We start from the raw sequence: 57,671 nt of genomic DNA, 5'->3' as shown, positions 1-57,671 counted from the left end.
AGCCGGCCGCCACCACCCTCGACATGGTCCAGGTCACCGGCTCGCGCGTGCGCGGCCGAACCGCCGAGGACACCGCCGCGCCGGTCGACATCATCGGCCAGGAAGAACTGACCGCCACCGGCGCGCTCGAAGTCGGCCAGGCGCTGCAGATGCTGGAGCCGTCGTTCAACTTCTCGCGCACCACCATCAGCGACGGCACCGACATCCTGCGCCCGGCGACCCTGCGCGCGCTCGGCCCGGACCAGGTGCTGATCCTGGTCAACGGCAAGCGCCGCCACCAGCAGGCGCTGGTCAACGTGCAGCAGTCCATCGCCCGCGGCACCGCCGGCACCGACATCAACGCGATCCCGATCTCGGCGATCGAGCGCATCGAGGTACTGCGCGACGGCGCCGCCGCGCAGTACGGTTCGGACGCGATCGCCGGCGTGATCAACATCATCCTCAAGAACCAGACCGAGCACACCGACGTGGTGGTGCAGGCCGGGCAGACCTACGAGGGCGATGGCGAGTTGTACAGCGGCTCGGTCAATACCGGCTTCGAGCTGGGCGACGACGGCTTCCTCAACCTGTCGCTGGAGTACCGCGACCGCGGCGAGACCAACCGCGCCGGCATCGCCACCACCAACGCGCTGGGCTGGTACACGCCGGAGGAGTTCGCTGCCGGCGAGCGCGCGGTCAAGCTGCGCATCGGCCAGGCCGATTCCAGCGACGCCTACCTGTGGATGAACGGCGCGGTCGGCGCCGGTGCCGGCGAGATCTACTGGTTCGGCGGACTGTCCAGGCGCGAGGGCAGTTCCTACGGTTTCTTCCGCGGTCCGCTCGACAACCGCACGGTGCCGGCGCTGTATCCGGACGGGTTCCTGCCCAACATCGTCACCACCGTCGACGACACCTCGCTGGCGGTCGGCTACCGCGCGCCGCTGGGTGACAGCAGCTGGGACATGGACGTGTCGGTCACCCACGGCCGCAACGAGTTCGGCTTCGAGGAATCCGATTCGGTCAATGTCAGCTGGTGGTACGAGCCGATCGACCCGGCCAACCCGGCCGCCGGCATTTACGGCGCCTCGCCGGTGTCGGCCGACACCGGCACCCTCGAATTCGACCAGACCACCTTCAACCTTGACTTCCGCGGCAGCGTCGGCGGCTTCAACGACCAGCCGCTGTACCTGGCCACCGGCGTGGAATACCGTGAGGACAACTACGCGATCACTGCCGGTGATCCGGTGTCCTACACCTACGGCCGTACCGACAACCGCGACCTCGAGATCCGGGGCCAGGCCGGCGACATCGCCCAGCCGGGTATGCAGGGCTTCCCGGGCTTCTCGCCGAACGAGGCGGTCGACGACGGTCGCCACAGCATGGCGGTGTACCTGGACGCCGAGACCAACCTGACCGAGCGCTTACTGCTCGGCGGCGCGGTGCGCTTCGAGGACTATTCGGATTTCGGCAACACCACCATCGGCAAGCTGTCGGCACGCTTCGACGCGACCGAGACCTTTGCCGTCCGCGGCACCGTGTCGACCGGCTTCCGCGCCCCCGGTGCGCAGCAGCTGTTCTACAGCCAGCGCTCGACCAACCTCAACGCCGATGGCGTGCTGACCGACACCCTGACCGCACGCCAGGACAGTGACGTGACCCGCGCGTTCGGGATCGAGCCGCTGCAGGAGGAGACCTCGACCAGCGGCACCCTCGGCTTCGTGTTCACTCCCAATGAGCGTTTCTCGCTGACGATGGACGTGTTCCGGATCGACATCGACGAACGCATCATCTTCTCCAGCAATCTCTCGCCGGAAGACGCCGCGACCTGCCTGCCGGACAACAGCAACTGCCCGATCCGCGCGATCCTCGACCCGATCGGGGTCGGCCAGGTGCTGTTCTTCACCAACGCGATCGACACCCGAACCACCGGCCTGGACATCGTCGCCAACCACAACACGGTGTTCGACGGCGGCTCGTCGCTCAACCTGACCGCACTGGTGCATTTCAACAAGACCGAGGTCAAGGACCGGCGCTCGCAGTCGCCGATCCTGACGCCGGAGCAGCTGTTCGACGACGCCCAGGTGACCCTGATCGAGGAAGGCCAGCCGCGCGCCCACCACGTGCTGCAGGCGGTGTGGGAAACCGGTCCGTGGCAGGTCACCGGCCGCGGCAACTACTACGGCTCGGTCGCCGGCGAGGGCTTCACCGGGGTCACGCAGACCTGGGGCGGCAAGGCGCTGTTCGACCTCGGCGTCAGTTACGCGGTCAGCGACAACCTCAAGCTCAGCGTCGGCGGCAACAACATCTTCGACGAGTACCCGGACAACTGGGATCCGGACACCCAGTTCCCGTTCCCGCAGCTGGGCTTCACCTACGGCTGGGAAACGCTGCCGTTCGGCATCAACGGCGGCAGCTATTACGCGCGGATGGACTGGCGGTTCTGAGGCAGGTGCCGGGCGGCCCGCGGGTCGTCCGGCAACATTCGTGCAGCTACGGCTTCTTGCCGGTGGCATTCACGACCGCGGCGATCCGCGCCTTGCGCATCGCCTCGCCAACCGCGGGCCCCTGCAGGCCTTCCGGCAAATCACCCGCGCGCACCGCACAGGCGGCCGCATGGGCGGCGCGCAGCGCGTCGCCCTGCGGATACGGCTGGTCCTGCAAACCGGCGCGGCCACGCTTGTCGGCTTCGCAGACGGTGGCGAGCTGGGCGATCCGGCCGCGCTTGCGGAAACCGTCGCAGCGTTCGATCAGCTTGACCACGGTGCTCGCGCGCAGCTCCTCGAAGCGGTGGACGTTGAGGTGCTCGCGGCAGGCGACCTCGGCCAACTGGCGGTGCTCCGCGGGAATCTTCAGGCGTTCGCACAACGCGCGCAGCGGCGCGACCCCGGCCTGTTCGTGGCCAAGGTGCTTCGGCAGCACCGCTTCCGGCGTCAACGCCTTGCCGAGGTCGTGAGTCAGCGCGGCGAAGCCGATCAGATCGTCGCCCGGTGCAAGCATTGCCGCCACGTCGCAGACGAGCTCGACGTGCACCCCGGTATCGACCTCCGGGTGGTACTCCGCGCGCTGCGGCACGCCGTACAGCGCCTCGACCTCGGGCAGCACCACCGCCAGCGCGCCGCAGTCGTGCAGGGTCCGCAGGAATGCCGACGGACGCTCGCTGGCGATCGAGCGGCGCAACTCCTGCCACACGCGCTCGGGCACGAGCTCGGCCAGCTCGCCGGCGTCGACCATCTGCCGCATCAGCGCCATCGTTTCCGGCGCGACGCTGAACCCCAACGCCGCGAACCGCGCCATGAACCGCGCCGCGCGCAGCACCCGCAGCGGGTCCTCGACGAATGCCGCGCCGACATGCCGCAACACCCGCGCCTCGATGTCGCGAGCGCCGCCGAACGGATCGACCAGCGTCCCGTCGGTGTCCTGCGCGATCGCATTGATGGTGAAGTCGCGGCGGCCGAGGTCCTGATCCAGCGTCACCGACGGGTCGGCGTCGACCACGAAGCCGCGGTAACCGCGGCCGGACTTGCGCTCGGTCCGTGCCAGCGCGTATTCCTCGCCGCTGTCCGGGTGCAGGAACACCGGAAAGTCGCGCCCAACCGGCTTGAAGCCGGCGGCTTCCATCGACGCCTGGCTTTCGCCGACCACGACCCAATCGCGGTCACCCGGTTCCAGCCCGAGCAACCGGTCGCGCACCGCGCCACCGACGAGAAAGGTCTTCATGGTTTCCATGATGCCTGTCCATCTCCGCAACACCCAACCGCGACGTAGCGCAGGAGTCGGGTGGCCGGGGCATTGCGTAGAGCCGGCCATGGATGGCCGGCGCCCCGACTAAAGGCAGGACAGCCGTCCGGAGGGCGGAGCAATGCCCCGGCCGCCCGGCTCCCGCGCGGGGTCCGAGGTCCCGCTGCAGTTTCGCACCGGCAACCTCAGTCCAGTTTGTTGCGCCGGCTTATGGGGGTGTCGCAGGACACTCGAACGTCTTCCGCGGCCCATCAAGTTTGCCCTGCATCCGATCGCTCAGCCGCAGCGCATCGCCCTCCAGCAGCCAATCGTAGATCACCGCAAACGCCAGCACCCGCGCCACATAGTCGCGAGTCTCGTGATAGCTGATCGTCTCGATCCAGAAGTCCGGATCCATGCCCGGCCGCTGCGCCTGCCAGCGCGCAAGCGGCGTCGGCCCGGCGTTGTAGCCGGCAATCGCGAAATACGGCTTGCCACCATACTCGTCGAGCATCTGCCTCAAATAGGCCGTGCCCAGCACGATGTTGGTGTCGGCGTCGTACAGGCTCTGGCTGCCGTTCCACGGCTGCCCGATCCGGCGCGCGACCGCCGCCCCGGTGGCCGGCAACACCTGCATCAACCCCATCGCGTTGGCGCCCGAGCGCGCGCGCGGATTGAAGATGCTCTCGGCGCGGATTTCGGCGGCGACCCAGGCCGGATCGATGTCGTTGCGCGCGGCCTCGCGGCGGATCGTTGCATCGTGGTGCAGCGGGAACCGCAACGTGTACAACTGGTTCTCGCGCGGCCCGTCGCCGAGCGCGAACACCGCGCGGTCGAACCAGCCGTTGGCCTGCGCGATCTTGACCGCGAGCTGGCGCTGGGTGTCGCTGAAATCCTCCGTCGCTTCGGCCCATTCCTCCACAGCCCAGCCGTGCCGCTCGAGCTGGTGCAAGCCGATTGCACGCTGCAGCGCCGGATCGTTGGCGACGGTGGCGAGCGACGCGGCGTCGGCCTGGACTTCCCACGGGCACAGCGCGTAGGGCTGGTTGATGCGGTCGGCGGCGAGGAAGCCGTGGAATTCCGGCTCGCGTGCAGCGGCGGCGTAACGCGCCTGCGCGGTCGCCTCGTCACCGGTCAGTTCGGCCAGCCGGCCCTCGAAGTATTCGTAGGTCGAATCGCTGCGCTGCTCGTCGCTCATCTTGCGAATTGCCGCCAGCGCCGCCGGCCAGTCCGAACGCGACATCGCCTCGCGCACGCGCCATTCGTGCAGGCGGGCGTCGTAGCTCGCCGCGGGCACCGCGTTGAGCCGGCGCTCGGACTCGGGCAGGTACGAGGCCACCGTCCACAGCGCGATCATGTACATCGCCCGGCCGCGATCGGCCTCGGTGAAATCCAGCGCACCGGCGTACTGCGGCAGCAGCGCCTCGGCACGGTCGGGATCGCTTTTGCCGAGCTTGGCCAGGCCATGCGAGGCGATCAGCCGGCTGCGATCGGTCTTCGGCCAGGACAGCGCGCGCGGATGCGGTGCATCGATGAAGGTGGCGTAGTCCTCGGCCAGCGCGCGCTGGTCGGCCGGCAAGCCCTGCGCCGCGGCGCGCATCACCCCGGGCTGCCACGCGGACGCGGCTTGCTCGAGGCGCTGCCAGCGCATCGCGTCGGTCAGTCCGCCACGCTCGGCGAGCGCGGCGAATACCGGGTCGCAATCGTTCGGCAACGACTTGCCGTCGCTGCCGTTCCAGATTTCCTGCGCATCGGCCGTCCATTGCGCATCGATACGGCCCAGCTGGCGCTGCGCATCGAGCCGCGCGCAACGCAGCTTGGTGCTGCGGACCTCGTCGTTCCAGGCCTTGAGGAACGCGGCCGGGTCGTCGCGGCGCGCGCTCGCGGCCAGCCACAGCTCGCGGAACTCCTCGGCCACCGCCTCGCCCTGGTAGCGCTGCAGGAACGCGGTCGCGCGCGGCTCGGTGACGTCGTCGATGTTGCGCCGCAGGCTGGCCAGCTCGACCCAGCGGTACAGCGGATGGTCGGCGAGGTCGCCGAAGCGCGCGGCATTGAAGTTGCCCGACTCGGCGGCGCGGATCGCGGCGTCGATCTGCGGCAGCCGTGGATCCGACAGCGGCTTGATCGGCGCGCCCGGTTGCGGAGCGCGGACCGGGGTCGCCGCGGTCGGCTGCGCCGGCGGCGTCGGAGTGGATTGGGCGCAGGCCAAGGTCGCGAACGACGTCGCAAGCGCGGCGAGTACGATGGGCAGGGTGCGGGGGGGCATCGCCCGACTATAGCGGGGCGAAAATGAACGGCCGCGCCCATCTTTTTCACATCGCGGGCGCCACGCGCCGGAGACCAAATGTCGCTTGCCTGGTTGCTGTTTCCGTTGCTAGGAGTGATCGCAGGGATGTTGGCCGGCCTGCTCGGCGTCGGTGGTGGACTGGTGCTGGTCGCGGCGTTGGCGTGGCTGTTGCCGTTGCTAGGAGTGCCGGCCGATGCGGCGATGCACGCGGCCTTGGCCAGTTCGCTGGCGAGCATCGTGCTGACCGCCGCGGCGTCGGCGCGGGCGCACCACAAGCGTGGCAGCGTGCTGTGGCCGACGGTGGCGTGGATGGTCCCGGGACTGCTGGCCGGCGGCTGGCTCGGCAGCGGCGTCGCGGTGAAGATCGATGACGACGTGTTGCGCTACATCGTCGCCGGCTACTGCCTGCTGGCGGCGGCGCAGTTGCACTTCGGCAAGGCGCGCAAGGCCGGCGGCGATGTGCCGGCGCCGCGCGGGTTGCCGATGACCGGCGCGGGGGTCGGCATCGGCGCGCTGTCGGCGGTGGTCGGGATCGGCGGCGGCAGCATGACCGTGCCGCTGCTGGTCTGGCGCGGGGTGGCGCCAGTGCGCGCGGTCGGAACGTCGTCGGCCTGCGGGGTCGCGATCGGGCTGGGCAGCGCAGTGGGCTATGCGCTGCACGCGCCGACCGGGGCGTTGCCGGAGTTCGCGGTCGGTTATGTCTACCTGCCGGCCGCGATCGGGGTCGCGGTGGCTTCGGTGCTGGCGGCGCCGTGGGGCACGCGGCTGGCCCATCACCTGCATGGCGATGCTTTGAAGCGGGTGTTCGTGGCATTCCTGGTGGTGGTGGCGCTGAGCCTGCTGCTGGCCGGTTGAGCGGGGCGGGGGAGATTTCCCAGAGCCGGGCAAGCCCGGGATGGATTTGTCCGAATTTGGCTATTGCTTTTGCCGCTTGCGTTGTGTTTACAAATTGTTTACAAACCGGTGACGCCGCAGACAGGGGTGCGGCAATTCGCAATCGTTTTTCTTACGGAGAGAGAAGTCGATGAACGCACCTCGTCGCCACCCGCTGGCGAAAGCCGTCTCGTTGTCGTTGCTGGTATGCCTCCCGCTTGCCGCGATACCTTCGCTGGCCGCGGCGCAGGACCCCGATAGCGACCCCAGCGCCACCACCCTCGACGCCGTCCAGGTCACCGGCACCCGCATCAAGAAGGCCGAGATCGAATCGCAGACTCCGGTCCAGACGCTCACCCGCGACGACATCGAGCGCACCGGACTGACCTCGATCGGCGACATCCTGCAGGAACTCACCGGCTCGGGCTCGGCGCTCAACACCAAGTTCAACTCGTCGGGCAACTTCGGCTTCTCGCCCAACGGCGACGGCGTCGGCGCGGGTTCGGCCCAGGTCGACCTGCGCAACCTCGGCGCCAAGCGCGTGCTGGTGCTGGTCGACGGCATGCGCTGGGTCAACGAGTCGTCGGCGTCCGGCGTCGGCGCGACCACCGACCTCAACACGATCCCGCTGGCGCTGGTCGAGCGGATCGACGTACTCGAGGACGGCGCATCGTCGCTGTACGGCTCCGACGCGATCGCCGGCGTGGTCAACATCATCACCCGACGCAATTTCGAAGGCGGCCAGATCACGCTCAACTATGGCCAGTACGGTGAAGGCGACGGCGACAATACCGGCGTCGACCTCGCCTGGGGCATGAATACCGAACGCAGCAACCTGTTCCTCGGCGCCAGTTATGTCGAGCAGGACGAGATCCTGGCCAACACCCGGGAGCAGTCGCGGTTCCCGGTGCCGGGCACCGGGCTGACCTTCGGCAGCTCAGGCACGCCGCGCGGGCGCTTCATCTTCACCGACCCCAACACCGGGGTGACCCACGACATCACCCCCAACGAGGGCGACAGCGACCCGCTGTACGACCCCACGCAGACCGGCTGCGATCGCACCGACGGCTACCACTGCTTCGCCACCGCCGATCGCTTCAACTTCGCTGAATACAACATGCTGCTGACGCCGTCGACCCGCAGCGGCGTGTTCGGCCAGTACCGCTTCTATTTCAACGACAACGTCCATGCCTACGCCAAGGCGCTGGTCAACCGCCGCGAGTCGGTCAACCAGGCCGCGCCGGAGCCGCTGTTCCTCGGCCTCGACGCCGGCACCGGAAACGCGTTCGCCGACGGCATGTTCGTGTCGGCCGACAACCCGTACAACCCGTTCGGCTTCGACCTGGCCTCGATCGACGACCCGGCGACACCGGAGAACGAGGCCAACCTGATCCTGATCGGCCGGCGCCCGGTCGAGGGCGGGCCGCGGGTGTTCGAGCAGGTGGTCGACACCCAGTACTTTGGTGCCGGGCTGGAAGGCAGCTTCGAGGCCGGCGAGCGCACCTGGTTCTGGGACGTCAACCTCGCCCTCGGCCGCAACGAGGCCGAGCAGACCAACTACGGCAGCTACGACATCCGCAACATCGCGCTGGCCCTCGGCGACCCGGCGGCCTGCGCCGCGGTGGCCGGTTGCGTGCCGCTGAACGTGTTCGGTGGTCCCGGCACGCTGACCCCGGAAATGCTGGCGTGGATCCAGCCGGTGGTGCATGACCGCAGCGAGCAGAAGCTCAGCCAGTTCACCGCCAACGTCTCCGGTGACCTGTTCGACCTGTGGGCCGGTCCGCTGTCGGCCGCGGCCGGCATCGAGCATCGGAAGTACGAAGGCTCCTACAACCCCGACCCGCTGACCGTCGCCGGCTTCTACAACGGCGTGCCGTCGCTGCCGACGTCGGGCGAGTACGACGTCAACGAGGCCTACGTCGAACTCAACGTGCCGCTGATCACCGAGGGCGCGTTCGGCAAGAGCCTCGACCTCAGTCTGGCCGGCCGCTATTCGGACTACTCGACCTTCGGCGGCCAGTTCACCCCGAAGTACGGCCTGCGCTGGCAGGTGGTCGACGAGCTGCTGCTGCGCGCGACCTATGCCGAAGGCTTCCGCGCGCCGTCGATCGGCGAGCTGTATGGCTCGGCCAGTCGCGCCGACCTGCAGATCGACGACCCCTGCCTGGTCGGCGTCGACGGCAGCCCGCCGACCGGCGACCCCGCCAACTGCGCCGCGCTGGGGGTGCCGCCGGGCGCGACCCAGACCAATTCGCAGATCTCCGTGACCACCGGCGGCAACGACCAGTTGCAGCCGGAAACCGCCAACAGCTTCACCGCCGGCGTGGTGTTCAGCCCAACCTTTGGCGCCAACGCGTCGTGGTCGGAGCGACTCGACCTGGAACTGACCTACTACCGCCACAGCATCGAGGGCGCGGTCCAGGCGATCGACGCCCAGACCCAGCTCGACCTGTGCGTGGCGACGCTGGACCCGCTGTACTGCGGCGGCATCACCCGCACCGCGGTCGGCAGCATCAACGCCTTCAGCAACCGCCTGACCAACCTGGGCTCGATCAAGACCGCAGGCTGGGATGCCGACGTGTTCTGGACCTTGCCGGAGACCTCCGCCGGCCAGTTCAAGCTGAGCTGGCAGAACACCTTCGTGACCGGCTACGAGGCCATCGGCGCCGCCGGCCAGGTGCAACCGCGCACGGTCGGCATCGAGGTCACCGACAGCGCGATCCCGGAATGGACGTCGACCGCGGCGCTCGACTGGAACCGCGGCAACTGGAGCGCGGCGTGGGTGATCCGCCACATCAGCGAACTGACCGAGGATTGCGGCGACGCCGCGTCGTTCCCGGTCTGCAGCGACGGTGCGATCGTCGGCAACGACGATGACGGCAACCCGATCTGGGCCGGCACCAACACCCTCGAGGCGGTCAACTACCACGACCTGCAGCTGGGCTACGAGTTCCAGTGGCTCAAGGGCCTGCAGCTGACCGGTGGCGTCAACAACGTGTTCGACAAGGACCCGCCGCTGTGCCTGTCGTGCTCGCTCAATGGCTACGACGCCTCGACCTACGACATCCCGGGCGGGCGGTATTTCTACATGCGGGCGAACCTGCGGTTCTGAGGTAACCCGACGTTCGATGCAAAAGAACGGCCGGTGGGTTTCCACCGGCCGTTCGCTTTTGTAGGAGCGGCTTCAGCCGCGATCTGGAACCGTCTGCCCGCGCCGGTTTCCGATCGCGGCTGAAGCCGCTCCTACAGAAGACCGGATCGCAGGTCCGACCGGGTCCGGGTCAGCGCAACGCGCTTTCCGGCACGTCCAACTCCAGCGAGATCGCCAGGTGGTCCGAGCGCGCCGCCGGCATCGCGCAGGTGCCCGAGCAGCTCAGGCCGTCGCCGATAAGGATGTGGTCGATCGCGCGCTGCGGGCGCCAGCTGGGGAAGGTATTGACCACGCAGTCGGGCGGTTGCAGCCGGGTCGCGCGGAACAACGCCTGCATTTCGGGACGGTCGATCGGGCAGTTGAAGTCGCCCATCAGCACCGCGTGCGGATGGTCGTGCAGCAGCTCGGCGATGAAGCCCAGTTGCGAGGCGCGCGAGGCGGCGCCCAGCGACAGGTGCACGATCGCCACGGTGAGGCCGGCGTCGCCGTCGCCGAAGCGCGCCAGCAACACCCCGCGGCCGCTGATCCGGCCCGGCAGGGCGTGGTCGATCACCTCGCGCGGTTCCAGCTTGCTCAGCAGGCCGTTGGCGCTGGAGGCGACGCTGCCGACCCGGCGATTGGGCTGGTGGCTCCAGTAGTCGAACCCGCCGCGCTGGGCGAGGTAATGAGTCTGGTTGGTGAAACCCGAGCGCAGGCTGCCCGGGTCGCTCTCGTTGAGGCCGACGATGTCGTACCCGCCGGCCAACTGCGCGATCGCGTCGAGGCTGCCGCGCTTGTTGCCGGCCGGCAGCACGTGCGACCAGCTGCGCGCGACGTAGTCGTGGTAGCCGCGCGTGCTGGAGCCGGCCTGGATGTTGGCGCTGAGCAACCGCAGGCGCTGGTGGTCCCGTGCCGCGGGCGCGTCAGCGGGACGTGGGTCGCCCGAGGTGTTCATCGCCCGGCGGACACGTCAGTCGGCGCCGGCGTCGTCAGTCGGTTCGGCCGACTCGGCCGATTGAGCCGATTCAGCCGGCGCGGGCGCGGCGCCACCCTTGGCCGCACGCTGCATCGCGATCAGGTGTTCGGCGATGCGCAGATTGTCTTCGTGGCTCTTGCCGGTCACCCGGTACTTGCCATCGATGATCAGCACCGGGGTGGAGTTGGCGCCGCTGCGTTGCATGAACTGGCGCGCCTGGTTCATCCGCGCGTTGACCGCGAAGCTCGACATCGTGCTGGCGAACTGCTTGGGGTCGACGCCGAACTGGGCGTAGAACTCGCCGAGCTGCTCGTCGGTCGGCAACGGCTGCACGGGCAGGCTGCGGTCGATGTGGATCGCCTTGAACATGGCGTCGTGCGACTGCTCGAGCGCGCCCATCGCTTGGGCGGCGTAGAACGCCTTGGCGTACGGCTCCCAGAAACCGCCGAACGGCGCCGCCAGCGGCACGAACTCGACATCGGCCGGCAACTTGGCCGCCCACGCGCTGACCAGCGGTTCGAAGGTGGCGCAATGCGGGCAGGTATAGCCGAACACCTCGACCACCTCGATCTTGTCGCTGCCCGGCTTGAACGGGCTGCCACCGGCGATCACCGCGTAGTCGGTGCCGGCCACCGGGGCCGGGCCGCTCGGTGGCACGATCGGGCCCGGGGTCCGCGCCGGGGTTTCGACAGCCGCCGGCGCGGTCGCGGCCGGGGTGGCCGTCGGGGCGGCGGGGGTGCTGGCCGGCGCGCTCGGCGTCGCCGGACTGGTCGGCGCCGGGGCCTCGGAGGAGCAGGCGGCGAGGGCGAACGCGGCCGCGAGGGTCAGGCCGAGGCGGTACAGCTGGGCCGGGCGCGAAGTCATGGGCAGATCTCCGTAACGGGAATGAAGGGGCAACGGCGGCGCCGCAGCGTCCGCCCAAGGATACCTATCGGCGGCGCCGGGCGCGCTCGCGCTCGATCAATGCGCCGGCGATGTCCAGCAACTCCTGGAAGCTGTCCGCGGTCACGCGGTACCTGCCGGCGACGATCAGGGTCGGGGTGCCCTCGACCCCGCTGCGGCGCAGGAACCCGCGCGCGCGCTCCAATTTGGCCGCGGTGGCATCGCTGGCCATGGCCTTGGCGAACTGCCCGGGGTCGGCGCCGTAACCGGCGTAGAAGCCGGCGATCTCCGCCGCGGTGGCGTTGGCGATCGGCAGGCTGCCGGTCTCGTGCAGGGCGCGGAACATCGCGGCGTGGGTGCGGTCGAGCAGGCCCAGCTCCTGCGCGGCATGGAACGCCTGTGCGTAGGGGACCCAGTAGCCGCCAAACGGCGCCGGCACCGGCACGAAGCTGACGTCGTCCGGCAAGCCGGCCTTCCAGGCACTGACCAGCGGCTCGAAATGGGCGCAGTGGATGCAGGTGTAGCCGAACACCTCGACCACCTCGATCTTGCCCGGCGCGGCCGCGAACGGCTCGCCGCCGGCGATCTCGACATAGTCGACGCCGGCGACCGGGACGTTGCCCGGCGATTGCGCCAGGGCGGCGAAGGGCGCCAGCACGAACAGGACGGCGGCCAGGACGACCCGGTTCAGCGCAGGCAGCGACAGTGGCATCGAAAAACCCTCATGCACAAAAGAAAACGCCGACCGCAAGCCTGTGGTCGGCGCAATGAACAACAGGAGTGGCGGTTGTGACCGGCGCCGGCGGCAGAAGTTCCGCGCCGTTTGTGCGCGACTCGATCAGCTGCCGGCGACCGGGCTTTCGGTGTCGGCCGTGGGCGCCTCGTCTTCGGCCGCGTCGGTTTCGGGCACCTCGCCCTCGGCCGGTTCGGCTTCCGCGGCGTCGGCCGGCTGGGTTGCCGGCGGCATCGCCGGCGCGGCTCCGGTCACCACCGGCGCCGGCGCATCGGCCACGGCGAGGTCGTTGGCACGCGGGTGCAGGCCCTGCAGGTAGCTCGACAGCGCGCCGATTTCCTGGTCGGTCAGGTCGTTGGCGACGGTCGCCATGATCTCGAACAGGTGCGGGTCGCGCTGGGTGGTGGTGCCGGCGCGGAACTCCTCCAGCCGGCGCTGGGTGTAGGCGGCCTGCTGGCCGGCCACGCGCGGGTAGGCCGGGCCGGGGTTGCCGGCGCCATCGGGACCGTGGCACGCCATGCACGCCGGGATGCCGCGCTCGGCGTCGCCGGACAGGAACAGCTGCTCGCCGATCTCGAAGAACTTCAAGCCCGCGTACGGACCTTCGCTGACCACGGTGTCGTCGGCCACGCCGGCGCCCGACTGCTGGGTCGCGTAGTAGGCACCGACGTCGCGGGCGTCCTGGGCGCTGAGCATGTCGGCGAACGGCTTCATCACCGCCGCCATGCCGGTATTGCGCTCGCCGCTCTTGAACAGGGCGATCTGCTGGGCGATGTATCGCTCGCTCTGGCCGGCCAGGCGCGGGTACTGCGGGTCGGTCGGGTTGCCGTCGAGGCCGTGGCAGGCCGCGCAGGTACCGGCCAGGGTCGCGCCCTTGTCGGCATCGCCCCAGGTGGTCTTCTCGATCACGTCGCCCAGCGGCGCGGTCTGCACCGGCGCGGCGTCGGGGATCGGGGTGACCGTGGTCTGGGCGTAGGCGACGGCGGCTGCCGCGAGGGCAGCGAGGCCGACAAAGCCGAGGACGCGGGCGTGGCTCATTGGGATTGGCTCCGGGAAAACGCTGAAGTGACGGCCCGCAAACGGCCGTCGGAACCGGCGAATTATCGTCGCGGGGCGCAGGCGGGTCAACGCGAGGGCCGCGGATCGGCGCACTGCGGGCCCTCGCCGGCCGCGCGGACCGCCCCGCCGTGCGATCCTAGCGCCATGGCCAATCCCCTTGCCCGCGCCCAGTACATGCTGGCGGCGCACAATCCGCAGCAGCTGCCGCCCGACGGCGGTTTCGAGGTCGCGTTCGCCGGCCGTTCCAACGCCGGCAAGTCCAGCGCGCTCAACGCGATCTGCCAGCAGAACGCGCTGGCACGGGTCTCCAAGACCCCCGGGCGGACCCAGCAACTGGTGTTCTTCGACATACCGCCGACCACCGACCGCTTCCTCGTCGACCTGCCCGGCTACGGCTACGCCAAGGTCCCGAAGGACCTGCAGGCGCACTGGCAGGCCTTCATCGACAAGTACTTCGCCACCCGCGAGGCGCTCAAGGGGCTGGTGGTGGTGATGGACATCCGCCACCCGCTGAAGGACTACGACAGGCAGATGCTCGGCTACGCGGTCAGCCGCGGGCTGCCGGCGCACGCGATCCTGACCAAGGCCGACAAGCTCGGCCGCGGCGCCCAGGGCAACGCGCTGCTGGCGGTGCGCAAACTGATGCAGGCCGAATACGGCGACGCGGTCAGCGTGCAACTGTTCTCCGGCGAGTCCAAACAGGGCGTCGACGAGGCGCGCGCGGTGATCGGCGGCTGGTTGCAGCTGTAGACCGTCCCGTGGGCGGGCCGCAGCGTTGCGGGTTCGCGACGCTATCGGCACGCCGCCGCTCGCTACACTGCGCGGACTCTTGCGAATGCCGGCCGCGCGCCGCATATCGCCGGCTCCCCCGTCCCGCGAGGTGCATGTGTCCGGTCCCAGCCACGTCAAGGATCTGCTGATCGAACCCGGCGCCGCCGGCCGCGCGCAACTGATCGATTACCTCGCCTCCGGCGTGCGCCCGCGCGAAGACTGGAAGATCGGCACCGAGCACGAGAAGTTCGGCTTCCGCAGCGACGATCTGCGGCCGCCGACCTTCGATGGCGAACGCGGGATCGAGGCGTTGCTCAAGGGCCTGGTGCGGTTTGGCTGGGAACCGGTGGAAGAGCCGACCGACAGCGGTCCGCGGGTGATCGCGCTGACCCGTGACGGCGCCTCGGTGTCGCTGGAGCCCGCCGGCCAACTGGAACTGTCCGGCGCCCCGCTCGACACCCTGCACGAGACCTGCCGCGAAGCCTCGACCCACCTGCATGAGGTCCGCAGCGTTGCCGAACCGATGGGGCTGGGTTTCCTCGGCATGGGCTTCCAGCCCAAGTGGCGCCGCGACGAGATGCCGTGGATGCCGAAGGGCCGCTACAAGATCATGCGCGAGTACATGCCCAAGGTCGGCCAGCTCGGCCTCGACATGATGACCCGCACCTGCACCGTGCAGGTCAACCTCGATGTCGGCTCCGAGGCCGACATGGTCAAGAAGTTCCGGGTCTCGCTGGCGCTGCAGTCGATTGCCACCGCGCTGTTCGCCGACTCGCCGTTCACCGAGGGCCAGCCCAACGGTTTCCTCAGCTACCGCTCGCAGATCTGGACCGACACCGACGCCGGCCGCACCGGCCTGCTCGACTTCGTGTTCGAGGACGGCTTCGGCTACGAACGCTACGTCGACTATTTGCTCGACGTGCCGATGTACTTCGTCTACCGCGACGGCCGCTACATCGACGCGGCCGGACAGTCGTTCCGCGACTACCTCGACGGCAGGTTGCCGGCCTACCCGGGCCACACCCCGACCCTGCAGGACTGGGCCGACCACAGCACCACCGCGTTCCCCGAAGTGCGGCTGAAGAAGTACCTGGAGATGCGCGGCGCCGACTCCGGTCCGTGGAACCGGATCTGCGCGTTGCCGGCGTTCTGGACCGGGCTGCTGTATGACGACACCGCTCTGGATGCAGCGTGGGATCTGGTCAAGGACTTCAGCCTCGCCGAGATCCATGCGTTGCGCGACGGCGTGCCCAGGCACGCATTCAAGCTGCCGTTCCGTAACGGGACCGTGCTCGACCTCGCCCGCCGCGCGGTGCAGATCGCCGCCCACGGCCTGGCCCGGCGCGCGCGTCTCAACGACAACGACAGCGACGAGAGCATCTTCCTCGGCCCGCTGATGGAACTGGTCGAGGCCGGCAGCACGTCGGCCGAGCGCAAGCTGGAACTGTTCCACGGCCCGTGGCGCGGCAGCGTCGACCCGGTATTCAGGGAATTCGCCTACTAGTTGTAGCCTTGGGGCATGACCGATGCCCCCGAGCCGTCCGAAGAACCGCTGCGCACCGTCGCATTCGCCGCCACCGACACCCTGCTGCGCGAGGACGTCAAGCTGCTTGGCGCCCTGGTCGGCGAAATCCTCGCCGAGCAACGCGGCTCGGATTTCCTCGCCGAGGTCGAGCGCCTGCGCCGCTCCGCGATCGGCCGCCGCGAGAACGCCGCGCCGGTGAGCGAGCTGGTCGACGCGCTGGCTTCCTCGACCGCGGACCTGCGGCACGCCACCGACCTGCAGCACGCCAGCGACCTGGTCCGCGCGTTCTCGACCTATTTCCAGGCGGTCAACCTGGCCGAACGCGTGCACCGCATCCGCCGTCGCCGCGAGCACGAACGCGCCGGTGACGGCGCCCAGCCCGGTGGCCTGCGCGACGTCGTCGGTCGCCTGGCGAAGCAGGGCGTCGGCGCCGACGAGGTCAAAGCGTTGCTGCCGCGATTGCGGATCGAACCGGTGTTCACCGCCCATCCGACCGAAGCGGTGCGCCGGGTGTTGCTGCACAAGGAGCACCAGATCGTCGCCGCGCTGGTCGCCGACATCGACCGCGGCCGCACCCCGGCCGAGCGTCGCGCCGACCGCGAACGCATCCGCCTGGCGCTGACCGCGAGCTGGCAGACCGCCGAGGCCGCGACCGCCAAGCCGAGCGTCGCCGACGAGTTCGAGCACGTCGGCTTCTACCTGTCGGAAGTGCTGTACCGGGTGCTGCCGGTGTTCCACGAAGCGTTCGACGAGGCCCTGCGTGAACACTATCCCGACGCATCGATGGAGCTGCCCGACGTGCTTGGTTTCGGCAGCTGGGTCGGCGGCGACATGGACGGCAACCCCAACGTCGGCGCCGCCACGATCGCCGCGACACTCGCCAGCCAGCGCGCGCTGGTGCTGGCGGCGTACCGGCGCGACCTCGACGCGCTCGGCGAGCTGCTGAGCCAGTCGCAGGCCCGGGTCGAGGTCGATGCTGCGGTGCTGGCGCGGATCGACGAATACCGCGCGCTGTTGCCGGCCGCAACCGAGCGACTGCACCCGCGCCACGCAGACATGCCGTACCGCAACCTGGTCAACCTGATGGTCGCGCGGCTGTGGGCGACCAGCCACGACGAGCCGGCGGCCTATCCCGACGCCGCAGCGTTCGAGGCCGACATCGGCCTGATCGCCACCAGCCTGCAGGCCCACCGCGGCGAGCATGCCGGCGGTTTCGCGGTGCGCCGGTTGCAGCGGCGCGCGCGCAGCTTCGGCTTCCACCTCGCCAGCCTCGACCTGCGCCAGGACTCGGCGGTGCACGACGCCGCGCTGGCGGCGTTGCTCGGCGACGACCAGTGGCCGACGCGCAGCGCCGGCGATCGCGCCACGCGCCTGCACGGCTTGATCGAAGGCGACCAGGCCGCCGCCTCCGACGACGCCACCGCGATGTCGACCCTCGACGTGTTCCGCACCGTCGCCGAACTGCGGCCGCGTTACGGCGAGCGCGTGTTCGGGCCTTACATCATCAGCATGAGTCGCAGCGCCGCCGATGCACTGGCGGTGCTGGCGCTGGCGCGGATCGGCGGGTGCGTCGAAGCCGGGCAGGTGCCGCTCGACGTGGCGCCGCTGTTCGAGACCGTCGACGATCTCGACGCCGCGCCGGCGACCTTGCGCGAGCTGTTCGCGGATCCGGTCTACCGCCGGCACCTGGCCGCGCGCGGCAATCGCCAGGTGGTGATGCTCGGCTATTCCGACAGCGCCAAGGACGGCGGCATCGTCGCCTCGCGCTGGGCGCTGCAGCGCACCCAGATCGCGCTGACCGAACTGGCCCGCGACAGCGGCGTGCGGATCGCGTTCTTCCACGGCCGCGGCGGCTCGGTCAGCCGCGGCGGCGGCAAGACCGAGCGCGCGGTGATCGCCGCGCCGCGCGGCTCGGTCGACGGTTTCCTGCGCCTGACCGAGCAGGGCGAGGTGATCCACCGCAAGTACGGCATCCGCGCGCTGGCGCTGCGCAACCTCGAACAGACCACCGGCGCGGTGCTGCGCGCGACGTTGCGGCCGCGACCGCCGGAACCGCGTGAGGCGCACTGGCGCGGGATCGCCGCGCAACTCGCACTCGATGCGCGCGCGCACTACCGCGCGCTGGTGCACGAACACCCGGACTTCGCCGCGTACTTCCGTGCCGCGACCCCGATCGACGTGATCGAACGGCTGCGGATCGGCTCGCGCCCGAGCAAACGTGGCAACAAAGGGGGCGTGGAGTCCCTGCGCGCGATCCCGTGGGTGTTCTCGTGGGCGCAGAACCGCTCCGGCCTGACCGCGTGGTATGGCGTCGGCACCGCGCTGGAGCGCGCGCTGCAGCAGCACGGCCGCGACACCCTGGCCGAGATGGCGCGCGACTGGCCGTTCTTCGGCACCCTCGTCGACGATGTCGAGATGGTGCTGGCCAAGTCCGACCCCGGCATTTTCGAGTGCTACTCGCGGCTTGCCACGCAGCTGCCCGAAGGCGACCTGCACGCGCGCCTGTATCCGGGCATCAAAGCGGAATTCGAGCGCACCCGCGCCGCGATCCTCGCGATCAAGGAAGAGAGCGAATTGCTGGCCCACGACCCGCGCCTGAGCCAGTCGATCCGTCTGCGCAACCCCTACATCGACCCGATCAGCCTGTTGCAGGTCGACCTGCTCGCGCGCTGGCGCGCCGGCGATCGCGAGGACGATGCGTTGCTGCAGGTCCTGATGGCGACCGTCAACGGCATCGCCGCGGGGATCCAGAACACCGGATGAGCGCCTCGCGCGCCGGGTCCCGGCTTCTTGTAGGAGCGGCTTTAGCCGCGATCGGGAATCGTTCGCTCGCGCCGATTTCAGATCGCGGCTAAAGCCGCTCCTACAGAAAAGCGGCCACCGCGTCGCCGGCCTATCATTCCTCCATCCCCGCACACCGGAGCCCAGCATGAAATCCCGCGCCGCCGTCGCCTTCGCCCCCGGCCAGCCGTTGCAGATCGTCGAGCTCGATGTCGAGCCGCCGCGCGCGGGCGAGGTGCTGGTCAGGATCACCCACACCGCGCTGTGCCACACCGATGCCTTCACTCTGTCCGGTGACGATCCGGAAGGCGTGTTCCCGGCCGTCCTCGGTCATGAGGGCGCCGGCATCGTGGTCGAGGTCGGCGAGGGCGTCACCAGCGTGAAGCCCGGTGACCACGTGATCCCGCTGTACACCGCCGAGTGTGGCGAGTGCCTGTTCTGCAAGAGCGGCAAGACCAACCTGTGCGTGTCGGTGCGCGCCACCCAGGGCAAGGGCGTGATGCCCGACGGCAGCACGCGTTTTTCGTACAACGGCGAGCCGGTCTACCATTACATGGGCTGCTCTACCTTCAGCGAGTACACGGTGGTGGCCGAGGTCTCGCTGGCGAAGGTGAACCCGGAAGCCAACCCGGAGCACGTCTGCCTGCTCGGTTGCGGCGTGACCACCGGCATCGGCGCGGTGCACAACACCGCCAAGGTGGCCGAAGGCGACACGGTCGCGGTGTTCGGCCTCGGTGCGATCGGCCTGGCGGTCATCCAGGGCGCGAAGCAGGCCAGGGCCGGGCGGATCATCGCGATCGATACCAACCCGGACAAGTTCGGGCTGGCGAAGGAGATGGGCGCGACCGACTGCGTGAACCCGAAGGACCACGACCGGCCGATCCAGCAGGTGATCGTGGAGATGACCGGGTGGGGCGTGGACCACAGCTTCGAGTGCATCGGCAACGTCAACGTGATGCGCGCGGCGCTGGAATGCGCGCACCGCGGCTGGGGCCAGAGCGTGATCATCGGCGTGGCCGGCGCCGGGCAGGAGATCAGCACGCGGCCGTTCCAGCTGGTGACGGGCCGCAAGTGGCTGGGCACCGCGTTCGGTGGAGTGAAGGGGCGCAGTCAGCTGCCAGGCATGGTCGAGGATGCGATGCGCGGCGATATCCAGCTGGCGCCGTTCGTGACCCATACGCTGCCGCTGGAGCGGATCAACGAGGCCTTCGACCTGATGCACGAAGGCAAGTCGATACGAACCGTCATCGGGTATTGATCGAGGTCGCCATGCAACGTATCGAAAACCACGCCTGCTTCGGCGGCCAGCAACAGGTCTGGCAGCACGCATCGAGCACGCTCGACTGCACGATGAAGTTCGCGGTCTACCTGCCGCCGCAGGCCGAACGCGGGCCATGCCCGGTGCTGTACTGGCTGTCGGGGCTGACCTGCAGCGAGCAGAACTTCATCCAGAAGGCCGGCGCCCAGCGCTACGCCGCCGAGCACGGGCTTGTCCTGGTCGCGCCCGATACCAGCCCGCGGGGCGACGACGTGGCCGACGACGAGGGCTGGGACCTCGGCATCGGCGCGGGGTTCTACCTCGATGCCACGCGCAAGCCGTGGGCCGCGCACTACCGCATGCACGACTACGTGGTGAACGAGTTGCCGGCGCTGGTCGACGCGCATTTCCCGACCACCACCGCGCGTGGCATCAGCGGTCATTCGATGGGCGGCCACGGCGCGCTGGTGATCGCGCTGAAGCATCCGGGCGCCTACCGCAGCGTCTCGGCGTTCGCGCCGATCGTCGCGCCGGGCCGGGTGCCGTGGGGGCGCAAGGCGTTCGCGGCCTACCTCGGCGAGGACGAGCAGGCGTGGCAGGCATGGGACGCGACCGCGCTGATCGCGAATGCGCGCGAGCGCCTGCCGCTGCTGGTCGACCAGGGCGGCGCCGACGAATTCCTCGACAGCCAGCTCAAGCCCGAACTGCTGCGTGCCGCCTGCGAAGCCGCCGGGCATCCGCTGACCTTGCGACTGCAGCCGGGCTATGACCACAGCTACTACTTCATCGCGAGCTTCATCGGCGAGCATCTCGCGCATCATGCGCGGGCGTTGAAGGGCTGAGGCACCGACCACTCTTCAGCTTTTCGTAGGAGCGGCTTTAGCCGCGATCGGGAGTCGGTGCGAGCGAACGATTTCCGATCGCGGCTAAAGCCGCTCTACAAAGGCGCCAGGGTGAATTCGGTGAAGGCGAAACGGCCGTCGCGCAGCACGGTTTCGCCGCGTTCGATCGGCAACGCGCGCTCGAACATCGGGCCGGCGTGGACCAAGGTGTGGAATTCGCCGTTCTCGCCGCAGGGGTCGCAGCCGGCCGGCAGTTCTGCCAGCAGCGCCTTGTCGAATTCGCGACCACTGAAACCGGCGTCCAGTTGCTGGGTATCGACGCAGCACAGGTTCGTGCGCAGGCCGCCCGCGATCATCGTCCGCGCCAGCGCCGCGGTGTCGGTGCCGAACAGCGGGGTCTGGATCCGCCAGCCATGGCGTGCGCACAGCGCCTCGCGCCACGCGCGTACATCGGCGAGGTAGAGGTCGCCGAAGGCAATCGTGTCGAGGCCGGGCCAGCGTTCGCGCGCGCCGGCGAGCGCTGCGGAAAACGAGGCTTCGTAGGTGTCGTTGTCGCAGCCCTGCGGGATCATCGATTCGATCAGCGGCAGGCCCACCGCATCGGCTTGCGCGTGCAGCACGTCGCGGCGGATACCGTGCATGGCGATGCGGTCGAAGCCGGCGGTCACCGTGGTCAGCAGGCCGAGCACGCGAACATCGTCGCGCTGGCGCAGGGTGTGCAGGGTCCAGGCGGCGTCCTTGCCGCCGCTCCATGCGAGCAGGAGGTTGGTCATGTCGGGCATTGTCGCGGTGGGGGTTGCTGTAGGAGCGACGTAAGTCGCGACCCCGCCGAACGTTGGAGGTGATGTACAGGTCGCGACTCACGTCGCTCATACCTGGCGAGTGTGGCGCTCAGGCCGCGGTCACGTCGCGCAATTCCCAGCCGCTGCCGGCAAGCAGGCGCAGGCGTTGCTTGAAGGTGTCGCCGGGCAGGCTGGTGGTGACCACCAGGTCGATGTGCAGGGAGTCCTGCGCGCCGGTCACGGTCGCGTTGGGGTCGGTCGCGGCCAGCCGTTCGTCGACCTCGTCGGGGTCGTCCTGGCGGACGCGCCAGCGCTGGAACAGGTTGTCGGTGCGCAGCGCGGCCTGCAACTCGCTGGCGAAGCCGTCGGCGCTGACCGCCTTGAACGACAGGTCCGGATCGGCGCCGCGGGCGCGGGTGCCGTCGGGCAGGGTGATGTAGTAGCGGGTCGCCATGGCGGTTTTCCTTGGATGAACGGGGTCAGCTTAGGGGAACCGGGATGGGACTTGCGTTAAAGATGCCGCCGGTGATCCGTTCGGGTGAATTTTCCGCGGCCTTCAACGGGATTTGTCGTCTTGTCCGGCTGGAGTTCCCGTGTTTGTAGGAGCGGCTTTAGCCGCGATCGGGAATCGGCGCGGGCGCACGGTTTCCGATCGCGGCTGAAGCCGCTCCTACATGGTGGCGAATCAGTCGAGGTGCACGTGGCCGCCGTGGCGGCCTTTCGGGCAATGGCAGACCGCGGTCGGGCCGAACTCGAGGCCGAACGTCTGGCCGTCGCGGTGGCGCTGCCAGTAGAAGTTGGGCTCCGGGGTCTCGTCGTTGCCGATCTCGGCCATGTCGGCGTCGACGTCGAACAGGCGGCCGTCGACCATCACGTAGCGGGTGTCGATGGTGGCGCGGATGTTCTCCAGCGGATTGGAGTTCAGCACCACCAGGTCGGCCTGCTTGCCGACCTCGAGCGAGCCGATGTCGGCATCCAGGCCGAGGTAATCGGCACCATCGATCGTCGCCGCGCGCAGCGCCTCGAAGTTGCTGAAGCCGCCGTGGGTCAGCAGCCAGATCTCCCAGTTCGCGCTCAGCCCCTGCAACTGGCCATGGCCGCCGATCTGGATGCCGACGCCGGCATCGCGCAGGACCTTGGCGGCCTTGGCGACTTCGACGTGGTAGTAGTCCCAGTCCGGCGCGGTCTCGCGGCGGATGCTGCGCGCATCCAGCGTCTCGCGGGGGAAGAAGCGGTTGAGCTTGTCGTTCTCCCAGACGTTGTCGCGCGCGTACCACCAGTATTCGCCCGACAGGCCGCCGTAGCTGACCACCAGGGTCGGGGTGTTGCGCACGTCGGTCTGGCTCCACAGCTCGACCACGTCCTTGTACAGCGGCGCGACCGGGATGTTGTGCTCGATGCCGGTGGCGCCGTCGAGGATCATCGTCATGTTGTGGTGGAAGGTGCTGCCGCCTTCCTCGACCACCAGCATGCCGAGCTCTCTTGCTGCCGTGTTGATCTGCTGGCGCTGCTCGCGGCGCGGCTGGTTGTAGCTCTTGACCGAGAACGCGCCGTTGGCCTGCATCCGCCGCAAATGGCTGCGGGCGTCGTCGAGCGAGTCGACCACCGCCTTGAAGTCGCCGTCGGCGCCGTACAGGATCGTGCCGGTCGAGAAGATCCGCGGGCCAACCATCTTGCCGGCCTTCTGCAGCTCGGCCTCGGAGAACACGAACTCGGTGGTCGCCGACGGGTCGTGCATGGTGGTGATGCCGAACGCGAGGTTGGTGTAGTACGCCCAGTTCTGCTGCGGCACCACGCCCTGGCCGAAGTGGGCGGCGTGGGCGTGGACGTCGATGTAGCCGGGCATGATGGTCTTGCCGGTGGCGTCGATGACATTGGCACCGGCCGGCACCGCGACCGAACCCGTGGCACCGACCGCGACGATCTCGTCGCCGCGCAACACGATCGTGCCGCTGTCGATGACCTCCTCGGAATCTTCGGCGTCACGCATGGTGATGATGCGCGCGTTGGTGAACGCGACCAGCTCGTCGGGCGCGTCGACCGGCACGCTCAGGCCGACCGCGATGCCGCCGCCGTGGACCGGCTTGGCGATCTCCGTGTTGCCGTCCGTCAGGAACGCGAAGCTCTCATCCAGCGAGCGCGAGTGGTACTTGTCACCGACCATCCAGTGCAGCGACTCGCTGTCCGCCGCCCAGTGCAGGTAGCTGCCGACGTCGGCGCTGACCGCGGTCACCGGAATCGCCTTGGAGTCCTTGCTCAACTCGATTGCCTTGCCGGTCGACACCATCGGCGCGACGTAGGCGTTGAACAGCTCGGTGAACGCGACCCACTTGCCGTCCGGACTGACCTTCACCGCATCGACGTACTTGAGGTTGAACACCTCGCGCGGGTCTTCGCCGTGCAGGCCGACCGACATCAGCTTCTTCTCCAGCCCGCCGCCGGTCAGGTACAGCACGCGGCTGCCGTCGGCGCTGAACTGTGGTGCGCTGCCCTTGTCGGCGACCCGCACCGGCTCACCGCCGCGCGCCGGCATCACGTAGACGCCCTGGTCGACCGACCACAGGCTGCCGGTCAGGCCGCTGCCGCCGCTCTTGGAATAGACGATGCGGCTGCCGTCGGGCGAGAACCGCGGGTTGTAGTAGAAGCCCTTCTCGTCGGTCAGGCGGGTGCCCTTGCCCGAACCGTTCGCGTTGCGTACGTAGATCGCGCCCATCGCCGCGTCCGACCAGGTGGTATAGAGCAGCTTGTCGCCGTCGGGGCTGAAACTGGGCTCGTATTCGTACAGGCCGTCGTTGCCGGTCAGACGCTTGGGTTCGCCGTTCGGCAGCGACTTGCGCCACAGCTTGCCGAGCGCGTGGAACACCATCGTGTCGCCATCGGCGCTGGTCGCCACGTCGCGGATCATCTTCGGTGCGAACGAGCCCTCGTCGATGTCCTGGGTGAAGCGCAGCGGTTCGGTCACGGTCTGCTCGACCTGCGCGGTAAACGGGATCTCCGTCGCCTCCCCGTCCGGCATCGTGATCCGCCACAGCTTGCCCTGCGCCCACAGCACCACCGATTTGGAATCGGGCATCCAGTCGAAGCCGGTGTACGGGCCGAAGATCGCCCAGGCCTCCTGCTGGTCGTGGCTGAGGCCGTCCCACACCGGCCGCACCTCGCCGCTGGCGAGGTCGAGCATGTGCAGCACCGACTTGTCGCGGATGCGTTTGACGAACGCCAGCGACTTGCCATCGGGCGACGGCTGCGGCCGCACCGCGCCGCCCGGGGTCGCGACCAGGGTGTCGGTCTTGCCGGTCTGGCGGTCGAGCCGCTTGATCGCGTAGATCACGTCATGCGGGTTCTTGTTGTACTGGAACGTCTCGCCGCCGCTGACGTCCTCGGAGTAATAGACGTAGCGGCCGTCGGGCGACACCGCGGGCTCGCCGAGGTCCTGCTGCTCGTTCTTCTTCTCGGTCAGTTGCAGGCCTTCCTTGCCGCCACTGACGTGGTACATCCACAGCTCGCCGGCGCCGAGCGAGCGCTCGGAGGTGAAGTGCTTGCGGCCGATGATGAAACGCCCGTCCGGCGTCCACGCCGGGTTGTTGAGCAGGCGGAAGTCCTCCTCGGTCACCTGCACCGGGTCGCTGCCGTCGATATCGATCCGCCACAGGTTGTTGCCGCCGCCGCGGTCGGAGGTGAAGGCGAACTCGGCGCCGTCGGGCGACCAGCGCGGCTGCACGTCCCAGGCCGGACCGGAGGTGATGCGCTGCGCGGTGCCGCCACCGATGGGCAGCCGGTACAGGTCGCCGAGCAGCGAGAACACCAGCTCGTCGCCGTCGGGGGCGACGTCGACATCCATCCAGGTGCCTTCATCGGTGCTGAAGCGCACGGTCTTGGTCGGGCCGTGGGCGGCGCTGACGTCCCACTCGGGCTCCTTGTCGTCCTCGCCGTCGGCGGCGGCCCGGCCCTTGGCGACGGCGGGATCGGCCTGCGCGGGGTCGGTGCCGACCGGGTCGAGCGCGTCCTGCTCCAGCTGCACCGGGTCTTCGGCGGTGTCGCTGGTGTCGCGGTCCAGCGGCGGCGCCGGCTGCGGCGGAATGGGCTGCGGTGCCGGTTGCGGCGGCTTCGGCGGCGGGTCCTGCGCGAACGGTGTGGCCAGCGCGGGCAGGGCGAGGGACGCGGACAGCGCGCTGGACAGCGCAAGGACGAGCAGGCGAGGAGTCATGGCGGCACGCATTCGGGATGAATCCTGCAGACTAGCCCGCCCCGGCGGCGCGGTCGTAGGCTGATAGTCCCGGATGCGGCCGCGATGTTGCCGCGATCAGCGCTCGAACGTGATTCCGCCTTCCGAGGCAAAGCCGACCACCAGCGCGCCCTTGCCGACGTTGACCATGCCGGTCAGGCTCATCACGCTCTCGAACACCTCGATGTTGTGCTCGGCGCAGGCCGCGCGCAGTTCGGCGTACCCCGGCAAATGGCGCATCTCGTCGAGCTCGCCGCCATAGCTCAGGCACACGGTCGGGGTCAGCAGGCCCGCGCGGATGCGCTTGATGGTGCCGGCGAACACCTTCTCCACTGCCGCTTCGAAGCCCTTGATCTTGGCCACCGGGCCGGTCTCGCCGCGGTTGCAGTGCAGCACCGGCTTGATGTCGAGCGCGCTGCCGAGCGCGGCGCTAAGCAGCCCGACGCTGCGGTCGCCCTTCTTGCGGGCGCGGGCGCGCAGGTAGTACAGGTCGCGCGGCACCAGGTAGCCATGGGTATGCAGCGCGAGGTGCTCGAGCCGGGCGCGGATCTTCGGCGCGCCTTCGCCGGCATCGCGCAGCCGCACCGCCTCGACCGCGGTGATGCCCTGGGCGGCGAACAGGTTCTGGGTGTCGACCACCCGCAGCGCGAACGGCGTGTTGTTGCCGGCCGCGGCGCGCGTGGCCTTGTAGTCGTTGAGGATCGCGAAGCCGGCCTGCTGGGCGTTGTCGAAGATCGGGCTGCGCGACTTGGTGATCGTCATGCAGAACACGTAGTCGTAGTCGATCACCAGCCGCTCGAGGAACAGCTGGTGGATCTGCTGCACCGTGTACGGCATGGTCTCCGCCTCGGCGCCGCCCTCGGCGACGTGCGCGTGCAGGAACTCCAGCGTCGCCTCTTCGTTGCGATGGTCGGCGAGCACCGCCTCGCCGATCCGCACGGTGATCGGCAATACCGTCACCTGGTGTTGCTGCAGGTACTCCAGCGGCAGGTCGCACGCCGAGTCGACCACCAGACCAATACGCATCGTTGACCCCCGGGCAGTAATGACGACTTCGTCACAAAACGCCGACAGCATACCGCTGCCACGGGGATGGGTGGGAATGGGCGGCGGATCAGCGCCAGGCGCCGATGATCAACCCGTACAAGGCGAACTGCAGGATGTGGTAGCCGCTGTCGATCATCCACAGTTTCACGCTGCGGCCGGCGAAGGCGTAGTTGATGCCGAAGCTCATCGCCACGAAGAACAGGCCGACCACGAAGCCGGCGCCGAAGCCGTCGGCCGCGCTCGCGCCGGGCGGCATCGCGACCGCGAACATCAGCGCCGCCAGCAGGCTGCAGGCGAACGCGGTCGCGAAGATCCGCGCCGGGTGTGGCGGCGCCGCGTCGGGATCGACCCCGGCCTCGCGGCACCAGGCCTTCTTGAACAGTGGCCCGTACCAGAGCCCGCCGAGCAGGAACGCGGACACCGCGGCGGCGAGGACGGCGAACCAGTTGAGGTCGAGTTGCGGCAGAGGCGGCATGGTGGGTTCCCCGGTGGTGATCGGGGCAGCTTAACCGCGTGTGGCGCCGCCGAGTCGCCCGATCGCATGCACGGGCTTTGTAGGAGCGGCTTCAGCCGCGATCGGAAACCGTTCGCCCGCGCCGACTCCAGATCGCGGCTGAAGCCGCTCCTACAAGTGCGCGGACAAATGCCCGGGACGCGCACAGTCGCTGGTCGCTACAAGGCACCAGGCCCGCGCGTGGTGGGCCCGGTGGTCACATCAACGGCTGTCGGCGGCCGGGTAGGCCCGTGGCAGACCGCCGTTTGCACGTGGCGCCTGCTGTCGCAGATACCGGTCGCGCAATTCGGTCTGGCGGCTGCGCATCTCGATCGGCTCGCCATCCATCCACACCTGCAACGCGACCGCGTTGACCTCCAGCGGGTCGCCGCTCCACAGCACCAGGTCGGCGCGCTTGCCAATCGCGATGCTGCCCAGTTCGTCGGCGACGCCGAACGCTCGCGCCGGCACCGAAGTCAGGCCGGCCAAGCCGTCGTCCCACGGCAACCCATTGGCGACCGCATTGCCGGCGAGCTGGCGGACCTTGCGTGCGTTGTGGCTGGCATCGCCGCCCTGGCTGAAACCGACCGCGACCCCGGCCGCGTCGAGCCGTGCCGCGTTCTCCAGGCTGGCGCCGATCTGGTCGAAGCTGTCGGGCAGGTTGTTCAACGGATCGACGAACACAGGCACCTTGGCCGCCGCCAGTTGCGGGGCGAGCTTCCAGGCTTCGGCGCCGCCGACGATCGCGATCTCGACGCCGTGGCGGTCGGACCAGCGCAGCAACTGGCGGATGTCGGCGGCGCGGTCGACCTCGACCGCCACCCGGCCGCCGCCGTCGAGGTACTTCTTCAGCGTCGCGCGGCCGGCCGGTGTCAGCAGCGCGGCGTTGGCGTCGGCCGCGATCCTGCCGCGGGCCTCGTCGATCAACTGGTCGAGGATCATCCACTGCGCCGCGCGCGAGCGACCGCTGAGCTCGGCGGCATCGCTGCCGAGGTCGACGAACAGCACGTTCGGACCGGCCGGGTCGACGCTGCCGTCAAGCCGCATCACCGCGCCCTGGCCGCCGATGATCGAGCCGCCTTCATCACTGCCGGCCCCGATCAGGGTCCAGCCGATACCCTCGATCCGGTTGACCGGGATCAGGATCGAGGCCGGGTTGAAGGCCAGGGTCACGTCGAACTCGGGACGCACCGTCATCAGGTGGGTTTCGGCGCCGAGCGCGAGGGTGTTGTCGACGGTCGAGCGCTCGCCCGACACCTCTTCGATGCCGATGCCGGTGACGCCGCCGAACAGGGTCGGGGTCAGCGGCCGGTCACCGGCTTCGACCACCTGGGCGCCGGCCGGCGTGGCCAGGCCGGCGCCGATCGCGGCGATGCGGCCGTTGCGCACCAGCACGTCGGTGTTTTCCAGCGTGCCCTGGGCGCCGCCGGTATGCACGGTGGCGTCGCGGATCAGCACGTCCTGCGCCTGCGCGGTCAGCGCCAGGCACGACAGCATGGCGACCGCCAGCGACGACTTCAGCGCCCGCGGGGCGACGTGGCGGCGGCTCACAGCACACCTCCGGCGCGGATCGCGTCACCGGTCGACTGGCCCAGCATGAAGTCCGACGTCGCCCGTCGCGACGGGTCGTCGATATCGTAGACCCGGGCGCCGTCGACATAGACCTGCTCGGCCTTGGCGTAGACGCTGAACGGGGTGCCGTTCCAGACCACCACGTCGGCCATCTTGCCGGCCTCCAGGGTGCCGGTCTGCTTGAGGATGCCCATCGACTTGGCCGGGTTGGCGGTCAGCCACTGGATCGCGTGTTCGGGGGTGATCTCGATGCCGGCGAGCTTGGCGTGGGCGATGACCTTGGCCGCCTCCTGGTTGAGCCGCTGGATGCCCTCGGCGGAATCGGAATGCACGATCGCGCAGCTGTTCGGCGGGCGATCGACCAGTGCGATGTTCTCCTGGATGCCGTCGAAGGCCTCCATCTTGAAGCCCCACCAGTCGGCCCACAGCGCGCCGCAGACGCCTTCGGCGGCCAGCCGGTCGGCCAGCTTGTAGGCCTCGACGCCGTGGTGGAACGCGGCGATTTCGAAATCGAACTCCTCGGCGAGGTCGAGCATCGTCGCCATCTCGTCGGCGCGGTAGCAGTGGATGTGGACCTTGATGTCGCCGTTGATCGCGCCGGCCAAGGTTTCCATCTCGAGGTCGCGCTTGCTGTCGCCGCCGTTGTCCTTCTTCTTGTCGTCGTCGCGGCCGAACCAGCCGCCGTCGCCGTTGCCGTCGTCCTTGGGCTTGCCGTTCTTCTTCAGGTACTCGGTCGCCTCGATGAACGCGGCGCGGTAGCCGGCGACGTTGCCCATCCGTGTCGACGGCCCGCCCTTTTCGCCATACACGCGCTTGGGGTTCTCGCCGCAGGCCATCTTCAGGCCGTGCGGTGCGTCGGGGAACTTCATCGCCTGGTAGGTCACCGCCGGCACGTTCTTCAGGGTCACCCCGCGGCCGCCGATCAGGTTGGCCGAACCGGGCAGGATCTGCAGCGAGGTCACGCCGCCGGCGCGGGCGGCATTGAAGCCGGGGTCCTGCGGCCACACCGAGTGTTCGGCCCAGACATTGGCGGTGACCGGCGCGGTCGCCTCGTTGCCGTCGCTGTGGGCGCGCGCGCCGGGGCTGGGATACACGCCCAGGTGCGAGTGGACGTCGATGATGCCCGGCGTCACCCACTTGCCGGTGCCGTCGATCCGGGTGGCGCCGGCCGGCGCCTGCAGGTCGCCGCCGACCGCGACGATGCGGCCGTCGGCCATCAGCACGTCGGCGTGGTCCATCCGCATGCCGGTGCCGGTCAGCACGGTGGCGTTGTCGATCAGCACCGCCGGCGCGGCGATGCGCTGGTAGGTGCTGGGGTAGGGATCCGGGCCGAACGCGGATTGCGAATCGACGGCGTGGGCGATGCCGCCGCCCAGTGCCATGGCGAGTGCGGCCGCGAGCGCGGCGAGCTGTGGTCGGTGCATCCGGTTCCCCTGGGTTGGCGTGAGGTGGCGTGAGTGCGACTCCGAACCCTAGACCCGCCCCGTCGGGCTGCCAACCCTGACGAACGTCACGGCCGGGTGACCGGCGGCACGGAACCGGGGCGACGGTTCGCAACGCCTGCGACCCCACCGCGGCACACTGGCGGCCTGGAGGAAGCACCGATGGAACAACTGGCCTACCTGCTCGCCGGCGCCGCGCTGACCTGGGCGTTCTATTTCGTCCAGCGCCGGATCGAGCGCCGCGGCACCACCGAGGCGATCGACCGCAACCAGAAGCTGCTGGCGCTGAAGCAGGGGCTGGAGGGCGCCCACACCAGCCTCGACGAACTGCGCCGGTTCGAGAGCCGGCTGATCGGCAAGGCCGAGGCCGCGGTGCGGATCGCCGACCGCTACGTCAGCGAGGTCGCGGGGGTTGCGCGCGATGGCGACTCGACGGCGCTCGACGAGGACGCGATCAACGCACGCGCGATCGCCGGGTTCGAGCGCGTCGATGCGCGGCTCGACCGCCTGGTCGCGCGGCTGCGCGAACAACTGGACGGCCACGGCCTGGCCGCGTTCGAGGCGGTGCACCTCGGGTGGCTCGGCTACCGCGAACGCTACGCGCGCTTCATCGCCGAGACCTATTCCGGCGGCGCGGCCGGTCGCGCGATCCAGCCGCTGATCCACGCGGTGACCTTGGAGAGCATCACCGCCGCGTGGATCACCGAACTGGAGACCCAGCTTGGCGACGGCGACGGCGAAGAGGACTGAACACGTTGATCCCGGGCAACGCCGGCCTTGCTACCGTGTCCATCCCGCCGACCCGAGGTGCCCCCGCATGCACGTGATTGCCGACGACGTTGTCAGCTTCTGGCGCGAGGCCGGACCGTCGAAGTGGTTCGGCGGCGGCGCCGCGTTCGACGGCCGCTGCCGCGAGACCTGCCTGGACCTGCACATGGCGGCCGCGCGCGGCGAACTGCACGGCTGGAACGACGCCGCCGACAGCGCGCTGGCGCTGGTGCTGCTGCTCGACCAGATCCCGCGCAACGTGTTTCGCGGCAGCGCCCACGCCTACGCCACCGACCCGATGGCCCACAGCGTCGCCGAGCGCGCGATCGGCCACGGCTACGACATGCAGGTCGAAGCGCCGCTGCGGACGTTCTTCTACCTGCCGTTCATGCATTCGGAAGCGATGCTCGACCAGCAACGCGCGGTCGAGCTGTACCAGTCGCTGGACGCGCCCGACGCCGACAAGTGGGCGCTGCACCACCGCAGCATCATCGAGCGCTTCGGCCGCTTCCCGCACCGCAACCGGCTGCTCGGCCGCGTGAGCACGCCGGCCGAACAGGCGTTCCTCGACGAGGGCGGCTTCGGCGGCTGAGCTATCCGGCCTTGTTGCTTTCTGTAGGAGCGGCTTTAGCCGCGATCGGGAATCGGTGCGAGCGAACGGTTCCAGATCGCGGCTAAAGCCGCTCCTACAAAGTCGCGAACATCACGGGGGCGTGGCCCGCGCCGCCCGCGACCATCGATCAATACCGCGGCACGTGGCTGTCAGCCAACTCGCTCCACGCCTCGATGCCACCCTCGACGTTGTGCACGCGGGTGAAACCGAGGCCGCGGAAATGCTCGGCGGCCTGCGCGCTGCGGCGGCCGTGGTGGCACAGGAACGCCAGTTCGGTGTCTTTCGGCAGCGCTTCCAGGTGCGCCCGCGCCTCGCCTTCGAGGATCGAGAACGGCACGTTGACCGAGGCGCTCGCGCGTTCCTCGGCCGGGCGCACGTCGACCAGGGTCAGGCTGCCGGCGGCAACCCGCTCGGCCGCTTCGACCGCGCTGATCGGGGTGACCTTCGGCGGTGCATTCGGGTTCTCGATCACCAGCCCGCGGCCGCGCTCGTCGTCGACCCAGTCGATCGACAGCCCGCGCGCGCGCTGGGCGCTGGCGAGGTCGAACTGCGCGCGCAGGCCTTCGGCCTCGGTCGCGATCGCGCTGGCATCGACCGGCGCCAGCTGCAGCTTGGCGTTGAAGCGCGGGTCGACCTCGATCTGCAGAGCGTAGCCGTCGCCGGCGTTGGCCACCGCCTCGCGGAGCATCTGCGCCGCGGCGGGGGTGATGGTGATCTGCGGCGGGGTGCGGTCCGGCGCCGGCACGCCGAGCACGCCGTGCAGCTCGCCGGAGTTGGCCATCTGCTCGATGATGTCGCTGCCGCCGACCAGCTCGCCGTCGATGTACAGCTGCGGGATCGTCGGCCACTGGCCGTACTGCTTGATGCCCTCGCGGATCTCCGGGTCGCTCAGCACATCAATGTGCTGGTAGGCGACCCCGGTCGAGGCCAGCGCGCCGACCGCCTTGGCCGAGAACCCGCACTGCGGCGCGGCCGGCTCGCCCTTCATGAACAGGACGACGTGGTTGTCGTTGAGCAACGACTGGATGCGGGCGTGGAGGGCGGGGTCGAGCGACATGGCGGGTTCCGGGAAGGGTTGCGACGTGGGCCTGCCAGTGTACCGCCGCGGGCTGTCGCGCCGGTTTACCGGGGCTGACTTGCGGGCCGGCTGGGCTTCGCGACGGGCGCCCGGAGATGGCGGCCGGACGGTCCGCAACGCAACGCCGATGGCATGATGCCGGCCATGCCAACAGCCATCGTCCACCGCGTTCCGCGTCGTCCGCATGCCTGGTGGGGGCTGTTGCTGCTGTCGCAACTGCTGGTCGCGGCGCTCTGGTGGGGCCTTGGCTGGGCGGTCGGCCTTCCGCTGATGCTGGCCAGCCACGCGGTGTTCTGGTGGGGCGTGCTGAAGGCCGACTCGGGGTTGTTCAGCCCGGTGCTGGTGCGGCTTCCGGTCGCCGACAAACGGCTGTGGTTGACGATCGACGACGGGCCGTCGGAGGACACTGCGGCGATCCTCGACCTGCTCGATGCGCACGGCGCGAAGGCGACATTCTTCGTCGTCGGCGCGCGGGCGCAGGCGCGGCCGGAGGCATTGCGCGCGATCGTGCGGCGGGGTCACGGGGTCGGCAACCACAGCCACTCGCACCCGCAAGCGTGGTTCTGGGCATTGGGCCCGGCGCGGATGCGGGCGCAGGTGGCGCAGGCGCAGGCGGTGCTGACCGAGATCGGCGGGGTCGCGCCGCGCTGGTTCCGGGCAGTGGTGGGGATGGCCAACCCGTTCGTTTCGGCGCCGTTGCGTGAGCACGGGCTGGCGCGGGTGGCATGGAGCGCACGCGGGTTCGACGCGATTGCGGCGGAACCGGCGGCGGTGGTGGCGCGGGTCGAGCGCGACCTGGCGCCGGGCGCGATCGTGTTGATGCACGAGGGCGCGCGCCACGGCCGCAACGTCGAAGCGCTGGCGCTGCTGCTGCAGCGCCTGGACGCCCTCGGCTACCGGACCGTGCTGCCGGAGCACCTCGCCCCCGACCTCCAACCCACCCCACCCGTAGGAGCGACGTAAGTCGCGACCCACTGACAACCGGTTTTGCCGTGACGCCGTGACGCCGTGACGTCGTCCCGCGAACAGCAACAGCAACAGCACGGACAGACCACGAGCTCCGGGCCGGGCGACGCCCTGTCCGGGCGCTGCTCCCCGGCNCGCGAACAGCAACAGCAACAGCACGGACAGACCACGAGCTCCGGGCCGGGCGACGCCCTGTCCGGGCGCTGCTCCCCGGCTCGGGCGGCCATCCATGGCCGCACTCACCGCCGCACGCCATCCATGGCGTGCTTTACGCAGCACCCGGACAGGACGCCGCAATCGCGTTTGGGTTTGCCGGCTCGCTCTTTGTAGGAGCGGCTTCAGCCGCGATCTGGAGTCGGCTCGGGCGAACGGTTCCCAATCGCGGCTAAAGCCGCTCCTACAAGGGCGCCGACAACGAACCCGCCGGCCGTCGTGGCAGCCGGTCGCCGCGAGCTACCCGGGCTTGCTCGCCACCACCCGCCAATTGTTGAACGGCGTCTTGCCGTACAACGGCGTGAACTCCGACACCAATCCCGCGCCGTCAAAACGCGCGCGCAGTGCACCGGCGTCCGGGTAGCGGGTCGGGCCGGCGTTCATCCAGCCCAGCAGCTTCGACAGCACGTCGACCGCGCGCGTGACCCTGGCACGCGTGCCGCCGTCATCAAGCCCGGTGCGGATCACCAGCCGGGCGCCTGGGGTCAACATCGCGATCGCGGCGTCGAGGGTGCGGTGCTGGGCGTCGGGCGGGATGAACTGCAACACGTCGAGGATCGCGACGCTGCCGCGGTGGTCGAACGAGTCCAGCGAAAACTTCGGCGCGGCGAGGTCGACGTGTTCGAACGCGACTTCCGACAGTTGCTGCGCGGCCCCACGGGCGCGGGCGATCTTGCCGCAGTCGTTGTCGACGCCCCGGTAGGGCAGGTCGATGCCGTCGGCGCGCAGGGCGTGGGCGAGCAGGCCGAGGCCGCAGCCGAGGTCGAGCAGTGGTGCGCTGCTGCCGCGCAGGGCGTCGCAGACGCCGGGGTACAGCGGGTCGCTGCCGAGCTTGCTGCGGCTGTAGTAGTAGTCGTGGCGGTTGCCGAGCGGATGGCGCGGCGAGAATGCGGTGGCGATCATGCGGGCGCGATCGCGCGCCATCGGCGCGGTCGGCGCGCTGTTCGCCGCGGTCATGGGTTGTCGAACAGCGTGCGGGCGATCGGCAGCGCGCGTTCGGCCCACAGCGCGTACATCGCCGCCGACGGGTGCAGGCCGTCGTCGGCCAGCATTTCGGTCTCGCCGCCGCGCTCGCGGCTGGTCGCGGTGATGTCGACGAAGGCCACGCCGTGCTGCACGCACAGTTCGGCGGCGATGGCGTTGTAGGCGTCAAGCTCGGCCGCGATCTGCGCCGCATCGCGGCCCTGCGCGGTCGCGAACGGAGTCACCCCCCAGTCGGGAATCGACAGCACCAGCACCCGGTCGCTGCGGTCGCCGGCGAGTCGGATCGCGCGCCGCAGCAGTTCGTGGAATTCGCAGCGGTAGTCGCCGGCGCTGCGCCCGCGGTACTGGTTGTTGACCCCGATCAGCAGGCTGACGAAGTCCCAACGGCCCAACGGCTCCTCGACATCCATCGCACTGGCCAACTCGTCGGTGGTCCAGCCGGTGGTCGCGATGATCCGCGGCGCGGCCAGCTCGATGCCGTGCTCGCGCAGCGAGTTCGCGAGCCGCATCGGCCAGCGGCCGTCGGCGGCGACGCCTTCGCCGATCGTGTAGCTGTCGCCGAGCGCGAGGTAGTCCATGTCGAGGTTCAGGCCACTGCCACGCGGCTGGCGGTCGCGGCCTCGGCGCGGCGCTGCAGCACCCGCTCGATCCGCGCGAACACCTCGCGCAGGTCGTCGGGCTGCGGCAGCAGGGTAACGCGGAAATGGTTGCGGTAGGGCACGTTGAAGCTCGAACCCGGTACCACCAGTACGTCCTCGGACTCGAGCAGTTCCAACGCGAAACCGTGGTCGTCGAAGCCGTGCGCGGCGGCGCCGGTCACCGCCGGGAACGCGTACAGCGCGCCGGCCGGGGCGACCAGCTCCAGGTGCTCGCTGGCGGCAACGCTGTCGATCACCGCGCGCCGCGCCTCGTACAGCCGCCCGCCCGGTGCGCACAGCGGTGCGATGGTGTCCTCGCCATGCAACGCTGCCTCGATCGCGAACTGCCCTGGCACGTTGGCGCATAGCCGCAACGCGCCGAGCAGGTCCATCGCGTGGTGGAAGTCGCCGCTGGCCAGCGGGTCGCCCGACAACACCGCCCAGCCGACGCGCCAGCCGCAGGCACGGTGGACTTTCGACAGGCCGCCGAACGACAGGCACGGCACGTCGCCGGCCAGTGGCGCCAGTGGCTGGAAGGTCGCGCCGTCGTACAGGATCGAGTCGTAGATTTCGTCGGCCATCAGCAACAGGTGGTGCTTGGCGGCGATCGCGACGACGCGCTCCAGCAGCTCGCGCGGGTAGGTCGCGCCGGTCGGGTTGTTCGGATTGATAAGCACGATCGCGCGCGTGCGCGGGCTGATCAGGGATTCGATCTCGTCGGGATCGGGGAGGAAACCGTTCTCCGGCGCGCAGCGGTAATACACCGGTCGGCCGTCGTTGAGGATCGTCGAGGCCGACCACAGCGGGTAGTCGGGCGAGGGCAGAAGCACCTCGTCGCCGGGGTTCAGCAGCGCCCGCAGCGACAGGTCGATCAGCTCGCTGACGCCATTGCCGACGAACACCCGCTCGGGATTGACGTGCGGGGTGCCTCGAAGGCGGTGTTGGGCGGCGATCGCCTCGCGCGCTGCCGGCAGCCCCTGCTGGTGGGTGTACGGATCGGTATCGGCGATACGCCCGGCGATCGCGCGCTGCAGGTGCTCCGGCGCGCGGAACCCGAACGCGCCGGGATTACCGATATTGAGCTTGATCAGCTGCCGGCCCTGACCCTCCAACTCGCGCGCGCGGCGGGCGAGTTCGCCGCGGATCTCGTAACGCACTTCGGACAGGCGGGCACGGGTTTTCAGGCTGGCAGGCGGCATCGGCGCAGAGTGGAATAGGGGGCAAAGCCAAGCCTAGCCGATTCCCGCGCCGTTGTAGGAGCGGCTTCAGCCGCTATCTGAAACTGTCCGCACGCGCCGATTCCCCGATCGCGGCTGAAGCCGCTCCTACAGGAGGCAGGCGCCGGTTCGCTCTGTAGAATCCAGTCATGCGCCAATTCCACCGCTCGCCGTGACCCCTGACCTCCCCCTGCAGGCGATCGGCTGGCCGCTCGATCCCGACGGCCGGCCCGCGATCGCGGCCTGGCGCGAGCTGCTCGCCGCCCACCCCGACGCCCGCCCGGCGCGCGTGGTCGAGCAGCACCGCAGCGGCTACGTCGTTGCCGACGGCCCGGACCACAGCTTCTCGGTCGAGTCGCCGCCCGAGTGGCAGCGCACCCCCAGCTACAAGAAGGGCGCGACCCCCACCGAGCAGCGCGCCGGGGTCGGCGACTGGGTGCTGATCGCGCCATCGATCGAACACGCTGCCGGCAAGGACCGGATCGTCGCCCTGCTGCCGCGCCACAGCGCGATCAAGCGCGGCGCCGCCGGCGAGCATTACAAGCAGCAGCTGATCGCCGCCAACGTCGACACCGTGTTCGTGGTCTGCGGGCTCGACGCCGACTTCAACCCGCGCCGGATCGAGCGCTACCTGCTGCTGGTCAGCGGCAGCGGCGCCGAGCCGGTGGTAGTGCTGACCAAGGCCGACGAGGCCAAGGACGTCCCCGGCTCGCTGGCCGCTTTGATCGAACTGGCCGCGCAGGACATCGCCGTGCGCGCGGTCAACGCCCGCGATCCCGACAGCGTCGCCGCGCTGAACCCGTGGCTCAAGCCCGGCAGTACCGCGGTGCTGGTCGGCAGCTCCGGCGCCGGCAAATCGACCCTGACCAACACCCTGCTCGGGATCGAGCGCATGAAGACCGGCGCGGTCCGCGAGTCCGACGCCCGCGGCCGTCACACCACCACCCATCGCGCGCTGATCCCGCTGCCCGGCGGCGCCTGCCTGATCGACACCCCCGGCATGCGCGAGCTCAAGCCGACCGGCGAGGAAACCGTCGCCGACAGCTTCGCCGACATCGAGGAGCTCGCCAGCCAGTGCAAGTTCCGCGACTGCCAGCACGCGAAGGAGCCCGGCTGCGCGGTGCGCGCCGCGATCGAGGCCGGCAAGCTCGACCCGCAGCGCTTCGCCAGTTACCACAAGCTCGGCGGCGAGGTCGCCGGCGCCGCCGACCGGCTGGCCCAGCGCCAGGCCGAGAACACCGCGAACAAGGCGCCAGGCCGATCACCCGGCCGCGCGCCCGCCAAACCGGCCGGCCCCGCCCCCAACGCCCGCCCCACCGGCCGCAAGACCCGACGCTGATGCCCGACCTCGCCGCCGACATCGCCCACCACGCCGCGCTCGACGCGCGCATGGTCGAGGCCGCCGGCGAGATCAGGTTGCTGTCGATGGCCAGCTGGCCGGCCGGCCGCGAGACCGACTTCTGCGCCGACTACGCCCGCGGCGTCGCCCGGCTACCGCAGATCGAATACCCGCGCCACGACTTCAGCGACACCCGCAACGAACTCGACGCGATCGCCCGCGCTGCCGACCCCGAACACCCGCTCGGCCAGTACCTGATCGACTCGGCACGCAGTTGGGGCGTCGCCGCGCAACTGTGCGAGTGCCTCGGCACGGCGGCGGTCACCGACCTGTCGATCCAGCTCTACGGCAGCCCGTTCGACCCGCTGCCCGGCGACGGCCCCGACGCGCGAGTGGCGGCGCGGCATTTCCTCGCGATCGCCGACGAGTACGACCGCGAGCTGATCTCGCCGGCCGAGCACGTCACCATCTCCGCCACCGCGTTGCAGCTGCAGTTGCAGCGCGACTTGGACGACTACTTCAACGACCGCGTGATCGAGGTCGTGCTTGACCCCGACCTGATCGCCAAGGCCGCCGCCGGCGCCACCCGCATCCGCCTGCGCACCACCGCCGCGTTCAGCGACTACGACCGCGCCCAGCTGCTGCAGCACGAGGCCTTCGTGCACTCGCTGAGCGCACTCAACGGCCGCCGGCAACCGGTGCTGGCCAGCCTCGCGCTGTCCTCGCCGCGCGCCACCGCGACCCAGGAAGGGCTGGCGACGTTCGCCGAGCAGATCACCGGCAGCATCGACATCAGCCGGATGAAGCGGCTCAGCCTGCGGATCGAGGCGGTGGCGATGGCGCTGGAAGGCGCCGACTTCATCGAGGTGTTCCGCTACTTCCTCGATTCCGGCCAGAGTCCGGAAGAAAGCTTCGCCTCGGCCCAGCGCGTGTTCCGCGGCGTGCCGACCACCGGCGGCGCCGCGTTCACCAAGGATGCGGTGTACCTGCGCGGGCTGGTCGGCGTGCACACGTTCTTCCGCTGGGCGTTGCGCCAGCGCCAACTGCGGCTGTGCCGCTGGCTGTTCGCCGGCAAGATGACCCTGCTCGACGTGCAGCGCTTCGTCCCGCTGTTCGAGTCCGGCGTGCTGCTGCCGCCGCGCTGGCTGCCGCAGTGGATCGCCCGAGCCAATGGGCTGGCCGGGATGCTGGCGTTCTCGCTGTTCGCCAACCAGATCCGGCTCGACGCGATCGAGGACAGCGGTTTCCAGGACATCTGATCCGGCAAAGCCCGACCGGGTGCCGGCGCGCGCCGTCCGCCCCGGCTAGAATCGGGGGTCCCTCTCGCCGTGCCCGCCCCGATGTCCGACACCGACGATTTCAAGCAAGCCGCGCTCGACTACCACCGCGCAAGCCCGCCGGGCAAGATCAAGGTCACCGCGACCAAGCCGATGGTGACCCAGCGCGACCTCGCCCTGGCGTATTCGCCGGGCGTGGCGTATGCCTGCGAGGCGATCGTCGCCGACCCGAATGCCGCGAGCGAGCTCACCGCGCGCGGCAACCTGGTGGCGGTGATCACCAACGGCACCGCGGTACTCGGCCTCGGCGACATCGGGCCGCTGGCCGGCAAGCCGGTGATGGAAGGCAAGGGCGTGCTGTTCCACAAGTTCGCCGGCATCGACGTGTTCGACATCGAGCTCGACGAGCGTGACCCCGACAAGCTGGTCGACATCATCGCGGCGATGGAACCGACCTTCGGCGGCATCAACCTCGAGGACATCAAGGCGCCGGAGTGCTTCATCGTCGAGCGCAAGCTGCGCGAGCGGATGAACATCCCGGTGTTCCACGACGACCAGCACGGCACCGCGATCATCGTCGGCGCGGCCGTGGTCAACGCGCTGGAAGTGGCCGGCAAGAAGATCGAGGACATCAAGCTGGCGACCACCGGCGCCGGCGCGGCGGGCATCGCCTGCCTCGACATGCTGGTGGCGCTCGGCGTGCGCAAGGAAAACATCACCGCGTTCGACCGCGAGGGCGTGATCTACAGCGGCCGTCCCAACCTCGATCCCGACAAGGCCCGCTACGCCGCCGACACCGACAAGCGCGAGCTGGCCGAGATTGTCGCCGGCGCCGACGTGTTCCTCGGCCTGTCGGCCGGCGGCATCCTCAAGCCGGAGATGGTCGCCAGCATGGCCGACAAGCCGGTGATCCTGGCGTTGGCCAATCCCTACCCGGAGATCCTGCCGGAGGATGCCAAGAAGGTCCGTCCCGACTGCATCATCGCCACCGGCCGCAGCGACTACCCGAACCAGGTCAACAACGCGCTGTGCTTCCCGTACATCTTCCGCGGCGCGCTCGACGTCGGCGCGCGCGAGATCAACGAGGCGATGAAGCTCGCCTGCGTGCACGCGATCGCGCAGCTGGCGCGGATGGAGGCCGGCGACCTGGCCGCGGCCTATGGCGGCGACGTGCCGACCTTCGGCGCCGAGTACCTGATCCCGCGGCCGTTCGACCCGCGGCTGTTGGTGATCCTGGCGCCTGCGGTGGCCAAGGCGGCGATGGACTCGGGCATGGCCAACCGGCCGATCACCGACATGACCGCCTACGAGGAGTCGCTCAAGCAGTTCATCTGGCGCACCGGCCTGCTGATGAAGCCGGTCTACGACCGCGCCCGCTTTGATCGCAAGCGCGTTGTCTACGCCGAGGGCGAAGAGAACACCGTGCTCAGCGCGGTGCAGACGGTGATCGACGACGGCCTCGCGTTCCCGATCCTGATCGGCCGCCCCGACGTCATCAACACCCGCATCCAGAAGCTCGGCCTGCGCATGCGCGAGGGCGTCGACTTCGAACTGACCAACATCCACGACGACCCGCGCTTCCACGACTACTGGCAGCAGTACCACGCGCTGACCGAGCGTCGCGGCGTCACCATCGACGCCGCCAAGAGCCTGCTGCGCTCGCGGCCGAGCCTGATCGCGGCGCTGATGGTCGAGCGCGGCGAGGCCGACGCGATGATCTGCGGCGTGGTCGGCCGCTTCCACAAGAAGCTCGGCTACCTGCGCAGCGTGTTCGACTTCGACCGCGGCGTCACCGGCACCGCCGCGATGACCGGCGTGATCAACGACCAGGGCGCGTGGTTCTTCCTCGACACCCACGTCCAGCTCGACCCGTCTGCCGAGCAGATCGCCGAGGCGACCCTGCAGGCGACCTACCGGCTGAAATTGTTTGGCGTCGAACCGAAGGTCGCGCTGCTGTCGCACTCCAACTTCGGCAGCCACGACAACCCGTCGGCGGCGAAGATGCGCAAGGTCCGCGAGATCATCACCCAGCGCGCCCCACGGCTCGAGGTCGACGGCGAGATGATGGCCGACACCGCCTGGAACGATGCCCTGCGCCGGCGCATCTTCCCCAACACCACGTTGACCGGCCGCGCCAACCTGTTCGTGATGCCGAACCTCGACGCCGCCAACATCGCCTACAACATCTTCCGCGTCGCCACCGACGGCGTAGCGATCGGCCCGATCCTGATGGGCCTGGACAAGCCCGCGCACATCCTGACCCCCGACTGCACCTCGCGCCGCATCGTCAACCTGACCGCCATCGCCGCCGTCGACGCCCAGATCCGCGCCAGCCGCGGCGGGTAAGCCCCGACAATGTCGCGGGATGGCGGGAACGACGCTTGGCCGTCGCTTCCCGCGCGTTGCCATGATTCCCACGCCTCTGTAGGAGCGGCTTTAGCCGCGATCTGAAACCGTCCGCCCGCGCCGATTCCAGATCGCGGCTAAAGCCGCTCCTACAAAAGCCCGGACAAAACCGCCCGGATAAAAGCTCAGGCCGCTACAGCCACACCGCATCCCAGAACGGGTAATCCCCGACCCGACGCACCAAGCCCGCACGCACCGGATTCATAACCACGTATCGCGCCGCGTCCACCAGTTGCTCCTCGGCGCGCAACGCCCGGTCGTGGTACGCCGGCGCCCACACCGCGTCCACCTCCGGATGCGCCTGCCGCAACAGTCGCGCGCTGCGTCCCTTCACTCGCCCCACGCACGCGGGTAGCGAATCGAACCCGCCCAGCTCAACCAGCCCGTGCCAATGGTCCGGCATCAACACCCACGCCAGCAGTCGCGAGCGTTGCCATTGCGATGTCGCCGTCAATGCCCGGCACGCCGCCTCGGCCATCGGCCAGCCGGCGAAATGCGGATGCCGTCCGGCGGTGGCAAAGGTGACCAGGTAGACCTGCCCCTCGAACGAGCGACGGCCAAGGCGAAGTCGGGCATGTCCCATCAGGCAAGCGTGGCCACCGCCGACCCGCACGAAAATCGGAAAACCCCGCAATCCCCTGTCCGATTCGATTCCCCCCGATTGTAGGAGCGGCTTCAGCCGCGATCTGGAGTCGGCGCGGGCGGACGGTTCCAGATCGCGGCTGAAGCCGCTCCTACAAAAGCCCGAACATTCGCCCCCGCATGGCCGCGAACCTGCCGAAGCGTGCCAAGCCCCCGCCAGACCCCGCTGATAGAATGGCAGGAACGATTCCCACCCCCCATTCAAGAGGCGCGGCCAAGGGGCCGCGAGGCGCATGACTCCGACCTACGAAAGCCCGTTCTCCGACCTCATCCACGACGACCCGGACCCGACCGAGACCCAGGAGTGGGTCGAATCGATCCAGGCGGTGATCGAGCGCGACGGCACCGACCGCGCGCACGCCTTGCTGGAGAACATGGTCGAAGTCAGCCGCCGCGCCGGCGCCGACCTGCCGTTCGCGCCGACCACCGAGTACATCAACACCATCCCGCCGCACCTGGAGGCCAAGAGCCCGGGCGACGCCGCGATGGAGTGGAAGATCCGCTCGATCATCCGCTGGAACGCGATGGCGATGGTCGTGCGCGCCAACCGCAAGCCCGGCGACCTCGGCGGCCACATCGCCAGCTTCGCCTCCGGCGCCACGCTCTACGACGTCGGCTTCAACCACTTCTGGCGCGCCCCGTCGGAGGACCATCCGGGCGATCTGCTGTACATCCAGGGCCACAGCTCGCCGGGCATCTACGCGCGCTCGTTCCTCGAAGGCCGCATCAGCGAGGAGCAGCTCGACTGCTTCCGCATGGAAGTCGGCGGCAAGGGCCTGAGCAGCTACCCGCACCCGTGGCTGATGCCGGACTACTGGCAGACCCCGACCGTGTCGATGGGCCTCGGCCCGATCGCCGCGATCTACCAGGCGCGGCAGTGGAAGTACCTCGAAGGGCGCGGCCTGATGCCGAAGACCGACCGCAAGGTCTGGTGCTTCCTCGGCGACGGCGAGACCGACGAGCCCGAAAGCCTCGGCGCCATCTCGGTCGCGGGCCGCGAAGGCCTCGACAACCTGATCTTCGTCATCAACTGCAACCTGCAGCGCCTCGACGGCCCGGTGCGCGGCAACGGCAAGATCATCCAGGAGCTGGAAGGCAACTTCCGCGGCGCCGGCTGGAACGTCATCAAGACCATCTGGGGCAGCTACTGGGATCCGCTCCTCGCCCGCGACACCTCCGGCAAGCTGCGCCAGCTGATGATGGAAACCGTCGACGGCGAGTACCAGAACTGCAAGGCGTTCGGCGGCAAGTACACCCGCGAGAACTTCTTCGGCAAGTACCCCGAGACCGCCCAGCTGGTCGCCAGCATGTCCGACGAGGACGTCTGGCGCCTCAACCGCGGCGGCCACGATCCGCACAAGGTCTACGCCGCCTACCACCAGGCGGTGCACACCAAGGGCATGCCGACCGTGATCCTGGCCAAGACGGTCAAGGGCTACGGCATGGGCGATGCCGGCGAGTCGCTCAACCCGACCCACGGCACCAAGAAGATGGACGACGAGGCGGTGCGGATCTTCCGCGACCGCTTCAACGTGCCGGTGACCGACGAGCAGCTGGCCGAAGGCAAGGTGCCGTTCTACCACCCCGGCGAAGACTCCGAGGAAGTGCAGTACATGAAGGAGCGCCGCAGCGCGCTCAACGGCTTCCTGCCGCAGCGCCGGCGCAAGTCGACCGAGTCGCTGACCGCGCCCAAGCTCGAAGTCTTCGAGCGCCTGCTCAAGACCACCGGCGAGCGCGAGATCAGCACCACCATGGCGTTCGTGCAGGCGCTCAGCATCACCCTGCGCGACAAGCAGGTCGGCCCGCGCTGCGTGCCGATCGTCGCCGACGAAGCCCGCACCTTCGGCATGGAAGGCATGTTCCGCCAGCTCGGCATCTACTCGCCGCACGGCCAGAAGTACAAGCCGGTCGACCGCGACCAGCTGATGTACTACCGCGAGGACGCCGCCGGCCAGGTACTGGAAGAGGGCATCACCGAGGCCGGTGCGTTCGCCAGCTGGATGGCCTGCGCCACCAGCTACAGCACCAACGACCTGCAGCTGATCCCGTTCTACATCTACTACTCGATGTTCGGCTTCCAGCGCATCGGCGACTCCGCCTGGCAGGCCGCCGACATGCGCGCGCGCGGCTTCCTGCTCGGCGCCACCGCCGGCCGCACCACGCTCAATGGCGAAGGCCTGCAGCACGAGGACGGCCACAGCATGGTGCAGGCCGGGCTGATCCCGAACGTGCGCAGCTACGACCCGACCTTCAGCTACGAGGTCGTCACCCTGCTGCAGCACGGCATGAAGCGGATGCTCGAGGACCAGGTCGACGAGTACTGGTACCTGACCCTGATGAACGAGAACTACAGCCACCCCGACATGCCCGAGGGCAGCGCCGAGGGGATCATCAAGGGCATGTACCTGCTGAAGGACGCCGGCAAGGCCAAGAAGACCGAGCAGCGCGTGCAGCTGATGGGCAGCGGCACCATCCTGCGCGAGGTGATCGCCGCCGCCGAGTTGCTGGAGAAGGACTTCGGCGTGACCGCGGACATCTGGTCGTGCCCGAGCTTCAACGAGCTGGCCCGCGACGGCGCCGACGCCGAACGCTACAACCGCATGAACCCCGAGTCGAAGGCCCCGCGCAAGCCGTACATCACCAGCCTGCTGGAAGGCCGCCAGGGTCCGGCGATCGTCTCGACCGACTACATCCGCGCCTACCCCGAGCAGGTCCGCGCCTACGTGCCGATGCACTACACCGTGCTGGGCACCGATGGCTTCGGCCGCAGCGACACCCGGGCGAATCTGCGCAGCCACTTCGAGGTGGACCGGTACCACGTCGCGCATGCCGCGATCGCGGCGCTGGCGGCGGAAGGGAAGATGACGGCGAAGGATGTGGCTCGGGCGATCAAGCAGTACAAGATCGATGTGGAGAAGCCGAATCCGCTTGGCGTATAGTCAAAAAGGAGGGCGGCTTTGGCCGCCCTTTTTTATTCGCGTCACCTACTCAAATCGTCTTTGCGAGTGACACATGAAAAAACTGTTCACGAGTGACACGATGAAGTTCATCTATCTCGTAATCGCAGTTGCGGCGATATGGTATTGCAGCTGGCTATGGGTTGATAGAAATGTCTATAGCGTTGCTCCGTGGATGGAATCGCATGCTGCGATTCGAGCCCTGTTCGGAGACAAGTTCGGGGCAATTAATTCGCTGTTCTCGGGCTTGGCTTTTGCAGGAATAATCTTCACGGTTCTTCTTCAAAAGCGAGAACTTGCATTACAGAGGGAGGAGGTGGCGCGAAACCGCGACCAACTCGTAGAGCAGAATAGAACACTCAACAGGCAGCGGTTCGAAAATACATTCTTTAAGATGCTCGAGTTGCAAAGTGACATTACGTCGAAGCTCGATATGCTTGGATCGCTCGGGCGCAAGGCACATGTGGACTTCCAGACGGCGTTGATCGAGTCCGATACGGAGTTCCAAATATACAAATCCTTGGGCAAGCTCACGCGTGAGCAGGTTCGGCAGATCCAAGACGCCGGAATCGTGGAGGTCGATTACCCGGCACTTTCCGCTGCTGACGTATCCACGCTAACCGACGCGCTCATCCAGATCCCGCGCGCATTCGAGTCGTATTTGGATGACGATATTGAGATGCATCGTGCAAAGTTAAAGATCGCGTATCAGAAAGTCGCGTCTAAATATCTCGACAGTTTCTCGCATTATTTCAGGAGTCTCTATCGAGTACTGGATTTCGTGCACTCAAACGAAGATCTAAAAGAGAGTGAAAAGAATAAGTACGCGAAGATAATGCGATCGCAACTTTCAGATGCTGAACTGGTGTGTCTGTTCTACAACGCGCTCATGCCTTATGAGATCCCAGGTCGACCGATGGAACTTGGCTTCCCGAAACTAGGCCGCCTATTGATCGCCTACAACATCCTGCACAACATGAACGAAGCAGATGTGATCCACCGCACGCACCAGAAAATATTTCAGGAAAGCTATCGGGGAGAGGCAAGGTGATGCAGAAAAGGGATCCGAAGCCTGAAATTCAGCGACTCGAAGAGCTCGCCATGTCAGTCAAGGCCGGCGACGTAAAACTCCCAAAGTTTCAGCGTCCGTTTGTCTGGAAACGGGGAGACATTCTCAAGTTGTTAGATAGCATCTACAAGGGTTATCCGATCGGTAGCCTACTCATGTGGAATAGTTCACAACGTTTGACCAGCGAGCGCTCCATCGATGGGCTTGAGCTTAATTCTGCTGAGCAGATCAGCTATCCGACCAATTACCTGTTAGATGGTCAGCAGCGGCTGACCGCGCTGTGCGGTGCGTTGTTTTGGGAAGGACGCGACTTAGGTAGCCAGTGGAATATTCATTTTGATCTTGAGAAGGAAGAGTTCGTTTATCCAAAAGAACCTGGGCTTATTCATCTCTTTCCTCTCAATCGGCTAATTAATACCAGTGAGTTTATTAGGCAATGCATGAAATTCGAACACCATGAAAGGGGTCCGATTTACATGCGAAATGCTGAGAGGCTGTTGCGCGCGATTAAAGATTATAAGATTGCAGTGGTTAAGATTGGTGACATGACGGTAGAAGAGGTCGCGCCTATCTTTGAGCGGATTAATAGTACGGGTCGCAAGCTGACCATCGTTGACCTGATGGTTGCCGCTACGTGGAGTAATGGATTCGATCTGAATGATGTGATCCAAGAGATCGCCTCGGTAGCTGAAGCTGCGAACTTCGGTGAGGTGAAGGATCGCATTATATTGAGGTCAATTTCTGCCGCGACGGGTGGTGGTATAAACAAGGAAGACATACAGCGATTGCGAAAGTACGATGCACCACAGCTGTTGAGTGCCTCTTCCGATGCTCGGCGCGGCGTGGCCCATACAATCGACTTTTTGAATAACCGCCTTGGCCTTCGCGATTTCTCGCGAGTGCCGTACGCTTTTCAGTTTACTCATTTAGTAGAATATTTCCGGCTGGCAGGGCGCGCAGACCGCCAGCGCGAAGACGAGTTGGTGCGCTGGATTTGGTTTACATCCGTCACTAGGTATTTTGCATCGGCGAACACGGGTGACATTAGTCGCGATCTAGATGCAATTCGTGCATTTGCTAATGGTGCATCCGATCGGATGTATGAACGAGGAACGATCGATATAACGAGGTTCCTTTTCGACAAATTCAATCTTCGAATTTCGACGAGTATTAGTTTCACACTTCTACTTAGCAACATGCGCCCACAATTGAGTGTCGACGGACGTGCAATAAATGATGCTTATTTGGATGTAAAGGACAGCCGTCTCTACGCAGCAGTGGATCCGCAGCTAAAGAGTAATATCGGCCAGATAATTCATCCATTCGCCGACAGGCCTAGTGCCGAGAATTTCGTGCATTTGGGGGACCACTTTATCGATGAGCGTAGTCGGCAGCACTTGGTGCGCGGAGAAATAGAGACATTCTGTGATAGTCGGGCTCAGTTGATTGTGGCTGCTATTGAGGACTTTACCCAGTGTGAAGCGCGCTTTACTCCCTTGGGGCGGATTGAAGAGCAAGGCGATATTTTTGAAAGTATCGACGATATTGAGGAATGAGCGTCATTGGACGGACTTGATCATTTCGGCAGCAACCGGGTGTCGTCGATAAACATCTAAGAATTCTTCCAATGACATCGCAGAGAGAGCGACCTTGCTAGCAACCATGAAGATGGACAGAGCCAATCGCCGTCCCTGGCGCTGGCGAGGGTCGCGCGAGCTAAGCATGCATTCGACTGGTTTTAGGGTCGTTTTTATGCTCTGGATCTCTCCGTCTAGATACTGGATTTCATCCGACGACCTTTAGAGATCTCCCGGAGACCTCCGGGACATCTCTCAGCGATGTCCCGGACCTCATCGACGAGGTCGTGGAGGTCATCCAACGACTTCTCAGAGGTCACCGATAGACCTTCCAGAGGTCTTCGATAGATGTTCCAGAGGTCTTTCATAGACCTCCCAAAGGTCTTCGAGAGATGTCCCAGAGGTCTCGGCCGCCCGCTCCCGCAGTCACGCTTTTACACATACCCAACTCGAATAGCCGGTAACGTCCAAGCGCCCACCTCGCGAGGCGGGCGCAGGGACGCCTGGATTGTTCGCCATTCGCCGCGGCGAGCGCCGGTTGCGGCCTGTAATCGGAGGGGGAGGCGCAGCCGCCGTGTGGACCGACCGCCTGCGCATGCACGAGGTGGTCGCGACGATCCGATGACATCGCTCGCCCACGGCCGCTCCACCCACCCGCCCGCGTTGGCCTGAACCATCCGTCCCCGCAACGGCTGGGCCCAATGAAGCAGCAGGTCCACTACGTCGAAACCGCCGACCACGTCCAGCTGGCTTGGGCGGAAGCCGGCCGCGGCCCGCCACTGGTCAAGGCCGCAACCTGGCTCACCCACCTGCAGTACGACAGCGAGAGTCCGGTCTGGGCCCACTGGGTGCGCTTCCTCGGCGGGCACTACCGCTACATCCGCTATGACGAGCGCGGCTGCGGGATGTCGGACTGGAAGGCCGGCGACCTGACACTGCCGCGCTGGGTGGAGGACCTGGAGGCGGTGGTCGACGCGGCCGGCATCGATCGCCCGTTCGCACTGCTCGGCATCAGCCAGGGCGCGGCCACGGCGATCCGCTATGCGGTGCGGCACCCGCGGCGCGTCTCGCACCTGGTCCTGTATGGCGGCTACGCGGTCGGCGGGCTGCGCAGCGACGACCCGGAGCGTGCGGCGATGTTCCGCGCGGTGATGGAGGTGGTCGGCTTGGGCTGGGGCAGCGACAACCCGGCGTTCCGCCGCCTGTTTGCCGAGCGCTTCGTGCCGGAGGGCACGGCCGAACAACTGGCGTGGTTCAACGACCTGTGCCGGCAGACCACCTCGCCGGCCAACGCGGTGGCGCTGCTGCAGGCGCGGGGCAATGTCGACATAAGCGACGAGCTCGAGCAGGTCCGCGTGCCGACCCTGGTGTTGCATGCCAACCGCGACCAGATCGCGCCGCTGGCGCAGGGCCGGTTGCTGGCCAGCCGCATCCCGGGCGCGCGCTTCGTCCAGCTGGATTCCAGCAACCACGTGCTGCTGGAACACGAGCCGGCGTGGCGCGAGTTCCAGGACGAAGTGCTGGCGTTCACCGGCGTGGCGTGGCCCGAGGCGCGCCTGGACCCGGCGCGCGGGCCGGTGCTGACGGTGCGCGAGCGCGAGGTGCTGGCGCTGCTGTGCGCCGGCCGCAGCAATGCGCAGATCGGCTGGGAGCTGGGCGTCGCCGAGAAGACCGTGCGCAACCACCTCTCGGGGCTGTACCGGAAGCTCGGGGTGCGCAGCCGCGCCGAGGCGATCGTGCAGGTGGTCGGGCGGCGCGAGCCGGACTGACGCGGCGGGACATCGGCGAAAGCGGCGAGAGCGGCGAATCGGCACCCGGGACATTTGTCCCGGTCGGCCCCGGAACGCCCGCCGCGACCGGGACAAGGTTCCCATCGCCGCGTCCGGTGGCGGGGCGCAGGCTGCGCATGACCGCTTCGAGGAGTCACGTCGATGTTCCGCCTGTTTGCCTTCCTTTACGGCACCGCGAACTACGCGGTGTTCCTGCTGGTGTTCCTGTACGCGATCGGCTTCGTCTCCGGCGTGGGCGTGCCCAAGCACGTCGACAACGGCGTGCCGACCGCGTGGCCGATGGCGCTGGCGATCAATCTGGTCCTGCTGTCGCTGTTTGCCGTGCAGCACAGCGGCATGGCGCGGCCGGCGTTCAAGCGCTGGTTCACCCGCATCGTGCCGGCGCCAATCGAGCGCAGTACGTTCGTGCTCGCCGCCAACCTCGTGCTGGTGCTGCTGTACTGGCAATGGCGCCCGCTGCCGATGGTGGTGTGGGACGCCGAGGCCGAGGCCGCGCGCTGGCTGCTTTACGGGCTGGCGGCGCTGGGCTGGCTGCTGGTGCTGGCCAGCACGTTCCTGATCGACCACTTCGACCTGTTCGGCGTGCGCCAGTCGTGGCGCGCCGCGCTCGGACGCGGGCCGACGCCGGCGGCGCCGTTCGTGACCCGCGCGCTGTACCGCATCGTGCGTCACCCGATCATGCTCGGCTTCCTGATCGCGTTTTGGGCCACACCGACCATGACTGTGGGCCATCTGCTGTTCGCAAGCGTGACCACCGGCTACATCCTGGTGGCGGTGAAGTGCCTGGAGGAGCGCGACCTGGTCGCCGAGTTCGGCGACACCTATCGCGACTACCAGCGTCGTGTGCCGATGCTGTTGCCGTGGCGGCGCGGGCCGGCCGGCTCAACCGCGGATACAGGACGGGTGCGGGCGCGGCAGGTGTAGCCACTGCGGATACGGGACCGTGGGCGGGCCATAATCCCGCACCGTCATAGATGGATCGCCCATGGAATTCGGAATCGACGCCATCGTCCTGCTGATGGCGGTGGCCTTCGTCGCAGGCATCATCGACGCGATCGCTGGCGGCGGCGGGCTGCTGACTATCCCGGCGCTGATGGCGGCCGGGGTGCCGCCGGTCCAGGCGATCGCCACCAACAAGCTGCAGAGCAGCTTCGGCACCGCGAGCGCGGTGGTTGCGTTCGCGCGCAAGGGGCGCATCGACTTCAAGCGCTTCGCCAGGCCGGCGATGGGCGCGTTTGTCGGCTCGGCGCTGGGCGCCTGGACGCTGCAGCGCATCGATCCCGCGTTCCTGGCCGGGCTGATCCCGGTGCTGCTGATCCTGATGGTGATCTACTTCACCGTCGCGCCGAAGGCCTCGGAAGAGGACCGCCACAGCCGGTTCGGCACCGGCGCGCTGGTCGGGATCATCACGGCGATTGGTTTTTACGACGGCTTCTTTGGCCCGGGAGCGGGTTCGTTCCTGACCACCGCGCTGGTCGCGCTGTTCGGCATGGGGCTGGTCTCCGCCACCGCGCATACCAAGTTCCTCAACCTGTCCAGCAACGTCGCGGCGCTGATCACGCTGGTGATCGGCGGCCACGTGCTGTGGATGATCGGCTTGCTGATGGCGGTGTCGAGCGTCGCTGGCGGGCAGGTCGGCGCGCACCTGGCGCTGCGCGTCGGCGGCAAGGTGATCCGGCCGCTGCTGGTGGTCATGGCGCTGGCGTTGACGGTCAAGTTGCTGGCGGATCCGGCGAATCCGTTGACGCAGTTGGTGATGGGGCAGTCGAGGTAGCGCGCTGCGCGTTGCCGGGCTGTTGCAGGAAAAACCGCACCATCTCCGCCGAGGCATCCGGCCCCGACGGATCGGTGTAGGTGCCGCGCTCGCTGCCGCCGCTCCAGGCATGGCCCGCGCCATGCACGGTCCAGTGTTCTGCCCGTGCCCGGCCTGCGGTCCCGTCGAACACTTCCTGCGTGTAGGACCGTCCCCCCGGGGCGACGCCCGCGTGCGTGCTGGACTGCGTCGTGCCTGCGGTGGCATCCCGGACGATCGCCTCGCCGTTGCTGGGCGCGACGGTGTGGTCGGCGTCGCCGTGGAACACGATGGTCGGCACCGCCCTCCTGGCGCTGCGCACGCGGGGGCTTCCTGCCTTCCCTGGCGCGCCAGCCGACATTGCGGTGAAGGCCGAGCCCATGTCGTGGGCGGCGGCGAAGGGCAGCCCGGAATGCGCGCCGACCGCAGCGAATACGTCCGGGTAGGTTTCGCCGAGGATGACCGCCATCGCCGCGCCCGCGGACAGGCCGGCGACGAAGACCCGTTGCGGATCGACGCGGTGGTCGGCGGCGACGTCGCCCACGATGCCGGCAATCAATGACGGTTCGCCGCGGCCATGCGCCTGGTCGCCGGGGCGGAACCAGTTCCAGCACTTGTTGCCATTGGCCCGCGGGGTCTGCGCCGGGTACGCCACCAGGAATCCGTGCAAGTACGCCAGTGCGTTCATGCCGGTGCCCGCGGCGAAGTCGTCCGGCGATTGGGTGCAGCCATGCAGCATCACCACCAGTGGCATCGGCGCGCTTGCGCCCCGGGGTGGCCCGGAGGGCACGTACAGCTTGTAGTCGAGGGCGCCGACGTCGTTGCGGAACGTGCGGGCGAGCCATGCGCCGCCGGCCGCCGGCCTTGCGTTCGGTGCAGGTGCCCGCTCGCGCGCTGCGGGGGGGGCGGTGGCGGGTGCTGGCTGCATCGGACGCGCGAGGCCGGCTCGCGCCAGGGACTGGTCGATGGTGGCGCGCACGTTCCCGCCGAGCCCGCCCTGCTGGGTGAGCCCCGCTGCGTTCAGTGCGCGATCGATGGTGTCGGCGACCTGCGAAGACCGGGAGGCGCCGTCCGTTGCCGGGGTGCCGGCATGCGGCGGGCGCGGACGGACGCGCCCGAGCAGTTTTTCAAGGAGGTTCAAGAGGTCAGCGCCTGTCAGTGAGTGCGCCGGGGGAGGCGGCAGGTGACCATGCTAACGAGGCACGGTTAAATGACGCGTTCACCCATCACGTGGGCGCCGGCGAAGATCGTGTCGCTTCACCCTGAATGAGACTTGGATACCGCATGAAAATCTTCCGTGGCAGCACGTTCAAGGCAGACCGCGCCTGGGACGCGGTCGAAATTGCCAACATGGGCGGTGTCACCACTCGCCTGCATTGGACCGACCAGCCGTACAAATGGCATGTCAATGACGGTGAGGAGGTATTTGCCGTCCTCGCAGGGCGGGTCCAGATGCGCTTCCGCGACGACACGGGCGCCGAGCAACGCACGTTGCTGGAGACCGGTGATGTGTTCTATGCGTCGATCGGGACGGAGCACGTGGCACACCCGATAGGCGAGGCCCGGATCCTGGTCGTGGAGCGCGAGGGGAGTGTCTAGCAGTTCCCCCAGAACCGGTTCTGGCGTTCAGCGCGGCAGTGGCGACGCCGTGAGCAATCCGCTGGTGACAGGGTCATAAATGATCAATGGATAGATCGCGAGATAGGTACCCTCCAGTGACTGGTCGACCACCCATATCAACCAGTCGGGTTTACCGCTGGCATCGATGTCGGCGACCGCCACGACTTCGAGCTTGAAGTACCAGCTGGGAGAGTCGAGTTCGGCTACGTGCGCGCCGATTTTCAATGGATGATCGGTCAGCGCCTGCAACGTGAATGCCTCCTCGGTGGTGCGCTGATGCATTGACGAGCGAAAACTGCGCATATCAAATCGGGTGGAGAGGGATTCACCCATGCTGTCGCTGATGTAGGCTGCCGGAACGGGCAATGCGTCCTGCAATACCGACAGCGAGTCACACGTTACGTACTCCAGCGAGGGAATCCTGTTGTTCGGAGCGGGTTCGATGTCGACACCATCCCCCAGCGCCAGATACTCCTCGCAGTTGGAGACAGTCGCTCCCGATGCCATCGTCATTGGCGAGCGCGGAACTGCCATCGAGGCTGCGTAGTCGGCGTTCGCGGCGTGCAACTCGGGATTCAGGATGATCACGTCGTTGCTGGGCGTGGTCGTGCTTGCGCAGGCAGCCAGCGAAAGTGCAAGGATGATGCTGGAGGCAACGGCTTTCATCGGACGGTCTCCGCAACGGCTTCATCGTTCATCCGCGCCAGGAGGTCGGCTTCGAGGTGGCGTCGGGTCGGATGCTGATCCTCGAAGTGCCGCAATTCCCGTATCGCTGCCGACCAGTCCTGCGAACTGACCATTTTCCAGATCCTGGGTGTTTTGACGCTCAGCGTGCCGTACTGGAACGACAACGAAGCGATGACGGTCTGGGCCTCGGCTGGTAGCGAGAAGAAATCAACCATGCGGGTGTTATGGCTTGACGCAGCGTAGCGGGCGACGAGCTTGGTGAGGTGGTCGTGCTTGGCCGCCTTGTCGATCAACCGGGCTTCGAGCAGCGAAATCCGAAGCGGTGTCTTCTCCAGCAGTCTTTTCGCGTCAAAGCGGATGATGCCGAGGTAAGGGGCCAGTTTGTCGATCAGCGAGAGTGGGAGTCCAAGCGCGCTTAGGTCACCCCTGTTGCGCTGGCCCAGATCGAAGCCGGTCGCGATGGTCACTCCGCTCCTGCTTTCGGCCGGGGCCGGGACGTAGCCGTCAAGCCTTACTCCCCCTTCGCGGGCGGACAGGAAGCTGTAATCAATGCGGTTCGGCATGTCATCTCCTTTGACGTGTGGATATTCCGTTTGCGGCGCGATCTCCTGTCGCGCCGCACCATCCTACCCGAGCGTCCGGTTCGCATGTATGGGACGCCCACCCGGATTCCGGGCCTTCTGGCACGCTGCGCAAGATCCGGTCCTTGCGGCATGATCGGCGTTCCCGGGAGCCGCGCTCCCATCCGATCGGAGCTCCCATGCGTCGCACCCTCGTCGTATCCGCCCTGTCCCTGGCCCTGTGCGTCGCCTGCGCGCACAAGGCGCCCACGCCGGTTGCCGCCGATGCGTCCGCCGCCACCACTTCGCCCGCGGGTACGCCGGCGCTGGCCGCTGCCACCAGCGAGGACGCGCGCATCAATGCGTGGTTCGAGCGCAAGTACGAGGAGGAGCTGCAGTTCAGCCCGATCCGGGCGACGTTCCTCGGCCGCAAGGACAACTATTCCAAGCTCGACGACATGTCGCGCGAGGCCGCCAAGCAGCAGCTTGCCTGGCGCGAGGCAGCGGTCGCGGAGATGAAGTCGACCTTCGATTACGACGCGCTCGGCGACAGCGCCAAGTTGTCGTGGGACCTGTTCGAGTACCAGCTGGAAACCGCCCTCGCGGCCGACCGCTTCAGCGACCACCACTATCCGTTCGAGCAGATGGGCGGCGCGCAGTCGTTCCTGCCGACGTTCCTGATCAACTTCCACAAGGTCGAGAACGAGTCCGACTACACCGCCTACGTCGCCCGCCTGCGCGAGGTGCCGCGCGCGTTCGGGCAGTTGATGGACCAGGTCAAGCGCTCGGCCGAGCTCGGCATCCGTCCGCCGCGTTTCGCCCACGAGGGCGTGATCGAGCAGGCCGGCAAGGTCGTCACCGGCGCGCCGTTCACCGACGGCGAGGACAGCGCGCTGTGGGCCGACGCGCAGGCCAAGGCCGACGGACTGGTGAAGGCCGGCAAGATCGACGCGGCGCGCGCGCAGGAGTTGAAGGACGCCGCCCGCGCGGCGCTGGTCGAGGCGGTGCAGCCGGCCTTCAACGACGTCATCGCCTGGTACAAGGCCGACATGCCGAACGCGCTGGTCAACCCGTCGGGCGTCGGCACCACCCACCCCGACGGCGCCGCGTACTACGCCGAGCGCCTGGCCGCGTCGACCACCACCGATCTCACCCCGGAGCAGGTCCACCAGATCGGCCTGGACGAGGTCGCGCGCATCCGCGGCGAGATGGAGGCGCTGAAGGACAAGGTCGGTTTCGACGGCGACCTCAAGGCGTTCTTCAAGTTCGTCGACACCGACCCGCAGTTCAAGTACCCCAACACCGACGCCGGCCGCCAGGCGTACATCGACGACGCCACCAAGGCGATCGACACGATCAAGAAGCAGCTGCCGAACTACTTCGGCCTGCTGCCGAAGGCCGACCTGGTGGTCAAGCGGGTCGAGCCGTTCCGCGAGGTCGACGGCGCCGCCCAGCACTACTACCCGAGCACGCCGGACGGTTCGCGACCGGGCGTGTACTACGCGCACCTGTCGGACATGAGCGCGATGCCGAAGACCACGCTGGAGGTCATCGCGTACCACGAGGGCCTGCCGGGCCACCACATGCAGATCGCGATCGCGCAGGAGCTGCAGGGTGTGCCGGAGTTCCGCAAGCAGGCCGGCTTCAGTGCGTACTCGGAAGGCTGGGGCCTGTATTCGGAGTGGCTGGCGCGCGAGATGCCGGGCAGCTACACCGACCCGTATTCCGAGTACGGCCGCCTGACCTCGGAGATGTGGCGCGCAATCCGGCTGGTGGTCGACACCGGCCTGCACGCCAAGGGCTGGACCCAGGAGCAGGCGGTGGCGTTCTTCTCCGAGAACAGTTCGATTCCGCTTGAAGCGATCGAGGCCGAGGTGCGCCGCTACATCACCTGGCCGGGCCAGGCGACCAGCTACAAGATCGGCATGATCAAGATCCAGGAGCTGCGCGCGAAGGCCGAGGCCGAACTGGGTGAGGACTTCGACATCCGCGGCTTCCACGACGCCGTGCTCGGCGGCGGTGCGCTGCCGCTGACGTTGCTGGAGCGCAAAATCGATCAGTGGATCGAGGACGAAAAGAAGGCCTGACGTTCCGGCGGCTGTTCACGCAGGGCCCGGGTTCGACCCGGGCCCTGTCGTTTCCGGCTTCGCGCGGGCATGCACCAGGCCCGCTGCGGCGGTCACCCAGCGAGGCCGGCGGACATGACCCATGACCCGTGTCATCTGCCAGGCGCGGGCTTCCAATAGGGGCATGCAAGACGCGGTCGTCTCCCATCACGCCCCCACGGCACCCGCCTACGGCACCACCCACGATGGCGACAGCGTGCTGCCCACGCACCGGCACTGCACGCCGTACCTGTCACTGGTGGTGGCGGGAAGCTATGTGGAGGTGAGCCCGGATGGTCCACTGCAGTGCCGACCGGGCACTGTCGTGCTGCATCCGCCGTTCCATGCCCATGGCGACCGCTTCGGCCGACGTGGCGCGCGCACCCTGAATCTCGAGTTGACCCGGGTGCCCTCGCTGGCGCCGTTTCCCGAGGGCGCGCAGGCGTGGCAAGTGGATGATCCTGTCGCGGCTCGGGAGCTATTCCTGCATGCGCCCACGCAGCTGCCGGAGTTGCTGGGCGACGCCGTGCTGCTCGCACCCGCCCCGTTGCCCGTGTGGCAGACGGAGATGGCGGCCGCCGTGCGCGATGCCGATGTGGAGATCACCGCGATTGCCCGCCACGCCGGGGTGTCCGCTGAGCATGCCAGCCGCAGCTTCGCCGCCAGCCATGGCATGTCGCCTCGCGCGTTGCGGGGCGAATGGCGCTGGCGGCGGGCGCTGTCGCTGCTGGCGGGCGACCTGCCGCTGGCGCAGGTCGCGGCCGCGGCTGGCTACGCCGACCAGAGCCACCTGTGCCGCGTCAGCCTGCGCCTTGCCGGATGCTCGCCTGCCCGGGTGCGCGAGCGGATCAAGTGCGTCCAATACGCGGGGAACCCGCTTGCGGCCTGATGGGTGCCACGCCCTTCTGGACTCCTGCCATGCCGCATCCGAACCGAAAACCTTTTCGCCGCCGCCCGCTCGTGCCGCTGGCCATCACATTGTTGCTGGCGGCGCTGTCGGCG

General features: G+C 68.1%; 44 protein-coding genes and 1 pseudogene (2 of these 45 cut by a window edge). 24 read left to right on the top strand and 21 right to left on the bottom strand.

The genetic code is table 11. The features are described 5' to 3' along the window. Positions 1-2,423: the 3' portion of a TonB-dependent receptor plug domain-containing protein gene (locus tag SNE34_RS11295; RefSeq protein WP_332617236.1), read on the top strand. The gene continues 139 nt to the left of window position 1, outside the view; 2,423 of the gene's 2,562 nt are visible here — the last part of the coding sequence; its start codon lies off the left edge, out of view; its stop codon occupies positions 2,421-2,423. A gap of 46 nt (positions 2,424-2,469) precedes the next feature. Here SNE34_RS11295 and SNE34_RS11290 read toward each other — a convergent pair whose 3' ends face one another. Both SNE34_RS11290 and SNE34_RS11285 read right to left on the bottom strand, forming a co-directional pair. Further along, positions 2,470-3,696, bottom strand: coding sequence for a multifunctional CCA addition/repair protein (locus tag SNE34_RS11290; protein WP_332617234.1), 1,227 nt, complete (start codon positions 3,694-3,696; stop codon positions 2,470-2,472). Positions 3,697-3,925: 229 nt separating this feature from the next. Further along, entirely contained in the window at positions 3,926-5,962 is a 2,037-nt protein-coding gene (locus SNE34_RS11285; RefSeq protein WP_332617233.1) for a lytic transglycosylase domain-containing protein, read from the bottom strand. Between the two features lie 78 nt (positions 5,963-6,040). Between SNE34_RS11285 and SNE34_RS11280 the strand changes: the two genes are divergently transcribed. Further along, entirely contained in the window at positions 6,041-6,838 is a 798-nt protein-coding gene (locus SNE34_RS11280; RefSeq protein ID WP_332617230.1) for a sulfite exporter TauE/SafE family protein, read from the top strand. Positions 6,839-7,007: 169 nt separating this feature from the next. Beyond that, positions 7,008-9,968: a TonB-dependent receptor plug domain-containing protein gene (locus tag SNE34_RS11275; RefSeq protein WP_332617229.1), complete on the top strand. Its 2,961-nt coding sequence runs from the start codon at positions 7,008-7,010 to the stop codon at positions 9,966-9,968. 169 nt (positions 9,969-10,137) lie between these two features. Here the strand turns inward: SNE34_RS11275 and SNE34_RS11270 are convergent, their stop codons facing one another. The 4 genes and pseudogenes from SNE34_RS11270 to SNE34_RS11255 all read right to left on the bottom strand — a co-directional run. Continuing rightward, entirely contained in the window at positions 10,138-10,875 is a 738-nt protein-coding gene (locus tag SNE34_RS11270) for an endonuclease/exonuclease/phosphatase family protein (protein WP_332617327.1), read from the bottom strand. Positions 10,876-10,956: 81 nt separating this feature from the next. Then, complete coding sequence (locus SNE34_RS11265; protein ID WP_332617227.1) at positions 10,957-11,826, bottom strand: thiol:disulfide interchange protein DsbA/DsbL; 870 nt, start codon at positions 11,824-11,826, stop codon at positions 10,957-10,959. Between the two features lie 64 nt (positions 11,827-11,890). Further along, the gene (locus SNE34_RS11260; RefSeq protein WP_332617224.1) at positions 11,891-12,556 is read right to left on the bottom strand and encodes a thiol:disulfide interchange protein DsbA/DsbL; all 666 of its coding nucleotides are present in this window, start codon (positions 12,554-12,556) and stop codon (positions 11,891-11,893) included. A gap of 255 nt (positions 12,557-12,811) precedes the next feature. Further along, positions 12,812-13,615, bottom strand: a pseudogene (locus tag SNE34_RS11255) (c-type cytochrome); the annotation flags it as partial. A gap of 165 nt (positions 13,616-13,780) precedes the next feature. Between SNE34_RS11255 and yihA the strand changes: the two are divergent. The 5 genes from yihA (at position 13,781) to fghA (ending at position 20,813) form a co-directional block, all read left to right on the top strand. Continuing rightward, positions 13,781-14,386 (top strand): ribosome biogenesis GTP-binding protein YihA/YsxC, encoded by a 606-nt coding sequence (yihA, locus tag SNE34_RS11250; RefSeq protein ID WP_332617222.1) that lies wholly within the window; start codon positions 13,781-13,783, stop codon positions 14,384-14,386. A gap of 136 nt (positions 14,387-14,522) precedes the next feature. Further along, positions 14,523-15,911 (top strand): glutamate--cysteine ligase, encoded by a 1,389-nt coding sequence (locus SNE34_RS11245; RefSeq protein ID WP_332617220.1) that lies wholly within the window; start codon positions 14,523-14,525, stop codon positions 15,909-15,911. Positions 15,912-15,926: 15 nt separating this feature from the next. Beyond that, positions 15,927-18,695 (top strand): phosphoenolpyruvate carboxylase, encoded by a 2,769-nt coding sequence (gene ppc / locus SNE34_RS11240; RefSeq protein ID WP_332617219.1) that lies wholly within the window; start codon positions 15,927-15,929, stop codon positions 18,693-18,695. Between the two features lie 166 nt (positions 18,696-18,861). Continuing rightward, positions 18,862-19,971: an S-(hydroxymethyl)glutathione dehydrogenase/class III alcohol dehydrogenase gene (locus tag SNE34_RS11235; RefSeq protein ID WP_332617217.1), complete on the top strand. Its 1,110-nt coding sequence runs from the start codon at positions 18,862-18,864 to the stop codon at positions 19,969-19,971. A gap of 11 nt (positions 19,972-19,982) precedes the next feature. Beyond that, on the top strand, positions 19,983-20,813 hold the full coding sequence (gene fghA, locus SNE34_RS11230; RefSeq protein WP_332617215.1) for an S-formylglutathione hydrolase: 831 nt from the start codon (positions 19,983-19,985) through the stop codon (positions 20,811-20,813). A gap of 95 nt (positions 20,814-20,908) precedes the next feature. Here fghA and SNE34_RS11225 read toward each other — a convergent pair whose 3' ends face one another. The 7 genes from SNE34_RS11225 to SNE34_RS11195 all read right to left on the bottom strand — a co-directional run bounded on the left by SNE34_RS11225 (position 20,909) and on the right by SNE34_RS11195 (position 30,353). Next, the gene (locus tag SNE34_RS11225) at positions 20,909-21,586 is read right to left on the bottom strand and encodes a Dph6-related ATP pyrophosphatase (protein WP_332617214.1); all 678 of its coding nucleotides are present in this window, start codon (positions 21,584-21,586) and stop codon (positions 20,909-20,911) included. Between the two features lie 118 nt (positions 21,587-21,704). After that, entirely contained in the window at positions 21,705-22,049 is a 345-nt protein-coding gene (locus SNE34_RS11220; RefSeq protein ID WP_332617212.1) for a hypothetical protein, read from the bottom strand. Positions 22,050-22,280: 231 nt separating this feature from the next. Continuing rightward, complete coding sequence (locus SNE34_RS11215; protein WP_332617210.1) at positions 22,281-25,799, bottom strand: amidohydrolase family protein; 3,519 nt, start codon at positions 25,797-25,799, stop codon at positions 22,281-22,283. Positions 25,800-25,895: 96 nt separating this feature from the next. Continuing rightward, the gene (locus tag SNE34_RS11210; protein ID WP_332617208.1) at positions 25,896-26,843 is read right to left on the bottom strand and encodes a DegV family protein; all 948 of its coding nucleotides are present in this window, start codon (positions 26,841-26,843) and stop codon (positions 25,896-25,898) included. Between the two features lie 88 nt (positions 26,844-26,931). Continuing rightward, positions 26,932-27,339, bottom strand: coding sequence for a DUF1761 domain-containing protein (locus tag SNE34_RS11205; protein ID WP_332617206.1), 408 nt, complete (start codon positions 27,337-27,339; stop codon positions 26,932-26,934). A gap of 240 nt (positions 27,340-27,579) precedes the next feature. Further along, positions 27,580-28,854, bottom strand: coding sequence for an amidohydrolase family protein (locus SNE34_RS11200; protein ID WP_332617325.1), 1,275 nt, complete (start codon positions 28,852-28,854; stop codon positions 27,580-27,582). A 50-nt stretch (positions 28,855-28,904) separates the two neighbouring features. After that, entirely contained in the window at positions 28,905-30,353 is a 1,449-nt protein-coding gene (locus SNE34_RS11195) for an amidohydrolase (RefSeq protein WP_425604512.1), read from the bottom strand. A gap of 180 nt (positions 30,354-30,533) precedes the next feature. Here SNE34_RS11195 and SNE34_RS11190 point away from each other — a divergent pair, with 180 nt between their 5' ends. Together SNE34_RS11190 and SNE34_RS11185 are read left to right on the top strand one after the other, a co-directional pair. Beyond that, the gene (locus SNE34_RS11190) at positions 30,534-31,121 is read left to right on the top strand and encodes a lysozyme inhibitor LprI family protein (protein WP_332617204.1); all 588 of its coding nucleotides are present in this window, start codon (positions 30,534-30,536) and stop codon (positions 31,119-31,121) included. A gap of 67 nt (positions 31,122-31,188) precedes the next feature. Beyond that, positions 31,189-31,731 (top strand): DUF924 family protein, encoded by a 543-nt coding sequence (locus tag SNE34_RS11185; RefSeq protein ID WP_332617203.1) that lies wholly within the window; start codon positions 31,189-31,191, stop codon positions 31,729-31,731. A 148-nt stretch (positions 31,732-31,879) separates the two neighbouring features. Here SNE34_RS11185 and grxD read toward each other — a convergent pair whose 3' ends face one another. Further along, the gene (gene grxD, locus SNE34_RS11180; RefSeq protein ID WP_332617201.1) at positions 31,880-32,809 is read right to left on the bottom strand and encodes a Grx4 family monothiol glutaredoxin; all 930 of its coding nucleotides are present in this window, start codon (positions 32,807-32,809) and stop codon (positions 31,880-31,882) included. A 165-nt stretch (positions 32,810-32,974) separates the two neighbouring features. Between grxD and SNE34_RS11175 the strand changes: the two genes are divergently transcribed. Then, positions 32,975-33,793 (top strand): polysaccharide deacetylase family protein, encoded by an 819-nt coding sequence (locus SNE34_RS11175; RefSeq protein WP_332617199.1) that lies wholly within the window; start codon positions 32,975-32,977, stop codon positions 33,791-33,793. 456 nt (positions 33,794-34,249) lie between these two features. On the opposite strand, the gene SNE34_RS11170 is transcribed toward SNE34_RS11175, so the two are convergent. From SNE34_RS11170 to SNE34_RS11160, 3 genes are read right to left on the bottom strand one after another with little or no spacing between them, the layout of a single operon-like run. After that, on the bottom strand, positions 34,250-34,933 hold the full coding sequence (locus SNE34_RS11170) for a class I SAM-dependent methyltransferase (RefSeq protein WP_332617324.1): 684 nt from the start codon (positions 34,931-34,933) through the stop codon (positions 34,250-34,252). 29 nt (positions 34,934-34,962) lie between these two features. After that, positions 34,963-35,571, bottom strand: a complete 609-nt coding sequence (locus SNE34_RS11165) for an SGNH/GDSL hydrolase family protein (RefSeq protein ID WP_332617197.1) — start codon at positions 35,569-35,571, stop codon at positions 34,963-34,965. An 8-nt stretch (positions 35,572-35,579) separates the two neighbouring features. Then, positions 35,580-36,830 carry an aminotransferase class I/II-fold pyridoxal phosphate-dependent enzyme gene (locus tag SNE34_RS11160; protein WP_332617195.1) on the bottom strand — a complete coding sequence of 417 codons (1,251 nt, stop codon included), beginning with the start codon at positions 36,828-36,830 and terminating at the stop codon, positions 35,580-35,582. Positions 36,831-37,020: 190 nt separating this feature from the next. Between SNE34_RS11160 and rsgA the strand changes: the two genes are divergently transcribed. The 3 genes from rsgA (at position 37,021) to SNE34_RS11145 (ending at position 41,810) form a co-directional block, all read left to right on the top strand. Further along, positions 37,021-38,187 (top strand): ribosome small subunit-dependent GTPase A, encoded by a 1,167-nt coding sequence (gene rsgA, locus SNE34_RS11155; RefSeq protein ID WP_332617193.1) that lies wholly within the window; start codon positions 37,021-37,023, stop codon positions 38,185-38,187. Beyond that, positions 38,187-39,446, top strand: coding sequence for a peptidase MATCAP family protein (locus tag SNE34_RS11150; protein WP_332617191.1), 1,260 nt, complete (start codon positions 38,187-38,189; stop codon positions 39,444-39,446). The genes rsgA and SNE34_RS11150 overlap by 1 nt, the downstream gene beginning before the upstream one ends. An 81-nt stretch (positions 39,447-39,527) precedes the next feature. Further along, on the top strand, positions 39,528-41,810 hold the full coding sequence (locus tag SNE34_RS11145) for an NADP-dependent malic enzyme (RefSeq protein ID WP_332617190.1): 2,283 nt from the start codon (positions 39,528-39,530) through the stop codon (positions 41,808-41,810). Positions 41,811-42,003: 193 nt separating this feature from the next. Here the strand turns inward: SNE34_RS11145 and SNE34_RS11140 are convergent, their stop codons facing one another. Next, a complete protein-coding gene (locus SNE34_RS11140; protein WP_332617188.1) occupies positions 42,004-42,453 on the bottom strand; it encodes an REP-associated tyrosine transposase in 450 nt (149 codons plus the stop codon). Positions 42,454-42,745: 292 nt separating this feature from the next. Here SNE34_RS11140 and aceE point away from each other — a divergent pair, with 292 nt between their 5' ends. The 6 genes from aceE (at position 42,746) to SNE34_RS11110 (ending at position 51,679) form a co-directional block, all read left to right on the top strand. After that, complete coding sequence (gene aceE / locus SNE34_RS11135) at positions 42,746-45,451, top strand: pyruvate dehydrogenase (acetyl-transferring), homodimeric type (RefSeq protein WP_332617186.1); 2,706 nt, start codon at positions 42,746-42,748, stop codon at positions 45,449-45,451. Positions 45,452-45,551: 100 nt separating this feature from the next. Then, complete coding sequence (locus tag SNE34_RS11130; protein WP_332617184.1) at positions 45,552-46,520, top strand: putative phage abortive infection protein; 969 nt, start codon at positions 45,552-45,554, stop codon at positions 46,518-46,520. Beyond that, positions 46,520-48,094, top strand: coding sequence for a DUF262 domain-containing protein (locus tag SNE34_RS11125; protein WP_332617322.1), 1,575 nt, complete (start codon positions 46,520-46,522; stop codon positions 48,092-48,094). Before SNE34_RS11130 ends, SNE34_RS11125 begins: the two co-directional genes overlap by 1 nt. A 722-nt stretch (positions 48,095-48,816) precedes the next feature. After that, positions 48,817-49,884, top strand: coding sequence for an alpha/beta fold hydrolase (locus SNE34_RS11120; RefSeq protein ID WP_332617182.1), 1,068 nt, complete (start codon positions 48,817-48,819; stop codon positions 49,882-49,884). A gap of 162 nt (positions 49,885-50,046) precedes the next feature. Further along, on the top strand, positions 50,047-50,829 hold the full coding sequence (gene mddA / locus SNE34_RS11115) for a methanethiol S-methyltransferase (protein ID WP_332617180.1): 783 nt from the start codon (positions 50,047-50,049) through the stop codon (positions 50,827-50,829). 61 nt (positions 50,830-50,890) lie between these two features. Further along, entirely contained in the window at positions 50,891-51,679 is a 789-nt protein-coding gene (locus tag SNE34_RS11110) for a TSUP family transporter (protein ID WP_332617179.1), read from the top strand. Here the strand turns inward: SNE34_RS11110 and SNE34_RS11105 are convergent. Next, on the bottom strand, positions 51,618-52,838 hold the full coding sequence (locus SNE34_RS11105; protein WP_332617177.1) for an extracellular catalytic domain type 1 short-chain-length polyhydroxyalkanoate depolymerase: 1,221 nt from the start codon (positions 52,836-52,838) through the stop codon (positions 51,618-51,620). The two genes, SNE34_RS11110 and SNE34_RS11105, sit on opposite strands and share 62 nt — an antisense overlap. 143 nt (positions 52,839-52,981) lie before the next feature. Between SNE34_RS11105 and SNE34_RS11100 the strand changes: the two genes are divergently transcribed. Continuing rightward, complete coding sequence (locus tag SNE34_RS11100) at positions 52,982-53,296, top strand: cupin domain-containing protein (protein WP_332617176.1); 315 nt, start codon at positions 52,982-52,984, stop codon at positions 53,294-53,296. A 27-nt stretch (positions 53,297-53,323) separates the two neighbouring features. On the opposite strand, the gene SNE34_RS11095 is transcribed toward SNE34_RS11100, so the two are convergent. Next, positions 53,324-53,983, bottom strand: a complete 660-nt coding sequence (locus SNE34_RS11095) for a hypothetical protein (protein ID WP_332617174.1) — start codon at positions 53,981-53,983, stop codon at positions 53,324-53,326. Beyond that, positions 53,980-54,567, bottom strand: a complete 588-nt coding sequence (locus tag SNE34_RS11090; protein WP_332617172.1) for a pesticin C-terminus-like muramidase — start codon at positions 54,565-54,567, stop codon at positions 53,980-53,982. The genes SNE34_RS11095 and SNE34_RS11090 overlap by 4 nt, the downstream gene beginning before the upstream one ends. A gap of 197 nt (positions 54,568-54,764) precedes the next feature. On the opposite strand from SNE34_RS11090, the gene SNE34_RS11085 reads away from it, so the two are divergent. The 3 genes from SNE34_RS11085 to SNE34_RS11075 form a co-directional block, all read left to right on the top strand. Continuing rightward, complete coding sequence (locus SNE34_RS11085) at positions 54,765-56,651, top strand: DUF885 domain-containing protein (protein ID WP_332617170.1); 1,887 nt, start codon at positions 54,765-54,767, stop codon at positions 56,649-56,651. A 163-nt stretch (positions 56,652-56,814) separates the two neighbouring features. Continuing rightward, positions 56,815-57,558: a helix-turn-helix transcriptional regulator gene (locus SNE34_RS11080; RefSeq protein WP_332617168.1), complete on the top strand. Its 744-nt coding sequence runs from the start codon at positions 56,815-56,817 to the stop codon at positions 57,556-57,558. A 71-nt stretch (positions 57,559-57,629) separates the two neighbouring features. After that, positions 57,630-57,671, top strand: partial view of an aspartate/glutamate racemase family protein gene (locus SNE34_RS11075; protein ID WP_332617166.1) — the 5' end (the start) only. Its footprint extends 1,068 nt past the window's final position; the window shows 42 of its 1,110 coding nt (coding positions 1-42); it begins with the start codon at positions 57,630-57,632; its stop codon lies beyond the right edge, outside the window.

It is taken from the genome of Novilysobacter erysipheiresistens (assembly GCF_036663935.1).
GTDB classification, from domain to species: domain Bacteria; phylum Pseudomonadota; class Gammaproteobacteria; order Xanthomonadales; family Xanthomonadaceae; genus Novilysobacter; species Novilysobacter erysipheiresistens.
This window is presented reverse-complemented; position numbering and strand designations above follow the sequence as displayed.

Coding starts and splice junctions, on each gene's coding strand:
- grxD (WP_332617201.1), bottom strand. CDS start 32,809: ATGTCGCTCGACCCCGCCCTCCACGCCCGCATCCAGTCGTTGCTCAAC.
- SNE34_RS11120 (WP_332617182.1), top strand. CDS start 48,817: ATGAAGCAGCAGGTCCACTACGTCGAAACCGCCGACCACGTCCAGCTG.
- SNE34_RS11290 (WP_332617234.1), bottom strand. CDS start 3,696: ATGAAGACCTTTCTCGTCGGTGGCGCGGTGCGCGACCGGTTGCTCGGG.
- SNE34_RS11165 (WP_332617197.1), bottom strand. CDS start 35,571: ATGGACTACCTCGCGCTCGGCGACAGCTACACGATCGGCGAAGGCGTC.
- SNE34_RS11095 (WP_332617174.1), bottom strand. CDS start 53,983: ATGAAAGCCGTTGCCTCCAGCATCATCCTTGCACTTTCGCTGGCTGCC.
- SNE34_RS11265 (WP_332617227.1), bottom strand. CDS start 11,826: ATGACTTCGCGCCCGGCCCAGCTGTACCGCCTCGGCCTGACCCTCGCG.
- SNE34_RS11125 (WP_332617322.1), top strand. CDS start 46,520: ATGCAGAAAAGGGATCCGAAGCCTGAAATTCAGCGACTCGAAGAGCTC.
- SNE34_RS11205 (WP_332617206.1), bottom strand. CDS start 27,339: ATGCCGCCTCTGCCGCAACTCGACCTCAACTGGTTCGCCGTCCTCGCC.
- SNE34_RS11170 (WP_332617324.1), bottom strand. CDS start 34,933: ATGGCGCGCGATCGCGCCCGCATGATCGCCACCGCATTCTCGCCGCGC.
- SNE34_RS11210 (WP_332617208.1), bottom strand. CDS start 26,843: ATGCGTATTGGTCTGGTGGTCGACTCGGCGTGCGACCTGCCGCTGGAG.
- SNE34_RS11235 (WP_332617217.1), top strand. CDS start 18,862: ATGAAATCCCGCGCCGCCGTCGCCTTCGCCCCCGGCCAGCCGTTGCAG.
- SNE34_RS11185 (WP_332617203.1), top strand. CDS start 31,189: ATGCACGTGATTGCCGACGACGTTGTCAGCTTCTGGCGCGAGGCCGGA.
- SNE34_RS11220 (WP_332617212.1), bottom strand. CDS start 22,049: ATGGCGACCCGCTACTACATCACCCTGCCCGACGGCACCCGCGCCCGC.
- ppc (WP_332617219.1), top strand. CDS start 15,927: ATGACCGATGCCCCCGAGCCGTCCGAAGAACCGCTGCGCACCGTCGCA.
- SNE34_RS11215 (WP_332617210.1), bottom strand. CDS start 25,799: ATGACTCCTCGCCTGCTCGTCCTTGCGCTGTCCAGCGCGCTGTCCGCG.
- SNE34_RS11275 (WP_332617229.1), top strand. CDS start 7,008: ATGAACGCACCTCGTCGCCACCCGCTGGCGAAAGCCGTCTCGTTGTCG.
- SNE34_RS11225 (WP_332617214.1), bottom strand. CDS start 21,586: ATGACCAACCTCCTGCTCGCATGGAGCGGCGGCAAGGACGCCGCCTGG.
- SNE34_RS11110 (WP_332617179.1), top strand. CDS start 50,891: ATGGAATTCGGAATCGACGCCATCGTCCTGCTGATGGCGGTGGCCTTC.
- SNE34_RS11160 (WP_332617195.1), bottom strand. CDS start 36,830: ATGCCGCCTGCCAGCCTGAAAACCCGTGCCCGCCTGTCCGAAGTGCGT.
- SNE34_RS11100 (WP_332617176.1), top strand. CDS start 52,982: ATGAAAATCTTCCGTGGCAGCACGTTCAAGGCAGACCGCGCCTGGGAC.
- yihA (WP_332617222.1), top strand. CDS start 13,781: ATGGCCAATCCCCTTGCCCGCGCCCAGTACATGCTGGCGGCGCACAAT.
- SNE34_RS11190 (WP_332617204.1), top strand. CDS start 30,534: ATGGAACAACTGGCCTACCTGCTCGCCGGCGCCGCGCTGACCTGGGCG.
- SNE34_RS11260 (WP_332617224.1), bottom strand. CDS start 12,556: ATGCCACTGTCGCTGCCTGCGCTGAACCGGGTCGTCCTGGCCGCCGTC.
- SNE34_RS11090 (WP_332617172.1), bottom strand. CDS start 54,567: ATGCCGAACCGCATTGATTACAGCTTCCTGTCCGCCCGCGAAGGGGGA.
- SNE34_RS11150 (WP_332617191.1), top strand. CDS start 38,187: ATGCCCGACCTCGCCGCCGACATCGCCCACCACGCCGCGCTCGACGCG.
- SNE34_RS11195 (WP_425604512.1), bottom strand. CDS start 30,353: ATGCACCGACCACAGCTCGCCGCGCTCGCGGCCGCACTCGCCATGGCA.
- SNE34_RS11080 (WP_332617168.1), top strand. CDS start 56,815: ATGCAAGACGCGGTCGTCTCCCATCACGCCCCCACGGCACCCGCCTAC.
- SNE34_RS11130 (WP_332617184.1), top strand. CDS start 45,552: ATGAAGTTCATCTATCTCGTAATCGCAGTTGCGGCGATATGGTATTGC.
- SNE34_RS11175 (WP_332617199.1), top strand. CDS start 32,975: ATGCCAACAGCCATCGTCCACCGCGTTCCGCGTCGTCCGCATGCCTGG.
- SNE34_RS11145 (WP_332617190.1), top strand. CDS start 39,528: ATGTCCGACACCGACGATTTCAAGCAAGCCGCGCTCGACTACCACCGC.
- SNE34_RS11200 (WP_332617325.1), bottom strand. CDS start 28,854: ATGCTGTCGTGCCTGGCGCTGACCGCGCAGGCGCAGGACGTGCTGATC.
- SNE34_RS11140 (WP_332617188.1), bottom strand. CDS start 42,453: ATGGGACATGCCCGACTTCGCCTTGGCCGTCGCTCGTTCGAGGGGCAG.
- aceE (WP_332617186.1), top strand. CDS start 42,746: ATGACTCCGACCTACGAAAGCCCGTTCTCCGACCTCATCCACGACGAC.
- mddA (WP_332617180.1), top strand. CDS start 50,047: ATGTTCCGCCTGTTTGCCTTCCTTTACGGCACCGCGAACTACGCGGTG.
- SNE34_RS11085 (WP_332617170.1), top strand. CDS start 54,765: ATGCGTCGCACCCTCGTCGTATCCGCCCTGTCCCTGGCCCTGTGCGTC.
- fghA (WP_332617215.1), top strand. CDS start 19,983: ATGCAACGTATCGAAAACCACGCCTGCTTCGGCGGCCAGCAACAGGTC.
- SNE34_RS11285 (WP_332617233.1), bottom strand. CDS start 5,962: ATGCCCCCCCGCACCCTGCCCATCGTACTCGCCGCGCTTGCGACGTCG.
- SNE34_RS11280 (WP_332617230.1), top strand. CDS start 6,041: ATGTCGCTTGCCTGGTTGCTGTTTCCGTTGCTAGGAGTGATCGCAGGG.